General features: G+C 43.9%; 52 protein-coding genes and 1 tRNA gene (2 of these 53 cut by a window edge). 35 read left to right on the top strand and 18 right to left on the bottom strand.

The window, feature by feature from the left end; genetic code table 11:
- The 5 genes from mutY to ABD128_RS08035 form a co-directional block, all read left to right on the top strand.
- Positions 1 to 190: the end of an A/G-specific adenine glycosylase gene (mutY, locus tag ABD128_RS08055; protein ID WP_343988988.1), read on the top strand. Its footprint begins 845 nt before the window's first position; the window shows 190 of its 1035 coding nt (coding positions 846–1035); its start codon lies beyond the left edge, outside the window; its stop codon occupies positions 188 to 190.
- Positions 191 to 232: 42 nt separating this feature from the next.
- Positions 233 to 508 carry an oxidative damage protection protein gene (locus ABD128_RS08050; protein ID WP_343988986.1) on the top strand — a complete coding sequence of 92 codons (276 nt, stop codon included), beginning with the start codon at positions 233 to 235 and terminating at the stop codon, positions 506 to 508.
- A gap of 55 nt (positions 509 to 563) precedes the next feature.
- A tRNA-Phe gene (locus tag ABD128_RS08045) sits at positions 564 to 639 on the top strand.
- A 363-nt stretch (positions 640 to 1002) separates the two neighbouring features.
- On the top strand, positions 1003 to 2406 hold the full coding sequence (locus ABD128_RS08040) for an NfeD family protein (RefSeq protein ID WP_343988984.1): 1404 nt from the start codon (positions 1003 to 1005) through the stop codon (positions 2404 to 2406).
- 26 nt (positions 2407 to 2432) lie between these two features.
- On the top strand, positions 2433 to 3170 hold the full coding sequence (locus ABD128_RS08035) for a slipin family protein (RefSeq protein WP_343988982.1): 738 nt from the start codon (positions 2433 to 2435) through the stop codon (positions 3168 to 3170).
- Positions 3171 to 3480: 310 nt separating this feature from the next.
- Here ABD128_RS08035 and ABD128_RS08030 read toward each other — a convergent pair whose 3' ends face one another.
- The 3 genes from ABD128_RS08030 to ABD128_RS08020 are packed head-to-tail and all read right to left on the bottom strand — an operon-like array spanning position 3481 to position 6187.
- Positions 3481 to 4362, bottom strand: coding sequence for an aspartoacylase (locus ABD128_RS08030; RefSeq protein ID WP_343988980.1), 882 nt, complete (start codon positions 4360 to 4362; stop codon positions 3481 to 3483).
- 21 nt (positions 4363 to 4383) lie between these two features.
- Positions 4384 to 4890, bottom strand: a complete 507-nt coding sequence (locus tag ABD128_RS08025; protein WP_343988978.1) for a thermonuclease family protein — start codon at positions 4888 to 4890, stop codon at positions 4384 to 4386.
- Positions 4871 to 6187 carry a threonine/serine exporter family protein gene (locus tag ABD128_RS08020; RefSeq protein WP_343988976.1) on the bottom strand — a complete coding sequence of 439 codons (1317 nt, stop codon included), beginning with the start codon at positions 6185 to 6187 and terminating at the stop codon, positions 4871 to 4873. Before ABD128_RS08020 ends, ABD128_RS08025 begins: the two co-directional genes overlap by 20 nt.
- Positions 6188 to 6404: 217 nt before the next feature.
- Here ABD128_RS08020 and ABD128_RS08015 point away from each other — a divergent pair, with 217 nt between their 5' ends.
- The 5 genes from ABD128_RS08015 (at position 6405) to ABD128_RS07995 (ending at position 14244) form a co-directional block, all read left to right on the top strand.
- Positions 6405 to 6689 (top strand): hypothetical protein, encoded by a 285-nt coding sequence (locus ABD128_RS08015; protein ID WP_343988974.1) that lies wholly within the window; start codon positions 6405 to 6407, stop codon positions 6687 to 6689.
- Between the two features lie 155 nt (positions 6690 to 6844).
- Positions 6845 to 9202 carry a TonB-dependent receptor gene (locus ABD128_RS08010; RefSeq protein WP_343988972.1) on the top strand — a complete coding sequence of 786 codons (2358 nt, stop codon included), beginning with the start codon at positions 6845 to 6847 and terminating at the stop codon, positions 9200 to 9202.
- Between the two features lie 369 nt (positions 9203 to 9571).
- Positions 9572 to 11596, top strand: a complete 2025-nt coding sequence (locus ABD128_RS08005) for a monovalent cation:proton antiporter family protein (protein ID WP_343988970.1) — start codon at positions 9572 to 9574, stop codon at positions 11594 to 11596.
- 181 nt (positions 11597 to 11777) lie between these two features.
- Complete coding sequence (locus ABD128_RS08000; RefSeq protein ID WP_343988968.1) at positions 11778 to 13580, top strand: NUDIX hydrolase; 1803 nt, start codon at positions 11778 to 11780, stop codon at positions 13578 to 13580.
- Positions 13581 to 13755: 175 nt separating this feature from the next.
- On the top strand, positions 13756 to 14244 hold the full coding sequence (locus tag ABD128_RS07995; protein WP_343988966.1) for a DUF2165 family protein: 489 nt from the start codon (positions 13756 to 13758) through the stop codon (positions 14242 to 14244).
- A 74-nt stretch (positions 14245 to 14318) separates the two neighbouring features.
- On the opposite strand, the gene rarD is transcribed toward ABD128_RS07995, so the two are convergent.
- Positions 14319 to 15263 carry an EamA family transporter RarD gene (rarD, locus tag ABD128_RS07990; RefSeq protein WP_343988964.1) on the bottom strand — a complete coding sequence of 315 codons (945 nt, stop codon included), beginning with the start codon at positions 15261 to 15263 and terminating at the stop codon, positions 14319 to 14321.
- Between the two features lie 38 nt (positions 15264 to 15301).
- Entirely contained in the window at positions 15302 to 15763 is a 462-nt protein-coding gene (locus tag ABD128_RS07985; protein WP_343988962.1) for a thioesterase family protein, read from the bottom strand.
- Between the two features lie 251 nt (positions 15764 to 16014).
- Here ABD128_RS07985 and ABD128_RS07980 point away from each other — a divergent pair, with 251 nt between their 5' ends.
- The 3 genes from ABD128_RS07980 to ABD128_RS07970 are packed head-to-tail and all read left to right on the top strand — an operon-like array spanning position 16015 to position 17307.
- Positions 16015 to 16452, top strand: coding sequence for a c-type cytochrome (locus ABD128_RS07980; protein ID WP_343988960.1), 438 nt, complete (start codon positions 16015 to 16017; stop codon positions 16450 to 16452).
- A 53-nt stretch (positions 16453 to 16505) separates the two neighbouring features.
- On the top strand, positions 16506 to 16994 hold the full coding sequence (locus ABD128_RS07975) for a GNAT family N-acetyltransferase (protein ID WP_343988958.1): 489 nt from the start codon (positions 16506 to 16508) through the stop codon (positions 16992 to 16994).
- On the top strand, positions 16987 to 17307 hold the full coding sequence (locus tag ABD128_RS07970) for a c-type cytochrome (protein WP_343988956.1): 321 nt from the start codon (positions 16987 to 16989) through the stop codon (positions 17305 to 17307). Before ABD128_RS07975 ends, ABD128_RS07970 begins: the two co-directional genes overlap by 8 nt.
- A 1-nt stretch (position 17308) precedes the next feature.
- Here ABD128_RS07970 and ABD128_RS07965 read toward each other — a convergent pair whose 3' ends face one another.
- Entirely contained in the window at positions 17309 to 17866 is a 558-nt protein-coding gene (locus ABD128_RS07965; protein ID WP_343988954.1) for a carboxymuconolactone decarboxylase family protein, read from the bottom strand.
- Between the two features lie 167 nt (positions 17867 to 18033).
- Between ABD128_RS07965 and ABD128_RS07960 the strand changes: the two genes are divergently transcribed.
- Complete coding sequence (locus ABD128_RS07960; protein WP_343988952.1) at positions 18034 to 18717, top strand: DUF899 domain-containing protein; 684 nt, start codon at positions 18034 to 18036, stop codon at positions 18715 to 18717.
- Positions 18718 to 18790: 73 nt separating this feature from the next.
- Here the strand turns inward: ABD128_RS07960 and ABD128_RS07955 are convergent, their stop codons facing one another.
- The 3 genes from ABD128_RS07955 to ABD128_RS07945 form a co-directional block, all read right to left on the bottom strand.
- Positions 18791 to 20980 (bottom strand): PKD domain-containing protein, encoded by a 2190-nt coding sequence (locus ABD128_RS07955; RefSeq protein ID WP_343988950.1) that lies wholly within the window; start codon positions 20978 to 20980, stop codon positions 18791 to 18793.
- Positions 20981 to 21332: 352 nt separating this feature from the next.
- Entirely contained in the window at positions 21333 to 22784 is a 1452-nt protein-coding gene (locus tag ABD128_RS07950) for a DEAD/DEAH box helicase (RefSeq protein WP_343988948.1), read from the bottom strand.
- 77 nt (positions 22785 to 22861) lie between these two features.
- Complete coding sequence (locus tag ABD128_RS07945; RefSeq protein ID WP_343988946.1) at positions 22862 to 23491, bottom strand: hypothetical protein; 630 nt, start codon at positions 23489 to 23491, stop codon at positions 22862 to 22864.
- A 266-nt stretch (positions 23492 to 23757) separates the two neighbouring features.
- Here ABD128_RS07945 and ABD128_RS07940 point away from each other — a divergent pair, with 266 nt between their 5' ends.
- Complete coding sequence (locus ABD128_RS07940; RefSeq protein WP_343988944.1) at positions 23758 to 26952, top strand: amidohydrolase family protein; 3195 nt, start codon at positions 23758 to 23760, stop codon at positions 26950 to 26952.
- Between the two features lie 305 nt (positions 26953 to 27257).
- Entirely contained in the window at positions 27258 to 29048 is a 1791-nt protein-coding gene (locus tag ABD128_RS07935) for a tetratricopeptide repeat-containing diguanylate cyclase (RefSeq protein ID WP_343988942.1), read from the top strand.
- A 4-nt stretch (positions 29049 to 29052) separates the two neighbouring features.
- On the opposite strand, the gene ABD128_RS07930 is transcribed toward ABD128_RS07935, so the two are convergent.
- Positions 29053 to 29529, bottom strand: coding sequence for a Dps family protein (locus tag ABD128_RS07930; RefSeq protein WP_343988940.1), 477 nt, complete (start codon positions 29527 to 29529; stop codon positions 29053 to 29055).
- A gap of 184 nt (positions 29530 to 29713) precedes the next feature.
- Here ABD128_RS07930 and tusA point away from each other — a divergent pair, with 184 nt between their 5' ends.
- From tusA to ABD128_RS07905, 5 genes are all read left to right on the top strand, one after another.
- A complete protein-coding gene (gene tusA, locus ABD128_RS07925) occupies positions 29714 to 29965 on the top strand; it encodes a sulfurtransferase TusA (protein WP_110200414.1) in 252 nt (83 codons plus the stop codon).
- A gap of 39 nt (positions 29966 to 30004) precedes the next feature.
- On the top strand, positions 30005 to 30583 hold the full coding sequence (locus ABD128_RS07920; protein ID WP_343988937.1) for a DUF1285 domain-containing protein: 579 nt from the start codon (positions 30005 to 30007) through the stop codon (positions 30581 to 30583).
- 31 nt (positions 30584 to 30614) lie between these two features.
- Entirely contained in the window at positions 30615 to 30833 is a 219-nt protein-coding gene (locus ABD128_RS07915; protein WP_343988935.1) for a hypothetical protein, read from the top strand.
- An 83-nt stretch (positions 30834 to 30916) separates the two neighbouring features.
- A complete protein-coding gene (locus tag ABD128_RS07910; protein WP_343988933.1) occupies positions 30917 to 31801 on the top strand; it encodes an AraC family transcriptional regulator in 885 nt (294 codons plus the stop codon).
- 65 nt (positions 31802 to 31866) lie between these two features.
- Positions 31867 to 32544, top strand: a complete 678-nt coding sequence (locus ABD128_RS07905) for a type 1 glutamine amidotransferase domain-containing protein (protein ID WP_343988931.1) — start codon at positions 31867 to 31869, stop codon at positions 32542 to 32544.
- Positions 32545 to 32620: 76 nt separating this feature from the next.
- Here ABD128_RS07905 and ABD128_RS07900 read toward each other — a convergent pair whose 3' ends face one another.
- Positions 32621 to 33205: a DNA-3-methyladenine glycosylase I gene (locus ABD128_RS07900; protein ID WP_343988929.1), complete on the bottom strand. Its 585-nt coding sequence runs from the start codon at positions 33203 to 33205 to the stop codon at positions 32621 to 32623.
- 38 nt (positions 33206 to 33243) lie between these two features.
- Positions 33244 to 34047, bottom strand: coding sequence for a hypothetical protein (locus ABD128_RS07895; protein WP_343988927.1), 804 nt, complete (start codon positions 34045 to 34047; stop codon positions 33244 to 33246).
- Positions 34048 to 34157: 110 nt separating this feature from the next.
- On the opposite strand from ABD128_RS07895, the gene glyQ reads away from it, so the two are divergent.
- The 5 genes from glyQ to ABD128_RS07870 all read left to right on the top strand — a co-directional run bounded on the left by glyQ (position 34158) and on the right by ABD128_RS07870 (position 39320).
- Positions 34158 to 35096: a glycine--tRNA ligase subunit alpha gene (gene glyQ / locus ABD128_RS07890; RefSeq protein WP_343988925.1), complete on the top strand. Its 939-nt coding sequence runs from the start codon at positions 34158 to 34160 to the stop codon at positions 35094 to 35096.
- Entirely contained in the window at positions 35096 to 37171 is a 2076-nt protein-coding gene (glyS, locus tag ABD128_RS07885; protein WP_343988923.1) for a glycine--tRNA ligase subunit beta, read from the top strand. The genes glyQ and glyS overlap by 1 nt, the downstream gene beginning before the upstream one ends.
- Before the next feature lie 8 nt (positions 37172 to 37179).
- Positions 37180 to 37722 (top strand): D-glycero-beta-D-manno-heptose 1,7-bisphosphate 7-phosphatase, encoded by a 543-nt coding sequence (gmhB, locus tag ABD128_RS07880; RefSeq protein WP_343988921.1) that lies wholly within the window; start codon positions 37180 to 37182, stop codon positions 37720 to 37722.
- Complete coding sequence (locus ABD128_RS07875; protein ID WP_343988919.1) at positions 37719 to 38486, top strand: sugar nucleotide-binding protein; 768 nt, start codon at positions 37719 to 37721, stop codon at positions 38484 to 38486. The genes gmhB and ABD128_RS07875 overlap by 4 nt, the downstream gene beginning before the upstream one ends.
- A 99-nt stretch (positions 38487 to 38585) precedes the next feature.
- Positions 38586 to 39320 (top strand): DUF481 domain-containing protein, encoded by a 735-nt coding sequence (locus tag ABD128_RS07870; protein ID WP_343988917.1) that lies wholly within the window; start codon positions 38586 to 38588, stop codon positions 39318 to 39320.
- A 72-nt stretch (positions 39321 to 39392) separates the two neighbouring features.
- Here ABD128_RS07870 and ABD128_RS07865 read toward each other — a convergent pair whose 3' ends face one another.
- The gene (locus ABD128_RS07865; protein WP_343988915.1) at positions 39393 to 39923 is read right to left on the bottom strand and encodes a gamma carbonic anhydrase family protein; all 531 of its coding nucleotides are present in this window, start codon (positions 39921 to 39923) and stop codon (positions 39393 to 39395) included.
- A 152-nt stretch (positions 39924 to 40075) separates the two neighbouring features.
- On the opposite strand from ABD128_RS07865, the gene ABD128_RS07860 reads away from it, so the two are divergent.
- From ABD128_RS07860 to ABD128_RS07850, 3 genes are all read left to right on the top strand, one after another.
- The gene (locus ABD128_RS07860) at positions 40076 to 42517 is read left to right on the top strand and encodes a bifunctional diguanylate cyclase/phosphodiesterase (protein WP_343988913.1); all 2442 of its coding nucleotides are present in this window, start codon (positions 40076 to 40078) and stop codon (positions 42515 to 42517) included.
- A gap of 117 nt (positions 42518 to 42634) precedes the next feature.
- On the top strand, positions 42635 to 43525 hold the full coding sequence (locus tag ABD128_RS07855; RefSeq protein WP_343988911.1) for an ATP-grasp domain-containing protein: 891 nt from the start codon (positions 42635 to 42637) through the stop codon (positions 43523 to 43525).
- A gap of 52 nt (positions 43526 to 43577) precedes the next feature.
- The gene (locus tag ABD128_RS07850) at positions 43578 to 44576 is read left to right on the top strand and encodes a TraB/GumN family protein (protein WP_343988909.1); all 999 of its coding nucleotides are present in this window, start codon (positions 43578 to 43580) and stop codon (positions 44574 to 44576) included.
- Between the two features lie 77 nt (positions 44577 to 44653).
- Here ABD128_RS07850 and gorA read toward each other — a convergent pair whose 3' ends face one another.
- Positions 44654 to 46033 carry a glutathione-disulfide reductase gene (gene gorA / locus ABD128_RS07845; protein WP_343988907.1) on the bottom strand — a complete coding sequence of 460 codons (1380 nt, stop codon included), beginning with the start codon at positions 46031 to 46033 and terminating at the stop codon, positions 44654 to 44656.
- Between the two features lie 95 nt (positions 46034 to 46128).
- Here gorA and ABD128_RS07840 point away from each other — a divergent pair, with 95 nt between their 5' ends.
- Genes ABD128_RS07840 through ABD128_RS07820 form a run of 5 tightly spaced genes read left to right on the top strand, consistent with a single transcriptional unit; the run spans position 46129 to position 51981 of the window.
- Positions 46129 to 47199, top strand: coding sequence for a CDP-glycerol glycerophosphotransferase family protein (locus tag ABD128_RS07840; RefSeq protein WP_343988905.1), 1071 nt, complete (start codon positions 46129 to 46131; stop codon positions 47197 to 47199).
- Between the two features lie 3 nt (positions 47200 to 47202).
- A complete protein-coding gene (locus ABD128_RS07835; protein WP_343988903.1) occupies positions 47203 to 47610 on the top strand; it encodes an FAD synthase family protein in 408 nt (135 codons plus the stop codon).
- Positions 47611 to 47625: 15 nt separating this feature from the next.
- Positions 47626 to 48381 (top strand): glycosyltransferase family 2 protein, encoded by a 756-nt coding sequence (locus ABD128_RS07830; protein ID WP_343988901.1) that lies wholly within the window; start codon positions 47626 to 47628, stop codon positions 48379 to 48381.
- 9 nt (positions 48382 to 48390) lie between these two features.
- Positions 48391 to 50436, top strand: coding sequence for an oligopeptidase A (gene prlC / locus ABD128_RS07825; RefSeq protein WP_343988899.1), 2046 nt, complete (start codon positions 48391 to 48393; stop codon positions 50434 to 50436).
- On the top strand, positions 50437 to 51981 hold the full coding sequence (locus ABD128_RS07820; RefSeq protein WP_343988897.1) for an FGGY-family carbohydrate kinase: 1545 nt from the start codon (positions 50437 to 50439) through the stop codon (positions 51979 to 51981).
- A 189-nt stretch (positions 51982 to 52170) separates the two neighbouring features.
- Here the strand turns inward: ABD128_RS07820 and ABD128_RS07815 are convergent, their stop codons facing one another.
- Positions 52171 to 53409: a phospholipase effector Tle1 domain-containing protein gene (locus tag ABD128_RS07815; RefSeq protein WP_425545678.1), complete on the bottom strand. Its 1239-nt coding sequence runs from the start codon at positions 53407 to 53409 to the stop codon at positions 52171 to 52173.
- Positions 53410 to 53682: 273 nt separating this feature from the next.
- Here ABD128_RS07815 and ABD128_RS07810 point away from each other — a divergent pair, with 273 nt between their 5' ends.
- On the top strand, positions 53683 to 54267 hold the full coding sequence (locus ABD128_RS07810) for a hypothetical protein (RefSeq protein WP_343988893.1): 585 nt from the start codon (positions 53683 to 53685) through the stop codon (positions 54265 to 54267).
- 16 nt (positions 54268 to 54283) lie between these two features.
- Here ABD128_RS07810 and ABD128_RS07805 read toward each other — a convergent pair whose 3' ends face one another.
- The 3 genes from ABD128_RS07805 to ABD128_RS07795 all read right to left on the bottom strand — a co-directional run.
- On the bottom strand, positions 54284 to 54940 hold the full coding sequence (locus ABD128_RS07805) for a TetR/AcrR family transcriptional regulator (RefSeq protein WP_343988891.1): 657 nt from the start codon (positions 54938 to 54940) through the stop codon (positions 54284 to 54286).
- On the bottom strand, positions 54940 to 55719 hold the full coding sequence (locus ABD128_RS07800; protein WP_343989388.1) for an outer membrane lipoprotein-sorting protein: 780 nt from the start codon (positions 55717 to 55719) through the stop codon (positions 54940 to 54942). The genes ABD128_RS07805 and ABD128_RS07800 overlap by 1 nt, the downstream gene beginning before the upstream one ends.
- Before the next feature lie 72 nt (positions 55720 to 55791).
- A protein-coding gene (locus tag ABD128_RS07795) for an efflux RND transporter permease subunit (RefSeq protein ID WP_343988889.1) crosses the window boundary here: on the bottom strand, positions 55792 to 57671 show its 3' portion. It continues 658 nt past the right edge of the window; only the last 1880 of its 2538 coding nucleotides appear in the window; its start codon lies off the right edge, out of view — the gene reads right to left on this strand; its stop codon occupies positions 55792 to 55794.

Below are 57671 nucleotides of genomic sequence, written 5' to 3'. Positions count from 1 at the left end.
GCATAAATTCAGTCATTACGACCTAGAAGTACAACCATTACTAGTGAAAAAGCTCAGCAAGACAGGTATCATGGAGCCCAACGAAACAGACCGCTTTGCGCTCAATCTCTTTGATAAGAAGAAGCAAGCTAAAACGACTGCAATAGGATTACCTACGCCTGTTAGCAATTTGCTTGCCTCGCTCTCGTAAACTTACAGAACGCAAAGCCAAAACTTTACAGCGGAGAATTCAATGTCACGTACTGTTTTTTGTAAAAAACTACAAAAAGATGCAGAAGGAATCGGTTTTAAACCCTTCCCAGGCGAATTAGGCGAGCGTATTTACGACAATATTTCGCAAGAAGCTTGGCAAATGTGGCTCGCTCACCAAACCATGCTAATAAATGAAAAACGCCTTAGCTTAGTTGACCAAGATACGCAGAAATATCTCGCTGATCAAATGGAAAAGTTCCTCTTTGGTGGCGACTATGATGAAGCCGAAGGCTACGTCCCACAATCAAAAGAATAAATTTCAATTTTGGGCTTGACTTAAATCCCGAGAATCGGTTTAATACGCGTCCTCAGGCCTGGTAGCTCAGTTGGTAGAGCGGAGGATTGAAAATCCTTGTGTCGGCAGTTCAATTCTGCCCCGGGCCACCATATTAGAAAGCCTAGCTAGCAATAGCTGGGCTTTTTTGTGCCTGTAATATAATCCTTCATCGAATTGAACTACGTTCAATGACAAACTACCTCCTTGTAGTTTGCCTTACGGTATTGCGCAAATCGCAATATTCTAATTTGTTCCCGACACATTAGTCTGCCCGGGCCACCATATTAAGAAGCCTAGCTAGCAATGGCTGGGCTTTTTTTGTCTGTAATAATCAAATTTATCAACTCAAGCTAGGCCCCAGATTTGAACATTTTCCTCTCCCCCTCTTTGTACACTTTGTAATCTTGGCCTTAACGCGCTACATTGAACTATTGGCTGAAGCCAATGGAATTACCGAAATAGAGGGATTTTCTATGAAGCGGTTAGTAGCATTACTTCTTTCTTCGGCGCTTTTATTATTAGCGTGTTCTACTACTTTTGCCTTATTTAGCAACGAACAGACCTCTTCCAAAGCTAAATTACTTATTTTAGATGGCTCTGTTAACCCCGGTACCGCGCATTTTTTGGTCACCAATATCCAGTCTGCTGAAACAGAAGGCTACCACCTCATTATTCTACAGATGAATACTCCAGGCGGTTTGGATTTAGCCATGCGGGATATCATTCGCGAGATCCTTTCTTCAAAAGTCCCTGTAGCAACCTATGTCTATCCGCCAGGATCACGCGCTGCCAGCGCGGGTACTTATATTCTGTATGCTAGCCACATCTCGTCTATGGCACCAGCGACCAATTTAGGGGCCGCGACGCCTGTTTCTATCGGTGGCATGCCTAATCCTTCAGAACCAGACTCTTCGCCGAAGAAAGACGAACAAGAAGAAAAGCCGCAGCAAGAGGAAAAACCAAAGTCACCAAACAGTAATCAAAACGCCATGCATAAAAAGATCATTAATGATGCTGAAGCCTATCTACGTGGGCTAGCTGCTTATCATGGTCGCAACATCGACTGGGTTAAAAACGCAGTGCGCGAGGGTGAAAGCTTAACTTCTAAAGAAGCACTGGATATTGGCGTTATCGATCTCATTGCTGAAAGTCCTGAACAACTTCTGTCTAAAATTCATCAACGCCAAGTCCGCTTACCTACAGGTCTTAAAATATTGAATACCAACGGTATGACCATTGTCCAAGTAGAACCTAGTTGGCACATGGACTTACTGAGTATTATTAGCGATCCAAACATCGCCTATATTCTTCTACTATTTGGTATTTACGGGCTTATTTTCGAGGGCTACAACCCAGGGACTTTTGTGCCAGGCGTTATAGGCGCTATCTGTCTGTTATTAGCCTTTTACGCATTACAGATTCTTCCTATTAATTATGTAGCAGCAGGCTTATTGGTACTTGGCATTGCGCTTTTAGTAGTCGAGGCCTTTGCGCCCAGCTTTGGTATTCTAGGTATCGGTGGCATTATTGCTTTCCTTTTTGGTTCTTTCCTTTTATTCAACGAACCTGAAACCGGTATTGCTATTGCTATGCCGATCCTCCTTTCTGTAACCATTATTAGTGTGATACTTCTCAGCTTCGTTTTGAGTTTGGCGCTTCGCGCTAGACAACGGCCAGTGGTCAGTGGTCGCGAAGAGCTGCTGAACGAGGTTGGTATCGTTCAGTACGATTTTGTAGACGAAGGTTGGGTTCATATCTGTGGAGAACGATGGAAATGTCGTTCTGACGTGCCATTAAAGTCTGGACAAACTGTAAAAGTCATTGCGATAGATGATCTTGAGCTTACCGTTGTTCCCACCAATGAGAACTCAACTTAGTCTTTCTAATTAAAGCAGGAAATATTATGAACATTGTATACCCCATTATTCTCGCCGTAGTGATATTACTTATCGCGAGTATGTTTAAAATTTTACGCGAGTATGAGCGAGGCGTTATTTTTATGTTAGGTCGTTTTTGGCGAGTAAAAGGGCCTGGCCTCATCATCCTTATCCCTTTCGTCCAGCAAATGGTTCGTGTCGATTTAAGGACCGTTGTTATGGACGTGCCCACTCAAGACGTCATATCTCTGGATAACGTTTCGGTTGAAGTAAACGCGGTGGTTTATTTCCGAGTCATCGACCCACAAAAAGCCATTATTAACGTTGAGCACTACTATGATGCCACCAGTCAGCTAGCACAAACTACATTACGCTCGGTTTTAGGTCAGCATGAATTAGACGAGATGTTAGCTTCTCGTGAACAGCTAAACACTGACATACAGTCGATTCTTGATAGCCAAACGGATACTTGGGGCATTAAAGTTTCCAATGTGGAAATTAAACATGTGGACCTTAACGAAAGCATGATCCGTGCAATCGCTCAACAAGCCGAAGCGGAACGTGCGAGACGAGCAAAGGTAATTCATGCTATGGGTGAAATGGAAGCGTCTGAAAAGCTACTGGAGGCGGCCAAAGTTCTTTCCCAGCAAGAAGAAGCTATACAGTTGCGGTACTTACAAACGCTATCCGGATTGGCCGGTGAAAACAGTAATACCATTGTCTTCCCGTTGCCAATAGATATCCTTAAAAACCTCACTAAATAGGCTCTATGTTATTGGCAACGTAATAAATGAGATTGGCATCACTAAATAGTTAATGATAACCATTTGCATTTGGAGCAATTTGTCCGTATGATTCGCTACATGGCTTGAGCAAAACGTAAGATTTAATGTTCAGCCGAAGAGTTTGGTGTTTTGACAGTTACTTGTTTTTATAGCAAGTCGTCACGACACAAACGTTATTCCAATAACAACAATTGCTATCATAGGTCTCTTCACGCTATACCGTCCTTTTGGGCGGTTTTTTTTGCTTTTTTTCAACTTCCCATCACGGGTTCATTGCTTTGAATTATTGCTATCCAATATGAAACACCTTCTTTCTCGACATAGCAAAGGCTTTTTTGTCGTCGTAATAAGCCGCTTCGTTAATAAAACTGATATAACAATCCTCACCGTCATATATCACCTCATCACCATTAAACAAGGTAAAAATAGGCTCACCATTTTTTAATAAAGAGAAGTCTCGATCTTGTATGGCGTGATGTACCATACCAGCGATCTCTCCATTAATATCCGTCGGTAAAAACATAACATCAAAATACTGGTAAACATCTATCGATTCAGATGGTTGTGGCAATTGGTGTTTATTGTAGTGATTCAAAAAATTGAAGATCAATTGAACCGTGTCTTCCGTTTTATCAAAAACATCTTGGCGCAGCTGGCCTTGTGCTGTGGCGCCGATCTCGACTAAAACATGCTGAGGGGCAATGGACATGAGGAAATGGTGATCCGGCATTTTCTCTAGTGTAATCGACACATTATCCATACGTTGTTGTACAAAATCCGCCAGCATTAAGTGGAAGGTGTCTGTTTTGGTTAGAACGAGATTAATCCCCATCGGGGCTGTAGAGGTATGCAGGTCGATAATCATGTCGGTTCGACTATCACCTTTTGGCCCAAGCTTTTGGTTAATGTCTTTAGCAAGCTCGTTTTCATGCCCAAACAATGAATCGTCGCTTAAATCAGCGAGCTTAAAGCTTCTATTGAGATCACGATCTAGGTAGCGTTTATTAGCTTTCATGGCTTCTTTATTGGCCAGAAGTAACTCTATCTCAAAACTATTTTGCCCTAAAAACTTAGGGTACTGGCGATACTTTTGTAGCAGATAGATTCCGGTCAATTCATTACCATGTGTGCCACCAACCAATGCCACCTGATTAATCATTTCGCTCGACATACTCTATCTCCTCACTTATGACTATTTCCTTGGATGTGCTTTTCGCCAATCCGAGGGGTCTTGTCGTTGCTCCTCGGGTAATGCCCACAACCCAAGCTTCCTCTCTTTCGCTTCTTGTTGCAAGGATCTCATACGAGGATTTTTACTGTATTTCCAGACCCAAGCAGCACCTGAAGACACCATTTTCTCGTTAATACTGACACCATCAACTTCGATGACTGCAAGGCGACGACCGTAACGATCATGCTTATCGCCTAGCAGTTTTAACTTTTGTCCATCAAGTAAGTTTTTAAGAAAAGCTTTGGACTGCTTGGCGTATGGCTGATACCTTTCAGGAGCATCAATATCTAATAGCCTTACTGTAAACTTTTTACTCCGCTCACAACACAGCACGACACTATCGCCATCCTGCACATAAACCAACTTATATGTGGCTACTGGATCTGCCTGGCCGCAAGAAAAAACTAAGCACAGTGCAGAGAATAACAGCCAAGGGCGTATCAACGTCTTAATTCTTGTTCTCCTCATCAATCTCAATCGTAGCGGGCTTAATTTTTGGTTTAGGTAGGGTCGCAATCGACGATACCAAAAGCCCTGTAATCAAAGAGATACCTACAATACTCATATTAAAGGCCGTTTCTAACCCACCAATAATGTCATGCTCTAATAATTCGGTGAGACTTTTAAAGCCTACGCTACCAGGAACTAAGATAATGAAGCCTGGCATCATTACCGCAGCTGTCGGGACTTGCTTAATGCGGTAGGCGATATTAGCAATGATACCGATAGTTAAAGCGCCAAAAAATGCGCCGCTGGCAAGTCCTAAATGGCCACCGACCCATCGTGACACAAAGAAAGAGGCACATGCACCCGTTAAGATCCACAAAAAGTGTTTACTTCGGGTCTGAAAAAGCATCATCAACGCCCAAGAACTTGCAGTAATGGCAAGCCAAATAGTCCAAGCAGGCAACTTATGATCAATACTCGTAGTTATATCGGCATCGCCAAACAAGGCAGCCGCAATCTGCGTTCCGATAGATACTCCAAATATCATTTGAATAAATATCACGCCAGAGCCAAGCAACCGAGCCGTCCCTGAGACGAGGTTTTGCGTCGCCAGTTCCGCCATGGCGATGGTCAACATCATACCGGGGATCAACACGATAATACCCGACACTACGGGTATGTAGGTCGAACTCAAACCAAACCAATAATTAAAGCCGAAAGAAATCATGGTTGCTAAAAAGGCCGCCAGCGCAGGCATCAAGTTAGCCACCGTCTCGGTTCGAAACCCTTCAATATTGACAAAAACCCCAACCACTAAGCCGGTCACAGATGCTGTGATGATTTCTTCAACACCACCACCGAAAATACGAGAAATGGCGATCGACACTAGCATAAAACAAAAAATCATCCAGTAGCGGTTATGCAGTGGCTCTGCGTTAGAAATATCGGTCAGTTCTCGTGCGCCCTGCTCAGTGGTCATCTCACCGTTAATCACGGCGTAGGCGACATCGATTGTACGGCTCAGCTTATCAACGTTAACTTCACCAGCATTAGAGCGAATCACGTAAGTTCTTGGCTTATCCTCGTCTTGGATAAAGGTCATAGTGATACTGGTCGGAACAACTGTAGTTTGTAACCCATATTCCAATTGATCTGCTACGTTCGCCATCAACTGTTCCAGCTCGTAACTAGGCACGCCATAGGTGTGCAATGCTTTTACCAAGCGCAACATAAAACCGACCGGCTCGTGGCGGTCAGGATAGTTTGGAACGTTATCCAGTCGACGCTCAGCTATTGAAATCGGCAAATCATCGGCCATAGCAGCTTTTCCTTAAATTTCTCTTTGTAGAGGTAACTTATTAATATTCATAATATTACGTAGCGCCTGAGACACCCTGTTACAAATATTGACAGGGTGATGTTTGCATCTTACGTTCTAATCGAATAGCATTGCAAACCTGAATTGGTCAGCACTTTTGACTTGGCACTATATTTTGTAATAAACGGTATTTTGCAATAAACGGCGTGAATCCACTATGAAAAATTTGTTACGTCATTCTATTATTGTTGCTGCTTTGTTAAGTATGGCGCTGCTCAGCGTAGCCCACGCCAATTCTCCGACGCATCAAGATGCAAAAGAGCTGCAAGAGTGTAGTTACTGTTTGCACCATGCCGGAACATTCCTGCATACCGCGCCTTATACAGTAACAGTTCCACAGCCACTCGAGGGCAGTAGCGAGCGCATCGTCTACAATCAAAGCACTATCTTTGTTCGTGCAATCCGTCCTTTCTTCGTTCGCGGTCCACCTCAGCTCGCATAATTAATTTATAACCCAAAACCGTTATTTATTAACCCTAGCTTTGCCCTAGAGAAATTGTCCTATGTGTGCGCCTATCATTTATACGGTGCTTCCTGCAGGGATTGGCTCTATGGCCCCAGCTTAGGCAACTTATGTGAAATTGAGGAATTTTTACCATGAAACTTAAAGCATTGAGCTTATTAATGGCAGGCATCTTAGCCTCTCCTACTCTTTTAGCCGCTGAAAAAAACCTATCGGGTGTGGTCACCGATAATAATGACAAGCCTTTAGCTGGCGTTGAAGTACACCTCCGCTCGTTAAACCTTTCTACAAAGACTGATGAGCAAGGCCAGTTTGAATTCAATGATCTCGAAGAAGGTCGTTATGTGCTGGATATCAAAGGTGGGAACTTAGGCCATATTAACCATTCAGTTCGTCATGATGGCACCACCCAGCAAATATCATTAACTCCAAATAACGCCGAAGTTTTGGTAATTACTGGCAACCCTCTGGAGCACTCAAGCTTAGAGATGGCTTCGCCAGCCGTTATCATTAGCGGTGAACAGTTAGTTAAAAACCGTGGCGCTAATATTGGTGAAACCCTAGCGCAGACTCCTGGCATCAACCTTTCAAGCTTTGGCTCGGGTGCAGGTCGTCCGGTTATACGTGGTCAGCAAGGCAACCGCGTTACTGTGCTGAGCAATAATAGCTCAACGCAAGATGCCTCAAACTCGAGTCCTGACCATTGGATTGCCGCCGAACCTTTATTAGCAGAGCGCGTTGAAGTCTTGAAAGGCCCAGCCACCCTACTTTATGGCGGTGGCGCTATTGGTGGCGCGGTCAACGTGGTCGATAACCGTATCCCTACACGCCTAACCGATGGTATCGAGGGTGGTTTTGAAGCCAGAGCGGCCGACTCCGCTACGGGCGAGCGTAGTACCGTCGGCACCATCACTACCTCGGCAGGCAACTTTGCTTTTAACCTAGATGCCTACAAGTCGAAAACTGATGACTATCAAATCCCAGCCTATGCTGAGTCATCATTCTTACGCGCACAAGAAGCTGAGCATGCGGGTGAAAGCGCCTCAGAGCATGATGAGCATGCAGGTGAATATGGTGGACGATTGGACAACACTCGCACTGATACTAAAGGTGGTAGTTTCGGCTTGTCGTATGTTGGTGATCGAGGTTTTATTGGCGCTTCTTATACAGAATTTGATCGTGCTTATGGCTTACCAGGCCATTCGCATGAAGGTCATGCACACGAAGAACACTCTGGAGAAGAGCATGGGCACGAAGAACATGCAGAAGAGTCGGTTTTACTCGACCTTAAACAGAAGCGTTACAACCTAAAAGGACAGTTAAGCGATCCTTTTGCTGGGTTCCAAAACCTAAAGTTCAATTACTCTAAAACTGACTATGAACATCAAGAAATTGAGGGTAACGAAATAAGCACACATTTCACCAACGATGCTCAAGAATTACGAGTAGAAGCGGTGCATAAAGCTTGGAATGGATGGCAAGGTGCATTTGGACTACAGCTTAGCGATAGCGACTTTGCCGCACTCGGTAGCGAAACCTTTATCCCAGCCTCAAACACTAAAAACTACGGTGTTTTCTGGCTCGAAGAAATTGATCGTGGCGACTTACACACCGAACTAGGTTTACGTATCGATCAGCAGGATATAAAAGTCGCTAATACTGCCAATTTCGCAGGTACTCAGCGCAGCGACAACGCCTATAGTTTTGCCGCAGGTTCCGTCTGGCACTTCAACGAAAACTGGTCATTACCAGTTAACTTAGCCTACGCGCAGCGCCTACCGTCGGTGGAAGAGCTTTACTCAAACGCCGGTAGAACAGAAGATAATTATGTTCCTCACTTAGCGACTTTAAGCATCGAAGTGGGAAATCCAAACTTGGATAAGGAAACTGCCAAAAACCTTGATATTGGTTTGCGTTACCACACTGATGAGGTTCACGGATCGATATCACTGTTCCACAATAAAGTAGGCGACTATATCTATCTGGCTCACCATGAAGAAGAGCACGCGGGGCACGAGGAGCACAGTGAATTCCCAATTTTCGAATTCACTCAAGACGACGCCACTTTTAGTGGTTTAGAAGCTGAAATCGATTGGACTTTTGGTTATCAGGGTGACAGCTATTGGAAGGCAGGATTGTTTGGTGATTACACGCGTGCAACACTTGATAAAGGTGGTTACTTACCGCGTACCCCTGCGATGCGTCTAGGTAGTAAACTGGGATATGTAAAAGGTGACTTTAACGCTGACTTAAGCGCTATTAAAGTTGATGATCAGAACCAAGTTGCAGATGAGGTATTGCCGACTGAAGGTTATACTTTAATCAACATGAGCCTTGGCTATAACCTATATTTCGATAATTCGGATTTACTCTTGTTCTTAAAAGGTGAGAACTTAACCAACGAAGAAATTCGCGACCATGCGTCATTCCTTAAAGATCAAACCACTCGCGCAAGCAGAACGATATCGGCAGGTTTCCGCCTAACGTTCTAACTTTTAAGGTTTGGCTTAAAGCGCATTTATACTAATTTTTATGTCCCTAAGTTAGCTGAGCACACCCGCTTAGCTAACTTTTCACCTTTATTATCATCCCCTATGTAAACTTGAATAATCTTTATTCACCCCCATCTATTTCTTGCATAAAGCAAATCGATGAACATACTAGTCAAGCAAGGTTAGCGACTTTGCCTTATACAACTCTCTGCTTTACATCACGACAAATCTTTTATAAATATTACGGGCAATTGCTGGTATGTTTACTAGCCATATTCCATAGAGACATTTCGTCCGTTCACATTTATAAGCATATGACAGTGGCATAGGGCCACTATTAACGACTTTGAATAATTAATAGGGGAATATGTGTTAGAACAAATGCTCGTACAGGTACTACTATTACTCGGTGCAACAGTCGGCGTGGTGCTACTGTTCCAGAAACTTCACATCCCACCGAGTTTAGCTTATTTATCTGTAGGGGTATTACTCAGTTCTAACACTGCAGGCCCAGTTGTCTCAGAAGAAATCGTTTCCGTTATTGCCGAATACGGGATCGTTTTCCTGTTATTTACCATTGGGCTTAGCTTTTCCTTACCGCAAATTTATGCCCTGAGGCACACTATCTTAGGGCTCGGTACTGCACAAGTAGCTTTAACAACCCTATTCGTCAGCCTTATAGCTTGGCTACTTGGCTTTTCGCCTGCCACCTCATTTGTTATTGGTGCAGTCTTCGCTCAATCTTCGACCACCATCATTTCCAAGCAGTTACTTGAGCAAAATGAATCCGAGACGCGCCATGGCCGTTTAGGCACCACTTTGTCTGTATTTCAAGACATCACGGCCGTGCCTTTTATCGTAGTCATTCCTGTTCTAGGTGTCGCCGCCGCCCAAGAAGTGGCTGGAGCACTCGGTTTCGCTTTATTAAAAGCAGGGTTAGCCTTTGCTATCGTTTTGATTGCCGGTCATTACTTACTGCGCCCACTGTTCCACATCGTCGCTAAACATCGCTCTGCTGAGCTATTCACCTTAACCGTTTTATTTGTATCATTAATTGCCGCATGGACCACCAAAAACCTTGGGCTTTCGATGGCATTCGGTGCTTTCTTAGCCGGTATGGTGCTCGGCGAAACTCAGTTTAGACACCAGGTTGAATCGACCATCCGTCCCTTTAGGGATGTTTTGCTCGGTCTCTTCTTTGTCAGCGTCGGCATGCTATTCGATCCTGCTTATCTACCTGATATTTGGCACTTGGCTCTCGCAAGCTCTGTCGCCATTTTAATGGTAAAGCTGCTTATCGTGATGGCGATCGTAAAAATCTCTGGCGTCGATATTCAAACCTCATTCCGTACAGGCTTATTAGTTGCCGTTGGCGGTGAGTTTGGATTTGCATTACTCGCAGTCGGCCTAGAAGGAAGCGTTATTGACACGTTAACCTCACAAATTGTACTAACTGCGGTGCTTTTCTCGATGATTATTGGGCCATTCTTAATCCGCTATAACCACTCCATCACTTCGCTTTTATTCCAAACGGGCAAGAAAAAATTAGCGGCTTTAGCCAAGCCAGATGGTGCTGTGGATGAGAAGCCATTAAAAGATCACGTTATCATCTGTGGCTTCGGTCGTACAGGTCAGGTGGTCGCGCGTTTTTTGGAGTCTGAAAATATTCCTTATAAGTCGATTGAGATCGATCCGACGATTGTTAAAGAAGCACAGCTTGCCAAGCAGCCAGTGATTTATGGCGATACTTCGGATGCAGATATTTTATCAGCGGCCAATATCGAAGCTGCGTCTTTGCTACTTATAAGCCACAATGATCATGCGACAAGCTTAAAAACTTTGATCCGCGCCAAGGAAATGAATCCGAATATCGAAACTATCGTTCGCGCTAAAGATGAAACGTCAGCAGAGCCTTTGCGCAAAGCAGGTGCGTCAGAAGTGATCCCTGAAACTTTAGAAACAGGGTTAATGTTGGTATCCCACTCACTGCTTGCACTGCGCGTCCCGCACCAGCGTATCAATGATTATATTACGCAACAAAGGACCAGCCGCTACCCCTTAATTCGTGAGCTGTTTAAAGGTAAATCGGACATTGTGTTGGGGAAATATGAAGATCCTGATACTGAGAAATTACACTCAGTATTGCTTGATGAAGGCTCGCCTTGCTTGGGTAAAAAGATTAATCAGCTAACGCTAGAACAAAAGTACGCGGTCTATATTTCTGTTCTGGTTAGAGGCGATAAGCGCCACGTCTATCCAGATAAAGAAACCGTTTTAGAAACAGGCGATGTTCTGGTCCTTTTCGGACGCCCTGAGCAGCTAAAATCCGCTGAGCGTCAGCTCATTGGTGCAGAACCGAGTGACGACGATTTATCTGAATCTACTGGGTTATAACCATCGGCTTTGTTAGCTAATTATTTCTGTTGCTATAACCGTGCAGTTCTTAGCGTACTTATTCGCGCAGCTCTTCGTGCACACCTTCACAAAGCGGGCAATTCCATAAACTGGACTGATGTGCTTTTTTCAGTAGTTCACCCTATACTGAGCAGCTACAAAACCACTAACGAAACTGTTTATGAAAATGAATTCTAAAATAGCTATCGTCGCAGTGCTTACGGCGGCTCTTTCTCCAAGCCTTTCGCACGCGACTAAAACCACACCCACCAAGGAAACCGCAATCCTGTCTGAGGCACAAGTTGACTCGATTTTAGCTGACAGTATGAAGATTCATTTTGCGCCAGATATTAGTCATCTATCTAAAGCCGAGCGAAAAACTCTCTATTACTTAGTTCAAACTGGTCATATCCTTCACGATCTGTACCTTAATGCGCAGCACAAAGATGCTCTACAACAAAAAACCGTCCTTCAAGAGCTTGCGGCCAAAGGCAATAAGGAAGCTGAAAAACGCTTAACCTTGTATCGTATTTTTAAAGGCCCAATCGCAACCACGCCCGACAACAAGCGCGTGCCTTTCGTCGCCGCCGATAAGCCAGGACCGGGTAAGAATCGTTACGCTTGGGGCTTAACTAAAGAAAAGCTCGATGCTTTTTTAAAAGAATACCCACAGTTAGAAGCGGATATTTTCGACTTACGAAGCCTAGTTCGCGCTAACACCCCTGATAACATCAAAAAAGATCTTTCTGCCTTAAAGAAATACCCTGTCCTTGATACCTTGCACCCTTTGTTAAAAGACAAGCTCGAACAGGCAAAAAATAATCCGCAACAACGATTATATGCAGTTCCCTATTCCGTCGCTTATGCTGACGATATTATGAAGGCCTACGAGCTGTTACAAAAAGCTAGCCGCACAATTGCCTCTACCGATAAAGACTTTGCCGACTATCTGGCCAACCGTTCTCGCGATTTGTTATCGGATGATTACGAAAGTGGCGATGCTTCTTGGGTAACGGGGAGTTTTGGTAATCTTAATGCACAAATCGGCTCTTACGAAACTTACGACGATGCACTGCTTGGCGTTAAGTCCGCTTTTTCCATGAGCATCTTAATAAAAGATCGTGAGCGTAGCGCCAAACTAGCGAACAGCATTTCAGATTTACAAGAAATAGAGAACAGTCTGCCTTACGAGCATCACAAAAAAGTTCGTAGTGATATTCCTATCGGGGTTTATCACGTTTATGCTGACTTTGGCCAAGCTCGCGGTACTAACACCGCATCAATTTTACCTAACGAAAGCCGTTTTGCTCGCAAGTACGGTCGCATCATTTTGATGCGCTATAACGTGCTTACCAATCCAACTATCGTGAATAGCGCCAAAACCATTTGGAAAGCGGTAGTCGCCGAGCCGTTCGCCAACGATCTGACCGGACAAAGTAACTACATCCGCACCATGTGGCACGAAATTGGGCATTACATGGGGCCATCTCTGGATAAACAAGGTCGCACGCTTGATGTCGCGATGCAGGATAACGCTAATCTTTTGGAAGAAATGAAGTCAGACTTAGTTTCGCTCCACTCGGCAGCGTTCTTGCATGACAAAGGGGTTCATGACGATGCGACTTTGCGCTCGGTTTATGCGGGTGGCATCATGCGCACTCTACAACGTGTAAAGCCGCGCCGCAGCCAGCCTTATCAGACGATGCAGTTGATGACCTTTAACTTTTTCCGTGAGCAGGGTGTGATTTCTTTCGATGCTGATAGCGGTTTATCGATCGATTATGAGAAGTATCCACAAGCGGTTACAAAATTGCTCGCTAAACTACTCGATATTCAGTATCAAGGCGACAAGCAGGCAGCCGATGACTTTATCGAGCAATATAGCCATTGGGACGAGTCTGTTCATGGCGCTATCGCCAAGCGCATCAGCGATACCAAGCAACCTCGCTATCGTATCGTAAGTTATGAGGCGCTAGGCGAATAATAAATACCCTTTCAATATTCCTTGTAAAATATAAGTGTCCGCAAGTGTATACACTGCGGACACATAGTTACTTTCCTGAGCTCTGCTACATTCCTGAGCTTGAAAAAATCCACCCTTCTTTGCAAGTTCTGTTATATTGAATTGTCTGTTTTTTATACTGTTATGCGGAGGGAACATGCTAAACCGTTATCTAAAGATCGTTCTTGTGCTTCTGTTATCCCTATTATGTCTCATGTACGCCATTCAAAATCTGGTTAACTTAGATGCTTGCTTTTCTTCTGTGGCCTACGTCTTGGACATGACTGAACATAATTATTATGCCAACTCCTTTTTTCCAGCTGTTACAAATAGTCTATTAGTGTGGATAGCGGTCGGCACTATTATTGGAGCGGAGCTTATAGCAGGAATATTGCTTCTAGTTGGCTGCGGAAAGTTATTTAGCGCTAGAAAAGCCGATTCATCGTACTTCAATAAAGCCAAATCCTTAGCATTGTTTGGTGCAGGCATTGGCATTATCGTTTGGTTTGGAATTTTTGGTGTATTTGGTGGCGCCTGGTTTCAAATGTGGCAAACGCCAACCGGTGGGCAGTCGCTTAATGGAGCTTTTCAGTATTTTTTCAGTTGTGCTTTTATTTGGCTCATCGTTCGCGCTAAAGACCGTTAGTACTATGCTGGATAATAAATCTGCTGGATAATAAATCAGCTGTGTAATAGATAGTAACTCGCTAGTTTGAGTTACTATCCAACCACGACCTTTTTGCGACGGTTATTTTTAATGACGCCGATGGTGTAAACCACAAGCCCCGCCCATATAAGCGCAAAGGTCATAAGAAGATCTATATTAAACGGCTCTTTATAAACGAACACCGCCAGCATAAAAGTTAAACTCGGCGCCAAGTACTGAATAAAGCCGATGGTGTTTAAAGGTAAGATTCGTGCACCTGCAGAGAATAGCGCTAACGGTACTGTAGTAATAATTCCACCAGCAACTAGCAGCCAATCGATTGTTGGTGACAGATAGAGGAAGCTTCCCGTACCGCTGTGCCAAAGGTAATATATATAGCCTAAGGTTAATGGTAACACCATCAGGGTTTCTACTAATAACCCTTGCAGTGGCCCGATGCTTAACTGTTTGCGTAACAGCCCATAAAACCCGAAAGAGAAGGCTAGAAACAATGAGACCCAAGGTAAGCCACCAAGTACAACAACTCGATAAGTCACGCCTGCAATAGCTAAGCCCAACGCCCATTTACTCCACAAGGAGAGCTTTTCTTTTAAAAATAGAATTCCTAGCGCAACGCTGATAAGCGGGTTAATAAAGTAGCCTAAACTAGTTTCAAGCACTCGATCATGCGTCACCGCCCAAGTAAATACCAACCAGTTACCGGAAATTAACAGTGAGGTTACCACCAGCAAGCCTAAGGTTTTTTTGTCTTGAAAAATACCCTTTGGGAATGGACGTTTTAACGCCCACATAATTATCAACAAGACCGGCACCGACCAGGCAACTCGATGCGCCAGGATCTCTAAGGCCGAGACTTCTTGTACCGATTTGAAATAGATCGGTGCCAGCCCCCAAATAACGAAAGCGCCCAAGGCATAAATATAACCGACTTTATTGCTCGGCTCTTGCTCTTGGGGCTCAGAAGCTTGTTGTTGGGAATGAGTTTGTGCAGCTGTCATTAAAAAAGCCTATTAATTTTGAAAAAAGTCTATCCTGGTTAGCCGACCATATAAGTGCCAGTGGCAACGGCGATCAAGGTGTCTTGCTCATTGATTAGCTCGGCTCGAGTTACTGCTACCCGCTTTCCAGCACGCAACAACTCAGCTTTTGCATAAAATGTTTCGCCGCGGCCAGGGCGTAAATAATCGACTCTGAGATCGATAGTGCTTAACTTGGCGATTTTGTTCTTTAATTCATCGACCTGAGTAGCGGGATTCGCGTGTAAAATTCCGACCGCAGCCATGGTGCCTCCGACCATATCCATCGCCGAAGAAATTACTCCACCATGAAGGATACCTTGAATATAGTTTCCTACAAGCTCAGGTTTCATGTCGAAGGTAATGACGCACTCTTGTTCACTAACCTTTTGATATTTAAGGCCAATATGACGATTAAAAGGAATACTGTTAACCAACGCTTCACCAAGCATATGCAATGCTTCCTGCGGAAGAGATCCCATGCGTAACTCCAAACTTAATCATGATCCAGAATTTGGCCATTGTGCCTGATTTGCCCTTGAAAATGTATGCTTTATTATGAATTAGAGGAATAACTACGAGTTATTTCAGCATGACTATTTGATCGAGACCTGATTACGGTTATAATTTGCGCACTGAATTTACGCCTTTTGAGCGTTTTGGCCAGCTTACCGCTATTTGAGACCTCTTGAGTAAGCGTTTTGCCGATGAGCACTATTGATAGAGAGAGACCATGACTAAAGTAAAATCATTGTTCGTATTAGCTGTGAGCCTCACAGCAGCATTATTCGCCGGCGCAGCGGTAGCGACTCACTTAAGCGAATCAAACGTTGAAGAACGTTTAAAGCCGGTACACAAAGTTTACGTTGAAGGTGATGACGTACCTCAGGTATCAAACACGGCGCCTGTCTCAGCAGCACCTTCAGGTCCTCGTGAGCCAGCAGACATTTATAGTGCCAGCTGTACAGCATGTCACGCTTCAGGCGTCGCTGGTGCTCCAGTTGTTGGTGATGCTGCAGCATGGGAGCCACGTCTTGCTCAAGGTCTCGAAACAGTTTATGACCACGCAATCAATGGTTTCAATGCGATGCCACCGAAAGGTACTTGTGCCGACTGTTCAGACGATGAAATAAAGGCTGTTGTTGATTACATGATCGAACAAAGTCAGTAAGCAATATTAAAGGCCGATCACATGATCGGCTTTTTTGTGCCTGAGATTTGCCGATGCAACTTCAACAACCGACTACAGATCAACTTCTTCAAGTCATGGAGTGGGTCAGAAGTCCCAAAATTTTCAACATTTGGGCAGGCCCAGGTTTTCGTTTCCCTTTCACAGAGAACAGTTTTATCGAAGACCTCAAGCTTGACGAGCTACACAGTCGCGTTCTCATAGATCCCCAGTTAGACCTAAATAACCAAGTCCAAGCTTTCGGCCAAATATATGAGCGTCTAAACCGCACACACCTCGGTCGTCTCGTTGTTAATCCGCAAGCTCAAGGTCAAGGTATTGGCACCGAGTTAATTACAGGTCTTATGTCGCTTGGTGATACCCTCTTTGGCTGTGATAGCTACTCTTTGTTTGTTCTCCATAGCAATATTAGAGCGATCAAACTTTACTCAAAACTTGGTTTTAAAGTCACCGAGTATCCTGAGATTATGCCTCTAGCTGACTGCCATTACATGGTTAAAAGTAAAGGTTCGATCAATGAGTAAGCTATTACAAAGATTCCTTCACTGCTCCACTATCTTGGTCCTCACTGCCTGTACCCCCGAGCCACCTAAACGCGATGGTGAAAGTATCTATAATCGTTCATGTTTTAGTTGCCACGAGCGTGGTCACGGCGGCGCTCCATTGCGTGGCAATTTAGAGCAATGGCAGTCACGACTCAATAAGGGTGAAGATGCCTTACTAAAAAGCATGGTGAATGGTTATAAAGGCATGCCACCTAAAGGCGCTTGTTTCGATTGTTCTGCACAAGAACTTCAGATGGCATTAGATTACATGCTAAAACCTAGAGAGTCTTAAGCTAAGAGTCCTTGCTCCAAGCTTCGCCCTCAAATTCTTTATTAGTCTTAGTTCCGGTTATGTGGTTGGTGTAATTACTGATGGTTTTCATGGCAACACCAAGTACAACTTCTAGCACTTGTTGCTTGCTATAGCCTGCGTCAATAAATGTTTCAATTGCTGCTTCATCAACCCAGCCACGATTTCGAACCACAGCTTGAGTAAAACCAATTAATGCATTGATTTTATCGCTATCTGTATCCTCACGATCACGAATTGAGTTCACTATTTCTTCAGCAACACCCACCATATTTTTAGCGATGACTGAATGTGCGGCTACGCAAAATTCGCAACCGTTCTCAACGCTCGCTGTCAGGAATATCACCTGTTGCTCTTCAGCGCTGAAGCTTGTCCCTTCCATCAGATCACTCAGATGCATATAGGCTTTTAAGGTTTGTGGCGCTTCGGCAAAATTTGCGTATAAATTTGGTAAAAAGCCCAGCTGCTTCTCCGCGTTCTGCAAAATCTCTTTAGATCCTTCAGGTGCTGTATCTGCTGTATGACTTGTAAATAAACTCATCAAATACCTCGTAGTTTTTAAGTGACAGTAATAGTTAGAGTCCACTTTACCGAAAACATTACAGGTTTTAACCGTAAAACTGTAAAGAAGTGATATATCACCACTTCTGAGAATTTTTATTCATATAGTGCTAATCTGTACCTAAGAGAATGATCTAGGAGCTCATAATGACTTCGCCTAAAAACGCTCTTCCACCCATTGTTTCTTCCGATGAATGGCAATCAAGGCTTGACGACTTTTTACAGAAAGAAAAAGAACAGACTCGCGCCCAAGATAAGCTCAATGCCCAGCGTCGAAGACTCCCTATCCGAAAAATTGATAAAACTTACGAGCTTCAGTCTCCTCAAGGCAAGGTATCCCTGCTAGATATGTTTGAGAATCGTAAGCAGCTAATTATTTATCACTTTATGTTCGCCCCAGACTGGGAAGCCGGCTGCCCAGGTTGCTCCTGGGTTACTGATGCTATGACTCATCCAGCTCACTTTCATGCTCGAAATACCAGCTTTGCTCTAGTTTCACGAGCCCCACTCGATAAATTACAACAATACCGAGAACGCATGGATTGGAATACAGCCATTCCCTGGTATTCATCGCTAAACAGCGATTTCAATTATGATTTTGGTGCGACTGATGAGGATGGCGAGCAGCACGGGGTCAGTGTATTTATCCGTGATGGCGACAGCATTTACCAAAGCTACCACACGGGAGCGCGCGGTGTTGAGTATCTTGGTAGTCACTGGTCTTATCTTGATCTAACGCCGTATGGGCGCCAAGAAGAGTGGGAGGATTCCCCAGACGGCTGGCCACAAACACCAACCTACCAATGGCAAAAAAGACATGATGAGTATTAAGTTTTTTCGGACATAAAAAAAGCCGAGGCGAACCCCGGCTTTTTGTTTTCATGTTAATCGATGAGTGTATCTATTAATTGCTAGTAAAGGTGTAGTTAGCTTCAAATGTTTGACCAGTTTCAGCAATCTCAAAACTAAATGTTAAGTTAGTTTCAACACCTGCTGTCAGTGGCGACATTAAAGCAAACTCAACAGCTTCACCTTCTAACAGTACATAACCATCCGTTAACACTGTGAAGTAAGGAGCTACAGTTCCAGAGTCATCCGTTACTTGAATGTTAGTCACTGTATAGTTTTGACCTTCAGCCACAATGCGGAATGTGTCTAATGTAAAGTCCGCCGAGCCACTTGCTTCCGCGTCAACAGTTGCTGACGATGAGTATGGCATAACCACTTGGTTAAATGTCGCGCTAGCGTCCACACCAAACTGTTTGCTCAGCGTTACTTGCGGTTGAATCACTTCAACTTGAACAGTGTCTTTCACGCTTGATTCCACACCATCGTTTACCACTAGTGCTATCACATAGCTACCTTCTAAATCAGCCGTAAAGGTTGGCGTTGCTAGCGTTGCATCGACAAATGCTGCAGTACTACCACTTGGCTTTGAAACAAAAGTCCATTCATATGTTAATACATCTAGATCAGCATCCGAGCTTGCTGTGCCGTCTAGCGTTACTGCTGTACCCGCTGCTACGCGTACATCTGCGCCAGCATCAGCGACTGGTTTCGAGTTTGCGCTTGCGGCAATTACCACAACAGTATCGGCGTTACTCTTTACTGAACCGTCATTAACAATTAATTGAATTGTATATGTACCTTCAACATCCGCTGTAAAACTTGGATCTACACTAGTTGTGCTATCTAAGCTTGCGCTACTGGTCGCAGGTGCAGAGATAATTGCCCATTCATAATTGATTGGGTCACCATCCACATCAAGGCTCGCAGAGCCGTCTAAAGTCACGCTCGCGCCTGCTTTAACACTTTGTTCTATACCAGCGTTTGCGATCGGGGCCGTATTCGCTTTAACCGCAACAACTGTAACCGCATCGGCACTACTATTTACCGAACCGTCATCAACGATAAGTTCAGCTTCATAAGTACCTTCAACATCGGCTACAAACGTAGGTGCTGCTAGATTGATGTTATTCAATTCAGCCATACTACCCGCTGGCGTCGAAGTTAATGCCCATTGGTAGTTAATTAAATCACCATCGGCATCTGAGCTAGCTGTACCGTTTAGTGTCACAACAGTATTTGCTTTTACTTTTAGATCATCACCTGCATCTGCTACCGGTTCAGAGTTTGCTGTAGCTGCAACCACTGTTACCGCATCGACATCGCTACTTACTGTGCCATCGTTTACCACGAGTTCAGCAGTGTATTCACCATCTAAATCCGCTTCAAATGTTGGACGTAACGCTGTGCTGTCGCTTAAAACTGCTACGCTGCCTGATGGCTTTGCAGTAAGTGTCCATTGATGGGTCATAGTATCGCCATCAACGTCAGTACTCGCTGAACCATCTAGCATGACTGTAGATGCAGTTTTAACGTTTTGGTCTTTACCCGCATCCGCTACTGGTTTTGAATTAACGGTTGTAGCAATGATAGTTACAGTATCAATTTCACTATCTACCGTACCGTCATTAACGATAAGGTCTATCGTATAAGTACCATCAACATCAGCAATGAATGTTGGGTTTTCTACATCAGAGTCACTTAAAGTCGCTGAGCTTGCTGCTGGTTTCGAAGTGATTTCCCACTGATACGTTAAGGTATCACCATCAGCATCTAAACTGGCTGAGCCATCAAGATTTACAGTTGCACCTGTTTTCACATCTTGATCAGGGCCTGCGTCAGCTTCAGGTTGTTGATTAGCGCTAACCGCAACAACAGTCACACTATCAACATCGCTCGATAGAATACCGTCGCTTACTACAAGCTCTGCCACATAAGAACCTTCCACATCCGCGGTAAAGGTCGGGGATACCGAGGTCGCCGCTGTTAATACAGCTGTACTACCTGCCGGCATGGACGTTAAGGTCCATTGATAAGTTAATGTGTCACCATCAGGATCGGAGCTAGCATTACCGCTTAAGGTGACTTCAGCACCAACATCCACTTCCTGATCATTACCAGCTTCCGCAACTGGTTTTTGATTTTCTGAGCCGGAATTATCGTCGCCATTCGAGTCAGAATCGCTACAAGCTGACATGACGAACACTAAAAAGCTCATCGCTAATAGTCGTTTCATGGTATCAAACATAGTTACTCCTCGTTCTCATTCTAGTTCCTCCAAAAAGCCGAACTGCTTAATGGAGTACAGGGCTCGTAAACGATCTACGATTTTTCTCCTGCACTTGAAAGATTTCGTGGTAACCAAAGCGATTGTCATCCAGACAATAAATACTTTGATAGAAACCTCGTTTCAAAGTTTTAATTGTTTTGTGACTTTTATATTGTACGGATTAGGAAAAGAATGTGTTTAAAAGAGTGTTAAATCAATAAGTTACAAACCACCCCTTCGCCAAAGCTCTTCTCGCACAAGAGCTTCAGCTGGTATGACCAGATAGGGTATTTTGCCTATAGTAAGGTTTTTACATTTGTAAATAAAGGGTCTAACTTTTTTTAGAAGGCCTGTTACTGATATTGCGATTACTGCCTTTACTTTGCGCTTTAGCCTTACTTTTTTTATAAGGATCTTTCTTGCTCGAACTGTCCTTAGACTTCGCTTTGCCCGATGGCTTTTTGTTCTCTGATGCCTTTTTCTTGTTGGCAGCTTTGCCGTTGTAACCATTCTTGCCGCGCTTCGGTGGCTTTGCTGTACCTTCTGTGCTGCCAGACTTATTAGCCCCACCTTTGGCCTTTGCTTTGGCTAACTTTTTCTTATGAGGCTTTTTCTTAGCAACAGCTTTCAGAGGCGTCTCTGGCACAACATGGTGCGGCTCAAAATCATCAATAATTCTACGCTCTAATTGCTTACGAATAAGGTTCTGTATCGCTCGCAGTTCTTCAACTTCGTCAGCACTGACCAAGGAAATCGCTGTGCCCTTCTCGCCCGCACGTCCAGTACGGCCAATACGGTGCACATAGTCTTCCGCCACATTGGGTAAATCAAAATTCACCACCACTGGCATCTGATCGATATCAATGCCTCGTGCCGCGACATCGGTCGCGACCAATGCAGTAACCTCACCCGCCTTAAATTCAGCTAGCGCACGGTTACGTGCCCCTTGGCTTTTGCCACCATGAATCGCGGTTGATTTAATACCTCGTTTTTCCAGCGCAAGGCTTAATCGATTCGCACCACGGCGAGTTCTTACGAATACCAACAACTGGTGCCAACGGTTATCACCGATTAGATAGCTCAATAACGCAGGCTTCTCTTTTTTATCCACCGGATGGATCCATTGCTTCACCGTAGTCGCCGTTGCATTGGTGGTTTCCGTTTCAATCAGCTTAGGATTTTGCATGAACTGCTGACTTAACGCTTTAATCGACTCCGAGAAAGTCGCCGAAAAGAGTAGCGTCTGACGCTTTTTCGGCAGTTTTGCCAATATACGCTTAATACTCGGCAAAAAGCCCATATCAAGCATACGATCCGCTTCATCTAAGACCAGGAATTCTAGTTCTTTAAATCCAACAGCGTTCTTTTCCATCAGATCCAGTAAACGCCCCGGCGTCGCTACTAACACATCGGTGCCACGACTCAGCTTAAGCATTTGTGGGTTAATCTTTACGCCACCATAAACCACTACAGATTTCAGCGATAAATTTGCCGCGTATTTCTGCACGCTTTGATGGACCTGCTCCGCCAGCTCTCGTGTCGGCGTCAAAATCAAACAACGCGCTGAATTGGCTCCAGCTTTTTTGCCCTCGGACAATTTCTGCAAAATTGGCAGCGAAAAACCCGCGGTTTTACCCGTGCCCGTTTGCGCAGCCGCCATCACATCTGAGCCACTTAGGATCAAAGGAATAGCTTTTTGCTGGATTGGGGAAGGCGTTGTATAACCGCTTTTGTTAAGCGAATCGAGAAGAGGTTGTATTAAATTAAGATCGGTAAAGGTCATCTAAAGCTTTATAAGTTCAGTAAGCCCACAGTGTAACGCTTTCGACGCGCCAAGTCCTGCTAAATGACTAACCGACCTTACCTTTTAGAACATTGAGGTACGCTTTGCCTCGGGTAATAACAGTTATTGCCTTTTCTTCTCATTTCAGATTTCCTTCGATAATACTCATCACAATAAATACTCCTATTGGCACCTTTGTGCCGTTGAATGTTCGTATATAGTTCGTAAGTTCTTCCTACAACCCACCGACAGTTGGGGTTAGTATTTTTAGCAATAAGTCGCTGTTTTATATTTGCAGGTGATGATTCAGAGATATTTTGCGACCTTGGCTTCTTTTTCCGTTTAATTGATTTAGCTTTGTCCATCTCAACGACGCTCAAGCCGTTCTTTGGTAAAACCAATCTTTTATAGCTTCCTGAAGCTGGCGGATGCTCTGATATCACCTTGTTTCCACTTCTATCTTTCCACGTATAAAGTACTGGCTTCTGTTTTACAGGTGCGCGTCTTGTTTGAGTTCTAACTTTTGAATTCGTCGAAGGAGAGCGATGATTATTTCTATAAATTGTCTTGGTTTTTTCGGTCAGTTGAGGCTGCTTTGGCTCAACCTTAAGATTATGATTGTTTTCATAATAATCGTAATAAATCATTCCACCAAATACTAATAGCACTAGGCACACTCCAAAAAGCGCACCTATAAAATAACGCATATAACATCCTTATTTCTTTATTTTAATACGCCAAGTCTACCCAATTGGTTCATCTTTTGGAATATCAAACAGTACTGGCTACCTAACAAACAATAAGCCTTATAATTTATTGAAAGCCTTCGTTACGTCGCTCTTTTGACAGTACATTATCAGGCCATTCAAACTTTCTTACAATTTACCTATCACTTCCTTAGGCAACCCTTTGCCCTTTCTATGCTAAGTCTTTATATTGCTAGGTTCGGACCACCTTATAAAAAAATGTAACCATGTATAAATATTCCATGATTAGCGGTCTTTTGGCGGTTTCTTTGGGCTTCGCGGCGCAAGCTGAGGAGAAGAAGGAAGCGGCAAAATGGGACGTTAACAACCCTCCCGGCGAAGCGATTTACGCCGACTTGAACGTTACTGAAGGTACTTGGATGAACCTTGATGTCAGCCCGGACGGCAAAACTATTGCCTTCGATTTGTTGGGCGATATCTATACTATGCCTATTGCTGGCGGTAAGGCGACCAACATTACTAACAGTATGGCATGGGATATGCAGCCGGACTTTTCACCCGATGGCAGCCAAATAGCCTTCACTTCCGATCAAGGCGGTGGCGATAATATCTGGGTTATGGATACGGACGGTAGCGATCAGTACCAAGTCACTAAAGAAAACTTCCGTTTATTGAACAATCCTAAATGGAGCCCTGATGGCGACTATATTGTGGCGCGTAAGCACTTTACGGGTACACGCTCTTTAGGCGCTGGCGAGATTTGGTTGTATCACAAATCTGGCGGTAGTGGCGTTCAGTTAAACAAGCGTCCGAACGAGCAGAAAGACTTGGGCGAACCAGCTTTTACGCCAGATGGCCAATACGTGCTTTATTCGCGCGATTCGACGCCAGGCGGTTATTTCGAGTACAGCAAAGACTCGAACAAGCAAATTTATAAAGTTTACGCCATCGATCGTGACACCGGTAAAACCGAAACTTGGATAGACGGCCCAGGTGGCGCAGTGCGTCCAGAGCCTTCGCCAGACGGTAAATACATTGCTTTCGTGCGTCGTATTAGCGGCAAGTCAGCGTTATTTTTACAAGATCGTAAAACTGGCGCTGAATTCCCGATCTATAAAGACCTAGAGCGTGATATGCAGGAAACCTGGGCTATTCACGGGGTTTACCCGAATTTCTCATGGACACCAGACAGCGAGCAAATCGTTTTCTGGGCGAAAGGTAAACTGCACAAAATCGACGTCAAGTCGAAAGAAGTGGCGGAAATTCCTTTCGAGATTAACGATCGACGTGAAATGCGAGCTGCGGTTAAGCAAACCAATCCAGCATTCGAAGAAAACTTTAATGCCAAGATGTTGCGCTGGTTACAGGTTTCACCGGATGGCGACCAAGCGATTTTCCAAAGCCTTGGTAAAATCTACAAAGTATCGCTACCGAATGGTAAACCTAAGCGTTTAACGCGCCAAAACGATCACTTCGAGCTTTATCCTCGCTATTCTGCCGACGGCAAGCGCATTATCTACACCACTTGGGACGATGAGAAGCTTGGCACGGTACGTGTTGTTTCTTCGCGCGGCGGTAAAGGCAAAGTGATTTCACAACAGCCTGGTCACTACACCAACCCAAGCCTCAGCCCTGACGGTGAGTTTGCCGTTTACCAAGCTGTAAGTGGCGGCTATATAACGAGCCCACTTTACTCAAACGACACGGGTATTTTCAGCGTTAATCTAGATGACGAAACAGTGACTAAAGTTACTGATTCTGGCTCAAGCCCGTTCTTCGCTGGTGACTCCAATCGTGTATACTTCTCGACTTCAAAAAGAAACGGAGAAACCCACACAAGCAAGCTAGTAAGCACTGACTTAAACGGTAACAACCAGCAGGAGCACTATTCAGGCAACTGGATTTCTGATTTTGCAGTGTCGCCTGATCAGAAATGGCTAGCTTTCACTCAGCGTTATCAAGTCTACGTCACGCCTTTTGTCAAAAGCGGCAAAGCGATTACTACTGGACCAGCGGCGCGTAACTTGCCGGTTCAGAAGTTCTCGACGTTCGCTGGATCAAACCTTGCTTGGTCAGACGATAGCTCTGAACTGTCTTGGTCTTTAGGCCCGACGCTATATCAGCAAAAACTTGCCGAGAAATTCGACTTTTTAGCAGAAGACGGAAATGCTAGCGCGGAAGCTGCAAGAGAAACCGTTATCGAAATGCCTGTAAAAGCTGAGGTGCCAAAAGGCGTTACCGCACTGGTCGGTGCTAAGATCCTGACGATGGAAGGCGATCAAGTTATCGAAGACGGCGTTGTGGTGGTTGAAAACAATCGCATTAAAGCCGTTGGCAAGCGTGGCGATGTTTCAATTCCATCGGGCGCTAAGTCGATCGACGTAAGTGGCAAAACCATTATCCCTGGCTTAGTCGATGTTCACTGGCACGGCGCTTACGCAAATGGCCAAATCCAACCAGAAACAAACTGGAGCGCTTTAGCCTCGTTAGCCTTTGGTGTCACCACCACGCATAACCCGTCGGCCGACACTGAAGCGGTATTCTCAGCTAGCGAGATGCAAAAAGCAGGACTAATTACTGCACCACGCATCTTCTCGACGGGTACCATTTTGTATGGTGCGAATCATTACATCACCGCCGAAGTTGACGGTATCGATGATGCCACTGGTCACTTAGAGCGTATGAAAGCTGCCGGTGCATTCTCGGTTAAGAGCTATAACCAGCCACGTCGCGAACAGCGTCAGCAAGTTCTAGAAGCTGCGCGCAAAACCGGTTTATTGGTTGTGCCAGAAGGCGGTTCTTTATTCATGCACAATATGAGCATGATTATCGACGGACACACCACCATCGAACACTCGATTCCTGTAGCCAACGTTTATGACGACGTTAAGCAACTGTGGAGTCAGGCGGACACCGACTATGTGCCGACTCTAGGCGTCGCTTATGGCGGTATCTGGGGCGAACGTTACTGGTACGACAAAACCGACGTTTGGAAGCACCCACTGTTGAGCAAGTTTGTGCCACGCGAAGTGTTAGAGCCAGCGTCACGTCGCCGCTTTACAGCGCCAGATGAGGACTATAATCACGTCAATAACGCCCATGTTGCGAAACAGTTACGCGATCTTGGCGTTAATGTTCTATTAGGCGCACACGGTCAGCGCGAAGGTTTAGCCGCGCACTGGGAGCTGTGGATGTTCGGCCAAGGCGGCATGACACCGCTAGAAGCCTTACAAGCCGGTACTATCGATGGTGCGAAAATGTTGGGCATGGATAGCGAAATCGGTTCGATTAAAGCAGGTAAGTTGGCTGATTTAGTCGTATTAGACGCAGATCCAATGGAAAACCTGCGCAATTCTGACAAGGTTAATATGGTTATGTTAAACGGCAAGTTATACGATGCCGCGACTATGAACCAGATTGCACCGAAAGAAAAACCTCGCAAACCCTTCTTTTTTGAGTAAAATAGCGCCGCTCAGGTTTGTATCAGTAAGTACAAACCTGAGCTTGTTCAAATTTCAATCAGACGATGCATAATTGCATTGTCTGACTGTTCATTTATACTTTCTATTGGTGTACAGTGATTTTATAACTAATAATTTTACAAAGGGAATACGTGCAAAAACTTGGGAAATTCATACTCTTTTTCTTAATTTTCTTTAGTTGTAATGTATTTGCCTTTATTACTCCAGACACACTCTCGCCTGGAGTTTCTAAGCACCTGTCCAAATCAATTAACAACACTGCCCTACAAAGCCAGCTTTACGGGATGTCTAACCTTTCCGTACCAGAGCGGAAACAAGAAGCTTTTTTCATTAAGATTAATAACCTTCTAAACAAAAAAGATCTCGATAATCACTCCCAAGCTTTAGCCAATATTTTAATGGCCAATTACCACGTATTGAATAGCGACACCCTACGGGCTCGTGAATTTATGACGATTGCCCAACCTTTGGTTCAAAGCGTTAATGAGGCCTCTCTTTATAATCAATACGATTACGTCAATGTGTTCGTGCTACGTAGCGAGGGTGATTTAGAGGAAGCTCTTAAAGTTTCCGAAGACTTATACGAGAAGGTTAAAGATAAGTGGGTCCTAAATAAACTGGGCGATCTAGTCTTAGAAAATGCTTATATTAATGCGCTTTTTGCACGCTACAGAGAATCTATCCAGTCTTTAGACATTGCTCTAGACTATTCGTTAGACTCCAACGACCCCTACCTAATCTCCGAGACTTATAATGTTTTTGGCATTCTTTATAGCTTTTTAAATGATCACAAGTCGGCGATTATGTATTTCGAGAAAGCAATCGATGTTATGCAACAACATCCAAACCTTGTTCGAAATATCTACTTTTACGCTAATCTTGCCGATTCCTATCGACAAGACGACCAGTATGAAAAAGCCCTAGAGTTGACCGATAAAACCATGCAACTGGCGATTCGAGAAAACGATATTCCGCTTCAGGCTTTCGCCCATCAAGTTAAGGCTCGTGTATACACTAATCAGGAAAAGTATGAAGAGGCGCTACAACAACTCAAATCCGCCAAAACCCTTCAAGAACAAGTCGGTGAGCAAATGTTCGGCTATGAGCTTTATCTCGACTTCGCATCCGCTTACCTAAAGCTAGGACAGATCGACGAGGCCGAAGAGCACATAGAACTCGCCATAGACAGTGCGAAAGAAGCCGCTAAGCTGGATGATTTCTATCTCAACAAGCTTCGCTCTGATATCGAAGCTAAGCGCGGCAACTTCGAGCAAGCTTATAACCTTCTAAGTAAGTCATCACGCGCCTACCGTCAGTCTTATAACGACAATCTTACTTACGTTTCAAATTTGGCTCGTGAACAACTCGACCAAGAGCGTCTCTCCTTTGAGAACAAGCTTCTCGAGAATGAAGTCGCTCTAAATTCCAAATATGTCGATAAATACAAAAGCTACAGTAATTTCTTGATTGCTTTCGTCATTCTACTTTTCTTGCTGATGTCCATTGGCTTCTGGTTGTTTTTTAAATATCGTCGCTTGGCTAAGACAAATGAACAGCTGGCGCTGACCGACACTTTAACCAAGCTGCCAAATCGCCGGCAGATGTTCAGAAAATTGGATAATGAACACGTTAAAAGCGTACCCGGCCAATCAATCTATAGCCTTATTATTTTCGATATTGATCACTTTAAAACTATCAATGATCGTTTTGGGCATCATATCGGCGATAAGGTTATCAAGCGCATTGCTTCGATTACTCAACACACTTTACGCGAAGAGGACACCATCGGCCGTATCAGTGGAGAAGAATTCTTAATTATCCTTCCAGAAACGGTTTTAAAGGATGCTGAAGTAATTGCTCGACGTTTGAATGAGCGGTTTGCTAACGCTGAATTCAGTGACTTAGCGGAAGGGATTCACCTCACTGCCAGCTTCGGTGTTACCGAATATAGCCAGGAAGACGAGCGCTTGGATATGGTAATTAATCGTGCTGATAGGCTATTGTACAAAGCTAAAAAAGAAGGTCGAAACCGTGTGATTTCGACCTTCAATAACGATGATACAGACTCAAACTAACTGTTTAGTTTTGTAAGTGTGAACGTAGCATCCAAGCTGTTTTTTCATGAACCACTAGACGGTCGCCGACCAAACTAGCTGATGACTCATCTTCTGCTTCTTGCGCTGTTTGTAACACTTTTCTCGCCGTTCTCACTACTGTTTCATGACTATCCACTAAGCGTCCAATCATCTCTTCGGCGCTGATATTTCCTTCCACTTCCTCAATACTGGTTAGCTCTGCAAGTTCTTTGTAAGTGCCTGGTGCTAAGATGCCTAATGCACGAATTCGCTCAGCGATATCATCAACCGCAACCGCTAACTCCGTATAGTGTTCTTCGAACAAAACGTGTAATTGTTGGAAAAACGGGCCCGTGACGTTCCAGTGGAAATTGTGAGTTTGTAGGTACAGGGTGTAGGTATCAGCTAATAGGCGCGAAAGACCCTGACCAATTTCTTCGCGTGACTTTTCGTCGATTCCAATGTTTATCTTATGACTCATTTAATCAATCTCCTTTAGTTAACTATGCATCTATACTAACGAATCTTATTCCATACATAAAATTAATCTTTTAAAACAATGTAATATATTATTGCTATACATTATCAATTTGCTTTAGAAATAAGGCTAAAAAGACTAAAATTCGCACAGATTTTAAATCATATACCTTTTACATTGAGCCATCATGACAGATTTCAACTTCGATAACTTTGATCGTAAACTCGACGCCCTTGGCCTACGTTGTCCCGAGCCCGTGATGATGGTACGGTTAAATGTACGCAAGATGGAGGACGGCGAGACTTTACTAGTGATCGCAGACGATCCTTCAACAACGCGCGATATCCCTAAATTTTGTACCTTTATGGATCACCAGCTACTCGCCAGTAGCACCGATGAGATGCCTTATAAATACTTGATCCGCAAAGGCCTGGCTTAAGCACGATACTTAAGCCATTAATCAAACAGGTTAATTAGCTTGAGTAACGACACTTCCCAGCATTCTGACTTCTCTAGCATCTTGAGTGAGATCAGCAAATCTCAAGGGGCTAATAAACTGCCTCCTGTCGATCAGTGGAACCCTGAATTTTGTGGTGACATGGACATGATCATTAAGCGTGACGGAAGCTGGCATTATCAAAACTCGCCAATTGGCCGCCAAAGGTTGGTTAAGATGTTTTCCACCGTGTTAAAGAAGGAAGGTGATGATTACTTTCTCGTCACACCGGTAGAAAAGCTTGGTATTAGGGTCGAAGATGCACCCTTTTTGGTCACACAAATGACCTTGAAGCAAACCGAAAAAGGTCAGGTTATCGTTTTTACCGACAACTGCGACAACACCATTATTTTAACTCAAGACAATCCGCTGTGGGTTGAACAGGATGAAAAGACTGGTGAGCCTTCGCCTTATGTTATGGTTCGAAAAAACCTTCACGCCTTGATTCATCGCAATGTGTTTTATGAGCTAGTGGAGCTGGCAGAAGAGCGCATCATCGATGATAAAAAACACCTTGGCATAGTCTCCGCCGGCGAATTTTACAGCCTTGGCGCCATATAAACTTATATCTAACCGCAGAAGAACTTCTATCATGCCAAAGTTTCAGACACTCTCAAAATTCACTATCAGCTGCTACCTAATCGCTGTAGCTTTAATTGGCCTTATCTTAGCTAACGATTACTGGAGCTGGCTTGAACTCCCTGCCAAAATTCGCGTTGGGATACTCGTTGCAGCAGTCATCATCGGCGTCTCTGGCTCTTTATACAGCATCCTGAAACAACTCAAAGGCATGCTGAGTAAAAAGTCTTAGACAGCCAAAAGCGCAAGATTAAACAGGAGGTTTAGCGCCATGTTTTGCATACTGTCCCTCAATACTCAATAAGCGTTAAATTTATGAATGCAAAAACCATAAGCCAAAGATTAGAGAGTGCTTGCCGCTATATTGAGGACAATCTTGGTCGCCCTATTAAACTAGAGCAGCTAGCCCGCATAGCCCACAGCTCGCCCTACCATTTCCAGCGTCAATTCAAAGCTCAGTTTGGCTTAACGCCTGCACAATATGCCCATAATAAACGTTTCCGTCGCGCAATGTTACAGTTAGCGAATCGCCCCAAACTCAGTGTAACTGATATTGCCTTCGACGCTGGTTTTGAATTTGCCGAGTCATTCACTCATACCTTTAAAAAACGTTTTGGCATTACACCAACGCAGTTCCGCAATAATCCTGACTGGGAATTATGGAACGACTTTATCCAACAAGGAACGATTAACCCTATGCCACATACAATTCCTTCAAGTTTCAATGTCGAAATCGTAGAGTTCCCAAGAACCCAGGTTGCTGCGATAGAACATTTAGGCTCACCCAATAACATCATGGCAACCGTCGAAAAATTTATCGAATGGCGACGCGCTAACCATCTTCCCCCTTCTAAGAGCGCCACATACAATATTTTTTATAACGACCCACAAGCCACACCAGCCGACGAGTTTCATATGGACATTTGCTGCGCAATGACTCAGCCTATCGCTACTAACCCGCAGAATGTAGCGGCCAAAGTTATAGCTGCGAGCACCTGTGCCAAAGTTCGATTTACAGGATCTGAGCAAGGGCTTGGTCGCGCGTTAGACTACCTCTATGGCGAGTGGCTCAGCCAATCGGGCTATGACTTGGCCGAACAACCGCCGTTTTTTGAGCGCATTAATTTTTTCCCAGATTTACCAGAACATGAAGCTGTTACGGATATTTATTTACCCATCCAACAACCGATCAAGCAATAGACGGTTGAAATACGACACTTAAACGCCATATTTATAATTATCATGCACCAATTATTGGATATATCATGAAAATATTAATGGTTCTCACATCGCACGACCAACTCGGCGACACAGGCAACAAAACAGGTTTTTGGCTAGAAGAATTCAGCTCACCCTACTATGTGTTTAAAGATGCTGGCGCAGATATTACGCTAGCTTCGCCTAAAGGCGGTCAGCCCCCGCTCGACCCAACGAGTGATGCTGAAGACGCACAAACCGAATCTACCGATCGCTTTAAAAACGATAAGGAAGCCCAAGAGCACCTTGCTAACACAGAAGTTCTATCCAAGGTTAATCCTGACGATTACGACGCGGTTTTCTACCCGGGTGGGCATGGTCCTTTGTGGGATTTAGCTGAAGATAGCGACTCGAAGGCGATCATTGAGCACCTTTATAGTGCAAGTAAACCTGTTGGCGCGGTTTGTCATGCCCCAGCAGTGTTTAAGAATACTAAAGCAAAAGATGGCAACTCTTTAGTTTCGGGTAAGAAAGTTACTGGTTTTAGTAATTCCGAAGAAGCTGCTGTAGAACTCACCGAGGTAGTTCCATTCTTGGTTGAAGACATGCTGCAACAAAACGGAGGCCACTATAGCAAAGGCAACGACTGGGAATCGTTTATTCAAATAGACGGCAACCTTATAACCGGTCAAAACCCGGCATCTTCTGCGGATACAGCCAAAGCGATATTAGCGCAGTTAAAATAATTTTAGTCCCCTGCTAACTAAAAAAGCCACTGGGTATCACCTCAGTGGCTTTTTTATATTTCCAACAACCTATCAATTACTGGTTAAGAAAACACTCTTGCACATGGTCATCCACCATCCCAGTAGCCTGCATATAGGCATAACAGATGGTGCTGCCGACAAACTTGAAGCCGTCTTTTTTCAGTTGTTTTGCCATGGCGTCGGATTCTGGTGTGGTTACGGGGACTTCTTTCAGGCTTTTCCAATAATTCATAATCGGTTTACCGCCGACAAACTGCCACACATAATCTTTAAAGCTTTGGGCTTTAGTGATTTCTAAGTAACGCTGTGCGTTGACGATAAAAGCATTCACTTTCAGCTTGTTTCGAATGATTCCAGCGTCGTTTAACAGCTGTTCGCGCTTTTTATCGTCATATTGCGCGATTTTATTCGGTTCAAAGTTATCGAAAACTTGTCGATAATGTTCACGCTTTTTCAGTACGGTGATCCAACTCAAACCCGCCTGCGCCCCTTCAAGGCAGAGCATTTCAAAGAGTTTTTGATCATCATACTGGGGACGCCCCCATTCGGTATCGTGATATTCGATGTATAGTGGGTCATCGCTGACCCAGCCACATCTTTTTTTCGCCAAGTATTGTTTTGCCGAGCTTAGTTTAGGCATTACTATTCCCAATGATTTTTATTGTTGTATTTTATCGATCAATCTTTTGTTTTGGCTGAATAACTACTGTTCCATTTCGTGCCGAAATAGCCAGCAACTAGTAGTAAAATTAGCGCAAAGAAGGCCGAAACATAAACCAAGAGGTTAGGATTTCCTGCGGCGTTTTTGACCATTATTGCGATATAAGCCCAGACTCCAACCATCGGATAGACAAAAACTGCAGGTTCTAAGCCTCTCTTTACTGACTTCAAGCTCAGCACTAACGCAAACAATACCAAGCTCAAAGCAGCTTGCATGACACTGAAGTTTGGATCACTCAGCCAGCCCTCACCTGTTTTAGAGAGCCAACCAAGATGCACTAACCAGGCAGACTCATTGGCGACTAAGGCGACACTGATCCAACCGAAGTATAAGGCTAAAGTTATATTGGCGCTGACCGGTCTTGGGCTTTTGTTTAGCACTGACAGTAACAAACTAATAAAAATGCCCGCCATCACCACTAAAGACCATCCAATCTGTAAATACGACCAAACCACCAACCAAGCAACTGTTAGCACGATAGCGATGGTCAACCAGCAATTCATCGACCAGCCATTTTCCGCTTTTAGTTCTGCATTTTCTGAGAAAGCCAGTCTAATATCTTTTATCGCTATCACCACCAACATGACAAAAATGATGCCCCAAATAGAGAAAGCATAAGGCGCTGGTGTGAAAGCTGTCGATAAGCCCTGGCTGACAGTGGCTTGAGTCTCACCATTAATTCCAACGATACTGCTGTAATAACTAATAAAAATCATTGCTGCGACTAATATTAGGTTAGTTATTGCGCGAATCTTCAACATTTATGCATTCTCCTGAATTTGTTGGCTTTCTAGGTTAGAAAATAACCCAAATTGCCGTATAATCCGACCATTAATTGATATTCTTCATTCACTTTAGCGAAGGCATACCTGTGACTCAAGCTAACGAAAGTACAAAAACATTCCAGGGACTGATTTTAACCCTGCAAAATTATTGGGCCGAACAAGGCTGTGTTATCCAGCAACCGCTTGATCTCGAAGTTGGTGCTGGTACCTTCCACCCTGCGACATTCCTACGCGCGATTGGTCCAGAGCCTTGGAGCGCAGCTTATGTGCAACCTTGTCGCCGCCCGACGGATGGCCGCTATGGTGAAAACCCAAACCGTCTTCAGCACTACTACCAGTATCAGGTCGTGATCAAACCATCACCGCTCGATATTCAAGAAATGTACCTTGGTTCATTAAAGAAAATTGGTATCGATCCGCTAGAACATGATATCCGCTTCGTCGAAGACAACTGGGAATCACCAACGCTTGGCGCATGGGGTCTTGGTTGGGAAGTTTGGCTAAACGGCATGGAAGTGACGCAGTTTACTTACTTCCAACAAGCTGGCGGTATCGAGTGTAAGCCTGTCATGGGTGAGATTACTTATGGTCTAGAGCGTATCGCCATGTACCTACAAGAAGTCGATAGCATTTATGACTTAGTGTGGACTGATGGGCCATTGGGCAAAGTTTATTATCGCGATGTGTTCCACCAAAACGAAGTTGAGCAGTCGAAATACAACTTTGAGCATGCCAACGTCGATAAATTATTCGAGTTGTTTGATTACTACGAGTCGGAATCCAATAACCTAATTAAAAACAATCTGCCGTTGCCAGCCTATGAGATGGTTTTAAAAGCGTCGCATACGTTTAACTTGTTGGATGCACGTGGTGCTATTTCAGTCACCGAGCGCCAGCGCTTCATCCTGCGCGTGCGCACCATCGCCCGAGCTGTCGCAGAAACCTATTATGCCGCACGTGAAGATTTAGGCTTCCCGATGCTAAACAATGATTCAACACACAACGCGTCACAGGAGGAGAAATAATGTCGTCCTCTAACTTACACTTTGCTGATTTATTATTCGAGCTTGGTACCGAAGAGCTTCCTCCTGTCAGCTTAAAAACATTACGTGATGCGCTTAAAAATAACGTTTCCGAAGCCCTTAAAGCACAAGACTTTAGCTTCGAATCGGTGGAAGCATTCGCTACACCTCGCCGTTTAGCATTAATCGTTCGCCACTTGAGCGCTGCCCAGCCAGACAAAAACGTCGAGCGTTTAGGGCCAGCAGTTGCCGCTGCTTTTGACGCTGATGGCAATGCAAAGCCGGCAGCAGTCGGTTTTGCTAAATCCTGCGGAACCGAGGTTGATCAACTGGAAAGAATCCAAACTGACAAAGGTGAGCGCTTAGGTTTTACTGTGTCGCAAAAAGGCCAACCTTTGAGCGAGCTTATCGAGCAAATTTTAAATAGCTCATTGAAAAAGTTGCCAATCCCAAAGCCAATGCGCTGGGGCGATAGCTCGGCACAATTTATTCGTCCGGTTCATTGGGCAGTGTTACTGCATGGCTCGTCTGTCTTAGATGCCACTATCCTAGATACGAAGACTAGTAACATGAGTCGTGGCCACCGCTTTATGGCTGAAGGCGAAGTGTCGTTACATGATGCTGACGACTACGTTAATAAGCTCAAAGCTGAGCATGTGATTGTGAGCTTCGAAGAGCGCCAAGCCATGATCGAGCAACAAGCTAAAGAAGCTGCCGAGAAACTTGGCGGCGTAGCACAGATCGATCAGGACCTTCTTGACGAAGTAACGGGCTTAGTAGAATGGCCAGTGGCATTAACCGGTGAGTTTGATACTGAATTCCTAAAGGTGCCAGCGGAGTGCTTAGTCTCTTCGATGGCTGAGCACCAAAAATATTTCCACGTGCTCGATAAAGAAGGCAACTTAATGCCTAACTTTATCACTATTAGTAATATCGAGAGCTCGAATCCTCGTGTGGTGATTGAGGGTAACGAAAAAGTGATTCGCCCTCGCCTCGCCGACGCCATGTTCTTTTATGACAAAGATCAGCAGACCACGCTAGCGAGCCATCAAGAGCGACTGAAGAAAGTTGTTTTCCAAAACCAATTAGGTTCCGTCCAAGAGAAAGCCGAGCGAGTGGCTGAGCTTGCTAAAAGTATCGCACCAACGATTGGTGCCGATCCTGAATTAGCGCATCGCGCTGGCTTATTGTCGAAATGTGACCTGACCACGCAGATGGTAGGTGAGTTCGATAAACTACAAGGCATCATGGGCACTTATTACGCGCGTCACGATGGCGAAGACGAAAGCGTCGCCATCGCCATGACCGAGCAGTATTTGCCAAAATATTCAGGCGACAGCTTGGCGCAAAACCCAGTAGGACAGGCACTCGCAATCGCCGATCGCGTCGACACGCTTGTTGGTATTTTCGGTATTGGTCAAGCGCCGAAGGGTGCGAAAGATCCTTTTGCGCTACGTCGTGCTTCGATTGGCCTCATTCGCACCATTGTCGAGAATCAACTGAATTTAGATTTAGAGCAGCTAATCGAGCAATCATTAAAGCAGTTCGATGGCAAGCTTACCAACGACTTAGTAGCGGAAGAGTTACTTAACTTTATCTTTGACCGCTTCCGCGCCTGGTATCTCGACCAGAACGTTAGCGCCAATACGGTGAACTCAGTGATGGCAGTTCGTCCGACCAAGCCACTCGATTTTGATCAGCGCATTAAAGCCGTACAGCATTTCCAAACGTTACCTGAGTCGGAAAGCTTGTCGGCCGCTAATAAGCGTGTGAAAAACATTTTGGCTAAAGCCGACGTCGAAGTGCCAGCTCAAGTTAACGATAGTTTGCTGCAAGAAGATGCCGAAAAAGCATTGGCCGAAACTATTGCTACAGTCGAAGCAGAGCTGGCAACCATTGAAAACTATCAAGAGCGCTTAACTCGCTTAGCGGCACTACGCGATGATGTGGATGCGTTCTTCGATAAAGTGATGGTTAACGCTGACGATGTCGCGGTTAAAGCTAATCGTTTAGCTTTATTGAAAAAGCTTGAAACAATGTTCGGCTCTGTTGCCGATATTTCATTACTGCAAAACTAGTTGTGGCAATGATTGATTGGGCTAATAAAAAAGTCATTATCCTGGATCGTGATGGCGTCATTAATCACGATTCAGACGCTTATGTTAAGTCCGCCGATGAATGGCTGCCTATCGCTGGTAGTTTGGCGGCCATTGCTGCGTTAAACTCGCGCTTTAGAGTGGCTATAGCAACCAACCAATCAGGGATTGGACGTGGCTTTTATGACGAAAGCGTGCTCGATGACATGCACCAAAAGATGGCGGCCTTGCTTGATGAGCAAGGTGGACATATCGATCACATTGAGTTTTGCCCGCACCACCCCGACGACGGTTGCGATTGTCGCAAACCTAAGCCAACCATGCTTAAGCGCATCGCAGAAACATTTAGTGCGACTACTGATGAAGTCGTATTTATTGGTGATTCTAAGTCTGATTTTGAGTGTGCAGAGAACTTTGGCTGTGACTTTATTTTAGTATTAACAGGCAAAGGCCTGAAAACTCTAGACAAGTTAGCGGGCAAAGATCTTGTCGTTGCACATAGTATGGCAAAAATTGTTGAGGAAATCGCGTGAACACTTTAATTGTAGGTAGTGGCAAGCTTGGCCGTCGTTTTTACGAATATCTCGTTAGCGAAGGCGAAAAACCTTATACGCTGTCGCGTACAGAAAAGTCGTGGGCCGATAACCATATCGTCTGTGACCTTTTGAAGGTCAGCAACACGCTTCCCGAGCTTCCGAAGCTGGATAATGTCTACATCATGCTAGCGCCCGACGAAAGAACCGAACAGGCTTACCGTCAGACTTATATGCACGCTGTTTCGCGTTTGCTTCAAGAGTTACATAAGCAACACACTGAGTTCCACTGCACCTTTTTATCATCTACCTCGGTTTATGAAGGCAATTTAGAAACGGTCATCGATGAGTCAGTTAAAGCCAAGCCACTTAATTTTAGTGGTAAAACTATGCTTGATGCCGAAAAAAACGTGAAGAATCTTCATGAAAATACCTCAATTGTTCGCGCCTCTGGCCTTTATTCAAAAGATCGCACTAAACTTCTAGAGAGTTTGCTCGATAAAGATAAATACCATGACCCAAAGTGGCTAAACTTAATCCATGAGGATGACTTGTGCTATTGGCTCCACCTTGCCAACCAACGCGAAGTCAGTTTATCGATTGCTTCGGATGGCACCGCCTTTACACGCCAACAACTTCAAGACCATATAGCAGGCAAAGAACCGTCGCAACAAGAACCATTAAAGCAATATCATTCGGTGCTGTTAAAACGCCTGAGTCTTCAATATCCCAGCATCTTCGACTGGTTTGATAAAACCGAATAAATATCCGTTTTTTTTATCTCTAAGGGGTGATCCAAAAACATGTTCTGGTACAATTTATGCCGCTAACTCCCCCATAAAATATAGACTTGCGAGACATTGATGATGACATTAAAAAGAAACTTATTCGCTTTAGGGCTTTTTGCGCTTTCTCCAGCAGCCTTCTCAAGCGGTCTTCTTTCCAGCGCACCAGAGGAAGGCTACGAAGGCAATATTGATTTAGGCTACATCAGCACATCAGGAAACACAGAAACTGAGAGTCTTAACGGCCAGTTCGACTGGGTTGCACGAGCTTCTGAAAACTGGGCGACAGGTATTCAAATTACTGGTGTTACAAATTCAAGCCGTGACCAACGTGATGCTGAGCAATACACTTTCGCTTGGAACAATCGATACGATATTAGCGAAAATAGCTTCTTTTACGGCATTTTAGACTACAGTAACGACTATTTCGGTGCTTATGACTACCAAGCCGGCGCCTACCTTGGTTATGGTCATCAAGTATTCAAAAGCGAAGACGGTCACCTATCTTTAGGTTTCGGTTTTGGTTATCGTATTAATGCAGTATTTATTGGACGAGACGAGAAAGAAAACGTCTTACGTGGTGACTTAGATTTTGCACACCAACTAACGGACACAGCCCGCTTTACTCAAGTTATCAGTGCGGTTTGGGGCCAAGAAGTTAACACTTATGTTTCTAAGTCTGCAATTTCGACTAAAATCTCTGAGAACTTAGCGATGAAGCTTTCATACGTCGTCAACTATAACTCGGTTGTTCCAGCTGGAGCAGTAAAAACTGACCGCACAACAACCGTTGGTATCAGCTATAGCTTCTAAATAGAAGTTCTGCATTAAGACATAAAAAAGCCGGCGAGAGCCGGCTTATTCAATTCTATAAGCTAACTGTGATCATTCTTCCATATGCTCGTTCTTTAAACGCACATAGTTATCAGCTGAATACTTGAAGAACTTAATTTCTTCGTCAGTGAGCTTACGAATCTTGCGCGCCGGTGAGCCTACCCACAAAAAACCACCCGTCAATACTCTGCCCGGAGGCACTACACTGTTGGCTCCAATAATTGCATTTTCACACACGGTTGCTCCGTCCATAACTACCGCGCCCATACCAATAAGACAGTTACTCTCAATAGTGCAGCCATGTAAAATCGCTTTGTGTCCAACAGTGACATTATCACCTAGGATGAGATCATGGCCCTCTGGATCATAAGGCCCTGCATGGGTGACATGACAAACAGTACCATCTTGGATGCTAGTGCGGTTACCTACACGAATCGAATGGACATCACCACGCAATACGGCCATTGGCCAAATAGAGCTGTCTTCGCCAATCTCCACGTCACCGACCACTAAAGCGGTTTCATCAACAAAAGCATTGTCCGCTACCTTCGGTGTTTTTTTCTGAAAAGTTCGTATTGTCATAAGTCACATTGTCTTTAAGCTTGCCCTATTTTAGCGAGAAAGTACGCGATCGCAAAATAAAAGTCCGTCTATATTATTTGACAAAGCCCCACCACTAGTTATTCTATGATATGGCATGCCTAATTTTAAAATAAACTACCGGGGTTGGAACATTGGAGCAAAGGACTAAGTTACTGGATAAGCAACTACTTGAACGCTTATTCTCAAACGATTATGCAGCTCTATTGATCTGCAACAAACGATTCGTAATAAAAACTATATCGCTCGACCCAGCTGTAACTTCCGACTCATTGCTCGGTGAATCATTACAGGATTTACTACCAGAGCCGATCCTCGAGGGCACTGAATCACAAGCCATCACCACATTAACTAAATTGGGTATCGATAAAAGGGTTTTATTATCTTCACACCCAATGGAGAAAGGGAAATCATTCCTAGATAGGATTATCACAATCCAAATACTACCGGAGCTTGACCTGAGCTCCGGCCAAGTCAACGAAATCGTTGACGATTATAAAGATACTGTTATCAAAAATGCCTCTATCTTCCTATATGTTCTTAACTTAAAAACAAAGATATTTTCTGAAGGTCTTCAAAATTACGCACGACTATTGGGTTATACCGTTAGCGAAATTAAATCTATGCCGGATGGGGTTTATAGTTTTATTCACCCAGAAGATATTCCCGTAGTCGAAGAACAAGAGCGAAAACTGCTTGAAAGTGCTGATAGAACAGTTGTTCCTGTTGAATTTAGACTGCAACATAAGAATGGCGACTGGTTTTGGATTCAGGTTCATAGCACTATCTATTCTAGGGATGAAGATGGCGAGCCCCTCATCGAAATTGGCTCTATCCATAAGATGGATAAGGATCGTGAAGCTGAGCAAGCCCTAGAGCAAAAAGACAAGTATTATCGCACCCTAGTAGAAAACAGTTATGATTGCATCCTAATGCACGATAAAGATGGTTTCGTGACTTATATCTCTCCTTCAGTCACTCGAGTTACGGGCTATACCGAAGAGGATTTACTGGGGAAGAGCCTTGAAGGCTTCATCTATGAAGACGACCGTGAAGATGCGAGCTATAATTTGCGCTATGTCGCTGAGAATCCGGGCGCCTCTTCCGTGGTAGAGCGACGAATTCGCCATAAAAATGGTGATATTTTATGGATTGAAAGTCGACTTGCTAATCATTTAGACGATCCAGATATTCAAGGCGTCACCATCAACTTCCACGTCATCACGGGACGCAAGGAAGCAGAAGAAGAAATTCATCGCCTCGCCAATTACGACACACTAACGGGGCTAGCTAACCGTCATTTGCTACAAACGTGTTTGTCTAGAGATATAGAGAGCTGCGCCTCTAAAAACTCTAAACTGGCCTTAATGTACGTCGATCTAGATCGCTTCAAACAAATTAATGACACTTTGGGCCATTCGACCGGTGATCACCTCTTGCAGTCGGTCTCAGCTTTCATGAAAAAATGTTTGCGTACCGGCGACACATTGGCGCGAGTTGGCGGTGATGAATTCGCTATTGTTTTGCCAAATATTGACTCACCACAAGCCCAAGCTATTGCAGAACGCTTGTTACGATACCTAAAAAATCCGATTAAGGCTGGTCCACATAGAGTACAAACGGGTGCTAGCATCGGAATTAGCATGTATCCGGATCACAGCGAAAATGCAGAAGATTTATTCCGCTTCGCTGACATGGCGATGTATTCTGCAAAGTCCGATCGAAATCGATTCCAATTTTTTAGACGAAAATTTAGCCAGCAAGAAACTAAGCGCCGCTTGGTCGAGAAAAAACTTAAAGTTGCGATTGCAGAGCGACACTTACACTTATTTTTCCAGCCTCGAGTCGACATGAATAGTGGGAAAATTCATAGTGTTGAAGCCCTATGTCGTTGGGATGACCCTGAAACGGGCAGTATTCCCCCGAATATATTCATCCCTATTGCCGAGGAAACGGGCCTTATACATGAACTCAGTCAGCTAGTCATGCAGATGGTTTGCCAGCAGCTGGTCGATTGGCACAACACTGGCATTGATGTACCAATTGCATTGAACTTGTCAGTAAAAGACCTGAAATACTTTGATTTAGTGCAAAATCTTGGCGTTATCATCAATCAATACGGCGTTTCTGGCAAAATGCTTGAAATTGAAGTAACCGAAAGTGCTGCCATGACAGATGTTGTTAACTCTGTCAAAGTGCTGAATCAATTACAGGAGTTTGGTATTAAAGTCTCTATCGATGACTTTGGTAAGGGCTATTCATCGTTGGCCTACCTGAGTCAATTACCAGTAGACAACCTCAAGATTGATAAGTATTTCGTGTCACGTCTGAGCCCTAACTTCAAAGACCACATGATCAACCACAATATCATTAAAACCATCGTCTCATTAGCTCAGAGTTTAAACCTTAAAACCGTTGCAGAAGGTATTGAAACGCCTAATCAATACAACATCTTAAAGGCCTTGGGATGTCAGATGGGGCAAGGAATGTTTTTTTATCACCCGATGCCAGCTGATCAATTAGCCAAACTACTACAGCGTGAAGCAAGGTTAGCTAAGAATACCGTAAATCAGTAACGCATGATGATTCACACAAGCAGAAATAGGTTAAAGACAACCGCTTTGACCTATAGTAAGCTAATCCGATTATTTTCAATAAGTCACTAGAACAAAGATAATTACTGAGAATTTTCGATGAATATTGCCATTGCTAGTTGTCAAAACTTACCTGACTGGGAAAAAGACGACATACCATTTTTTCAAGAGCTTGCAGCCCTGAACGTCAATTATGAAGTCCTTCCTTGGGACAGCGACACTGATTGGAGTCGATTCGATGCCTGCCTCTTAAGAACCACTTGGGACTATCAAGAACGCATTGAAGAATTCATGGCTTGGATTAACCAAGTCAGCACTCAGACTATGCTTTTAAACTCTAAGTCCATTGTAGTTTGGAATAGCCACAAGCGGTATCTTCAAGAATTACAAGAGGCTGGGGTGACCATCGCTCCATCCGAGTGGCTGCTTCAAGGCGGCACTTATGATGTTGAACAGTTAATGGAGCAGCATGGCTGGAAACAAGGTTTTATTAAACCCTTAATCGGTGCCAACGCCCGCGAGTGCCTTCCTTTTGATAATGATGAAGAAGGAATACGTAAAGCACAGCAACATATCGATCGCTTAACTCCCAAAGAAGATCTAGTTTTACAACCATACCTCAGCAATGTGGAGTCTTTTGGAGAAACCTCAGGTATATTCTTTGCTGGTCAATACAGCCATGGAACACGTAAAGTTCCTGTTGAAGGTGATTTTAGAGTCCAAGATGACTATGGCGCCAGTGATTTTATCTACCAGTTATCGCAAGATGAGCTAAGACTTGCTAAAGAAGCGATTACTTACGTTGCTGATAAATTCGAGATGCCGTTATACGCCAGGGTCGATTTTTTGCACCATAAATATGGGGCTGTTTTTGTCAACGAACTAGAGCTTATCGAACCCTCGTTATTTTTTAGACATGGTGGCCCTGAAAGTTGTCAGCTTTTTGCGAAGGCTCTCGTTAACCATATAAATACCAATACCCACCCATAAGGTGGGAGTTCACAACTTATAAATAACTTACATTAATACTACGGAGAGAATAATGAACAAATACTTAGGAATATTGTTTGCCACTTTAGTGGGGCTAGCTGGCTGTGGCGAAGAGTCAGCCAAGTCTAAGGCACATGAGCAACCCAAGCAGGCTATCGAACAAATCAAGTCCAGTACTGTAGCTAAATCACAGCCAAAGGAAACTTTAGAAACTTCCAAACAGGCAGGGAAAGATTATACCCCTGCACTCTGGAAGGTTGAACACGGCGACAGTACTTCGTACTTATTTGGATCGATCCATATGGGGGACGCTAGTATGTTCCCGCTTCCTGATGTGGTTAACCAAGCATTTGAATCGACCGATGCACTTGCGGTAGAAATTGATATGGGTAACATCAATCAATTAGAAATGGCACAGACTCTACAACAACTCGCGATTGATCCCAACACGACTCTTGAAAGCATGTTAAAAAAAGATACCTGGGAAAAATACAATGAGTTTTGTGAGGAAACAAAAACCCCTTGCGGCATGTTCAACACCTTTGAGCCTTGGTTAGCGGCGGTATCCCTCGAGTCTCTCAATATGAAAAAGTCGGGATACACTGAAAAATATGGCATTGATATGTACTTCCTTGGCCAAGCACGCGATAAAAAAGAAATAATTGCCCTAGAAACCGTTAACTCACAACTGAGTATGCTCGATAGTATGCCCCTTTATATCCAAGATGCCTTTTTATTATCGATCGTTACCCGAGAAGGGGATGGTATTGAAGAATTGGTACAAGCTTGGAAGACTGGTAACGTTGAAGAGTACATCGAAAACAGTTTTGAGGAAGCAGACACGGTTGGTCTCAGCAGTGAAGAATATGAGCAACTTTTAGATCTATTGCTCTATAAGAGAAATAAAAGCATGGCTGAAGGTCTAGCGAAACAATTCGAGCAAGGTAAGAATGTTTTTGCGGTAGTGGGTGCAGCTCACTATGGTGGCGATAAAAGCATTAATCATTACTTACAAGAGCTCGGCTATAAGGTTGAGCGTGTGACCTATTAAGCCATTTCTAGTGAGTTAATCTAAAAAGCCCAACTATCTTGTGTTGGGCTTTTTTGTTATTCACACCTCTTACAAGTCTAGCGCATGGTTACGAACTCTTCCGCGGATGTAGGATGAATAGCCACCGTATCATCCAGATCTGCCTTCGTAGCGCCCATCTTTAAAGCAACCGCAAAGCCTTGTAGGATCTCGTCCACACCAAAACCAATGCCGTGTATACCAACCACTCGCTCTTCAGGGCCGGCGCAAACTAGCTTCATTTTGGTCGGTTCACGATGCTGTGTTAATGCAGAATACATAGCGGTAAATGTCGAGTTATACACCTTTATGTTTTCCTCGCCATAGGTTTCGCTCGCTTCTGACTCCGTCATGCCCACTGTGCCAATAGGCGGGTGACTGAAGACCACCGTTGGTACATTGGTGTAGTCTAAGAATTCGTTCTCTTTGTTATTGAACAAACGCTCAGCGAGGCGACGACCAGCTTGAATGGCGACTGGCGTTAAGGCTAAGCGCCCAGTGTTATCACCAATCGCATAAATACCTTTGGCAGTCGTATTTTGGTATTTATCCGTTTTAATAAAGCCATCGTCGTTGGTTGTTACATTGGTATGCTCTAGACCAAGCCCTTTAGTGGCTGGCGCACGTCCAATGGCCCAAACAATGGTATCAACAGGCCCTATCGTTTCACCATTTTCCAAGTGCAACAACAATTCCCCTGAGTCCAATTTTTCCACCGACTTAGGCACACTGTGCGTATGTAGCTGAGGCCCTGAATCGCGCATAATATCAACCAAGGTATCACTTAAAATGTCATCAAAGTCTCTTAAAGGCTTATGCTTTCGAACGACCAAATCAGTTTTAGTGCCTAATGCCTGAAAGACGCCCGCAATTTCCACTGCAATATATCCGCCACCAACCACAGCGGCTCTTTTCGGTTGCTCCTGTAACTCAAAGAAGCCATCGGAATCAATACCATACTCCGCGCCTGGGATTTCTGGAATTATGGGGTAGCCACCTGTGGCAATCACAATATGATCAGCGGTATAGCGCTCACCATTGACCTCAACCGTATTCTTATCGACAAATTTTGCATAACCTTCAATGACATCCACCTTATTATTACCCAAGTTGCGCTCATAACTTTGGTGAATTCGAGAAATGTAAGCTTCTCGGCTTTCGACTAATTTACTCCATTTAAAGTCAACTTCAGTTGCGTTAAAGCCATAATCTGGTGCATATTTGAAAGCTTCAGCAATTTGCGCGCCATACCACATGGCCTTCTTAGGTACACATCCGACATTGACACAGGTTCCGCCCAAGGCTTTGCTTTCAATAATGGCACTTTTCGCGCCATGCATAGAAGCGCGGTTAGCTGAGGCAATACCGCCACTTCCTCCACCAATCGCAAGAAAGTTGTAATGATTGTCTGCGCGCTTATCTGTCTGTCTATCAGTCATAGTCTTTTCATCTAATTTCTGGTTATAATGATTCGATTATAAACATATCGATCACTTATTTATAATCCACTCATCGAGAATTTGAAGTATTACTTGTGAAAATATTTTTCGACGTTGCATACCTGTATTATCTCCCCCACTTCGAGCCCGTCATTAAAGCGCTATTAGATAACGCTGGAGAGGAGAAAATTGAATTAAAAGTTATTTTCACGATAACACCACCGCAATCTATCTTAGAGTCTCTTCACCGTATCAATGTTACAACTGAGATTATTGACTCAGAACAAAGGCTATCCTTTTATCAGCAACAAAAACCTGACTGGGTGATTTTTGGCCACGCTGCCGAAATTGCAGAGCAACTCAACGGCTTTACGAAAACAGCTCTAATTTTGCATGGGCTCGGACCAAAGTCTACCTACTATAATGCTTCCAGTGCCCCCATCCAGTATCGCTTTGTTGAGTCTGAAGCGCGACAAACAACGTTGCAAGAACTCTACCCTGATAAGACTTTTATTACCACGGGTTACACCAAGCTGGATCCGGCAGTGAATGATGATTCTATTAAAATAGACTTGTCTGAATTAGGGCTTGACCCAAATAAGCCAACTCTGCTGTATTCGCCGACGTTCTACCCCAGCACAATAGAAAATTTCCCAAAAGATTGGCCACACGATTTCAAGCACTACAATATATTGTTAAAGCCCCACTATTTATCGCTAATTAAGTCCGCTTATAAAAAGCAAAGAGCGTTGCTACAACATTGGGCAACATTTCCAAATGTCTATTTGGCAAAAGAAAGTGAGCAAAACCTTGTACCATTTATGGCTACAGCTGATTTGATGATCAGCGAAACCTCGTCTGCGCTATTTGAGTTTATAGCCTTAGATAAGCCTGTTATTATTTGTCACTTCCTAAAATTACGCTGGGGATATCGTGGCCTACTCAAATTTAGGCTCAACAAGCGACTATCCGACGACTACCAACTATTTCAATCAATGGGCACTAATATAGACCATTATCGCGAGTTGCAGGATGCGGTAGAATCTAATATTAACGACCGATCGCTTCACCAAGTTGCTCGCAAACGAATCACCGAAGAAGTCGTCGGCACTATCGACGGTAAAAGTTCGCAGCGGGTAGCACAGTTTTTATTAAGCTCAGGATAAATTATGCGCGTCATCACTTTTGGTACATTCGATGTTTTTCATGTAGGTCATGTCAACATCCTTGAGCGTGCTCGCTCTTTTGGCACAGAGCTTTATGTTGGCGTTTCTTCAGATCAGCTTAATTACTCCAAGAAAAATCGCTACCCTATTTATTCCGAAGAAGACCGCAGACACATTATCAGTGCTTTAGCTTGTGTGGATTATGTTTTTTCCGAAGAGTCATTAGAGCTTAAAGCCGAATACATCAAAAAGTATAAGGCCGATATTTTAGTGATGGGGGACGACTGGCAGGGTAAGTTTGATGATTTATCCAATTTGTGCCAAGTTAAATACTTACCTCGGACACCGTCCGTTTCTACCACTGAAATTATCGAAGTGGTTAGACATTCACATCCCAAGCAACCTACTTAACGTCTAAGAAGTATTATGAGCAAAATTCCGGTTAGTGTATTTATTGTCGCGCAAGATGAAGAGCATCATATCGGTCGTGTGCTAGATAGCTGCCAAGAGTTTGACGAAATCATCGTGGTGGATAGTGGTAGCACCGATCAAACCAAGTCCATCGCCCAATCAAAAGGCGCTAAGGTTATTCATCATGACTGGCCTGGTTACGCCAAGCAAAAGCAGTATGCGAAAGATCTATGCCGGCACGAGTGGGTGCTTAACTTAGACGCTGATGAAGAGTTAACGCCTAATTTCATTGATGAAGTTAAACAGTTTATTAACAGTGAGCATGATTATGTTGCGTTGAAATGTCGTCGCAACGACTTGTTTATTGGTAAATTCTTCTCGAAATTGACTCGTCTACCGACTAATACGCGCTTATTTAAAAAGTCTTGTGTGAAATACCTTATTCATAATTTAGTCCACGAAGGTCCCGATATTCTCGGAAAAATTAAGCACACCTCTGCGGCTTTTAACCACTATGGTTACGCAGATATTGCACAACTTACTGATAAATATAATAAATACTCTTCGTTAAAGGCAAAAGAAAAGTTCCTTAAAGGGCGTAAGGCTTCTGCTTTAAAGCTAATACTGATTTACCCACTAGAGTTTATTCGCAACTACCTCGTCTATCGCTATTGCTTCTCAGGACTGCGGGGCTTTATTTTTTCACATCTAGCCGCATATTATGCTTTATCAAAAGAAGCAAAATTGTACGAACTCAATAAATCGTCTTAGCAGGTAATTATGACTAATCCTTTATTCAATGTAACAGGCCTACCTCCATTTAAGAAAATTCAACCATCACAAATGGTTGAAGCCATCGAAACCATAATCAACGATAGTCGCCAAGCGATTAACGAGCTAACAGAAAGCGTAACAGAAGAAGCCATTACTTGGGATAACTTCGTCAAGCCTTTAGAAGATATCAATGATCGGCTCGATCGCGCCTGGTCACCCATCAGCCACATCAATTCTGTCGCAAACTCGGACGAAGTGCGTGATGCTTATAATGCCTGTTTACCACTTCTATCTGATTACGGTACTGAAATGGGGCAACACAAGGGCCTTTATAATGCGGTTAAGGCTCTCGATGCAAAAGCTGAGACGCTTGGCCTTGATAAAGTCCAACGCAAGATTCTTAAAGATGACTTGCGCGACTTTAAATTGTCTGGTGTCGCACTAAGCCCAGAAAAGCAAAAGCGCTATGGTGAGATTCAAAAGCGCTTATCGGAACTCACCTCCAAATTCGAACAAAACCTGCTCGATGCCACTATGGCATGGCACAAAGATTTTGAGTCAGCAGAGGCTCTCGACGGCTTACCAGAGTCGGCTATCGCTGCCGCTAGGCAAGCAGCAGAAGCCAGTGATATAGAAGGTTATCGAATTTCTTTAGACTTTCCGTCTTACTTGCCAGTAATGATGCACGCCAACGATCGCGAACTTCGCAAAGAAGTCTATACCGCCTTTTCGACCCGCGCTTCCGATAAAGGCCCAAATGCGGGCGAATTCGACAACAGCGCCATTATGCCAGAGATACTGGCGCTCCGTCACGAGCTAGCCCAGTTGCTCGACTTTGAACATTATGGCGAACTATCGCTTGCCACTAAAATGGCAAAGTCCACTTCTGAAGTTATGGCTTTCCTTAGCGAACTTGCGGCTAAATCGAAACCACAGGCTGAAAAGGATTTGCAAGAACTCACCGACTACGCCAAAGAAAAGCATGGTGTAGACAAACTCGAAGCATGGGATTTGGCTTACTACAGTGAAAAGCTGAAAAGTGAGCGTTACAGCATTTCTCAAGAAGAATTACGCCCTTGGTTCCCAGAAGACCAAGTGATCAAAGGCATGTTCGAAATTACAGGCACATTATTTAACATCAAATTCCAAGAGCGTGACGACGTCGAAACCTGGCATGAGGACGTACGCTTTTATGATATCTATGATCTTGCAGACAACTATATCGCAAGTTTCTACCTTGATTTATACGCTCGTCGTAATAAACGTGGCGGCGCTTGGATGGCCGACTGCATTGGCCGTCGCGAAACCAAACAGGGTATTCAAAAGCCTGTTGCATTTCTAACCTGCAACTTTAATGGCCCTGTGGGCGATACGCCGGCATTATTTACTCATGACGAAGTAACAACCTTGTTCCATGAGTTTGGTCATGGGTTGCACCACATGCTGACTCAAATTAATCATGCGTCGGTTGCTGGAATTTCTGGAGTCCCTTGGGATGCTGTTGAATTGCCAAGTCAGTTCTTGGAAAACTTTTGCTGGGAAGAAGAAGGTTTAGCAAAAATCGCTAAACACTACGAAAGTGGCGAGCCGTTGCCAAAAGAAAAGTTAGAGCGCTTACTTGCGGCTAAAAACTTCCAGTCAGCGATGCAAATGGTGCGGCAACTTGAGTTCTCAATGTTCGACTTCAAGATTCACAGTGAATTTGATCCAAATAACCCCGATCAGATCCAACAACAACTAGACCAAGTTCGAGCAGAAGTCTCCGTTATTACACCGCCCGAGTTTAATCGCTTCCAACACAGTTTTGGACATATTTTTGCGGGTGGCTATGCTGCAGGGTATTACAGTTATAAATGGGCCGAAGTGTTATCAGCCGATGCTTTCTCACGCTTTGAAGAAGAAGGGATTTTTAACCCCAAAACGGGGCAAGACTTTTTAGAGCACATCCTACAAAAAGGTGGTTCAGCAGAACCCGATGAATTATTCAAAGCATTCCGTGGTCGCGAACCTTCTCCAGATGCACTATTGCGCCATTCTGGTATAGGACAGTAATTGAACGAGCCGACGATATTAACCATCGATAATGGTACGCAGAGCTTGCGTGCCATTATTTTTGACCTACGCGGAAATATCCTTAGCAAATGCCAAATCCCCATCACCGATTACATTTCACAGCATCCGGGCTGGTATGAGCAACACCCCCAGTATTTTTGGGATATCTTATGCATGGCTTGTCAAAAATTAAAAGCTGACAGCCCAGAGTCTTTTCAACGAATAAAAGCTATGTCACTGACCACACTTAGAAACACTGTGGTTAATTTAGATGAGCATGGAGAGCCTTTAAGACCTGCCATAATTTGGAGTGACCAACGAGAACTCGAGCAGACTAAACCACTTAAAGGCTATTGGAACTATCTCTTTAAGATTTCAGGTTTAACACCCACTTTAAAAAACTTTCAGTCTAGTTGCCAAGCAGCTTGGATAGCTCATCATCAGCCTGATATTTGGGAAAAAACCTCTAAATATTTATTACTCTCTGGCTATCTAAATTATCGACTTACTGGTACTTATAAGGACTCAACAGCGTCTCAAGTAAGCTATATCCCATTTGATTATAAACGCCATCAGTGGGCAAAACCTTCTGACTGGAAGTGGCAAGTCGCTCCACTAGAGCCTCACCAACTGCCTGATCTTGTTAAACCAGGAGAGTTGGTCGGTAAACTCAACCCAGAGGCTTCCACGCAAACCGGACTTCCAGAAGGGCTTCCAGTTATCGCCGCTGGCGCCGATAAAGCCTCAGAAGTACTAGGCTCAGGTTGCCTTCATCAACACCAAGCTTGCTTAAGTTACGGCACAACAGCAACGGTCAACGTCACCAGTGAAAAATACCTAGAGCCTATTCGCTTTATACCGCCCTATCCATCCTCTGTTTCAGGGAGTTATACACTCGAATTTCAAGTTCATCGCGGCTATTGGATGGTTAACTGGTTCAAACAAGAGTTTGCGCACGCTGAACAACAGCTTTCTAAAGAGCTTGGTGTTTCTGCAGAGCAACTATTGGAAGAAAGCATAAAAGATATACCCCCTGGCTCTGATGGTTTAATACTACAACCCTACTGGTCTCCCGGCGTAAAAACCCCAGGTCCAGAAGCTCGTGGTGCTATTATTGGTTTTAAAGATACTCACACCAAAGCTCATGTCTACCGCGCTATTTTAGAAGGAATTGCTTATAGTCTACGCGAAGGTATGGAGGCGATTCAGAAGAAAACCAAGCAGCCGATTACCGAACTTCTAGTATCAGGCGGCGGCTCACAAAGCGACACCAGCATGCAGCTAACTGCTGATATCTTTAACTTGCCAGCAACACGTCCACACACCTATGAAACCTCAGCCCTAGGTGCCGCCATAAACGCTGCAGTGGGTATTGGTATTTATACAAGTTATCATGAAGCAATTAAATCTATGTGCCGTCATGGAAAGGTATTCCTACCGAACCCTGAAAACTCAGAAATTTATCAAAATCTTCAGCAGGATGTTTACAAGAAAGTCTATAACCGATTGAAACCGCTTTATAAGAGTTTGCATTCTTTTAATTAACAACTACTTAAATCTCTAATCGTTCATAAAGTACCCAATATTTAAATAACCCCTTAGTCCATAGGATTAGTTTTCTATTCGAATATTTCTATTACAATTAGTTAACTCCATTTATTTCATCACGTGTTTTTCCCTTTTCTGCGACTAGCTAAGTTTTCTGTATTAATTTCAGCACCATTTGCATACATATTATGCATTTTCGTCAGGCTGCACTGCAAACGTAGAGTCATTCGGGAAAATAGTTCTAATTTCTCCGACATCAGGCTCATTAGCTAAATCAGAAAAGTATTTCGTAGGTTTATATATAGGCGCTCTATCTTCTGCGTCAACATCAGATTGATGTACAACTTTTGCATAGATATCACGTTCTTTTGAAGCGGGATAAATATTACCGTTTAATACTGATTCCCAGTAATCTTGGAGCTCTGAAGGGATATCGTATTCTTTTCCACCTGGTAGGTCATCAAATGGTACGCTAGATGAGATCGCTTTCTTATGCATTAATCTTAAGTATACGTTAGACAGAGTATTAGTAACCTTTTTCTTTCCAACTAACCAAATTTTTCTGCCGAACCTTTCTTCGCTAATGTTATAACCGAGCTTCCAGTATGCTTGCCTTATTTTCTCAATTTCAACCTCTGTATATCGTTCAACTTTTCGATATTGATTACTTAAGTGTGGATAGGCTCTGTCATAACCACCAATTCTCGCACCCGGAACCTCTTTATACTCTGAAATCCAGTCTAATTTATTCTCTATTTCACCCTCATCTTCAGCATATCCCCCACCAATATCAGAGTGAACACCTATATAGGTTTTTTGATTTAAGAAACCACCATCGTTAGGCTCTAAACTACTTAATGGAAAATTTTTCCGAACTTCATCTCTTGCCACAAAATGTTCTATGTAATCAGCAGAAGCAGAACTTAAATGGAAGTTAAAGTCTTTGATAATGTCTTTGTAGTATGGCGCCTCTACAATTCGTCGACCTCTTCTGACTCTCCTTTGTCCTTGATATTCCGAGACTTTATATCGATTAATATTATCGCCAGCCTCATCGTCCGATATTAAGTCGGTAGGATCCAGCGCTCCTATCCAACTTCCAGCAAAAGATGCCACTGTGTCATAAATTCCTACGAAGCCAACCTTAACATTCGGTCCAGCAGCACGATCATGTAGCTCATTTATAAAATGTCTCGCTTGCGCAGCACCACGACTGAAACCAAAAACATCAACAATAAATTCTCTCGAACAAGGTTTTTTATCAAAGAACTTAGCCACGTCTTTTATAGCTTCATGCACTCTTTCAATACCACCTTCACCCAGCGCTAAACCACTAAGAACATCATCCTTTTCATTAATTGTACCGACGCCATTTTTGTATATCCTGTTATATTTAGCTAATTTTTGGTTATCATCTTTTTCCATATAAGAATCGTAAAGCTTTGCAATATTCGACATCTTATTAGCCACTGCCAGTAGATGTACTACTCTAGAAGAACCGACTTACACTTGTGATATAGCACACATGACCTCTGGGCTTTTTGTTTTGAACTATAAAGAGAAGGTCTTAATCGACAACGATTTCATGCTGATGGTTATCAAAAACTAATGGACAAGTTATATCAACTTAATGAGAATCGATTAATCAGCACACCCAGATTCTCGACACATTATTTAATATGTTATGGAGTCTAAACCTTGAGCAAGGAAGCGCAATTTGGTGAGCCTTTGACTCCCAAAATGAAAGTCTTATCACTTTTTATCATACCTGTTTATATCGCAATGATCGTTTTTTCAATTAGTAAAGTGAACTTCTTTACTTTCGAAATGTTTCAACGCATAAGCTCAGGTAGTTTCTATGTCGAAGCATCGAGCATGGGTCCTTTCCTGATACTTTCAGTGCCATGTCTTGCTTGCCTTATCTTGATAACCATATTTAACTTTAGAGAAAACGTCTCTCAAAAATTAAAGACTCGGTTAGGAATTACTTTTGCTATCTCTGGCATACTCGCAGTTGCTAGTAAGCTAGTGATGTGGCCAATAGTCATGTACCAAATCAATAAATATGACTATAGTTACTGCTTCTTCTATTCGCAAAGCAATATCCATAGTCCTTCTGTATATGTAAAGCATCCTAAATATTGCCTTAAAAGTTCACGTAGCGTTAGAGAGGAGCTTTTTGCTTGGTTTGATCAGCAGGAAGAGGCTGGAGTTGAGGTGCAACCCATTGAGGTGCTGAAGAAAATCCAAGAGCTTAAGCAAGAAAAAGGAACTGACTGGTAGCTCTACTCGTGTTTGCTTAGGCTCTAAGGCTTTCTAAATAGTCTTGCAGGCATTCGCCAGCATCATAGAAGGCGGCATCACTCATATAACATTTGCATTGCCCAATAATGCCTTCCATGGTTGCGATTAGGAATCGCGCTACATTTTTTGGCTTTAATGAAGTCTTAACCTGTTGAAGTCGTTGGCCTCGCTCTAAAAGCTCGGCTAGCGCTTGGTGCCATTCATCCCAGATTGCAACAATTCGCGTTCTGAAGGATTCATCAAGCGGTGACATTTCTTGGGTTAGGTTGTTCAGCGGACACCCTGTATGCAGTTCACACGCCGTCATTTCGTCGCGAGCTTCTTTTAACAGTTCTATTAAACCATCAATGGAGTGCTCGATATTTTGTAATGGCGTTATCCAGCGCTCATAAATCCAAGGCCTCAAAACTTCGTCAATAACCGCGTGGCCAAGCTCTTTTTTGCTCACAAAGTGATGATAGAAAGCGCCCTTTGTCAATCCGGTTTTCTTCAAAACCCCGTCTACACGGAGACCCTGATAACCCTTAAGAAGAATCTCCTCAAAGGCTGTATCAAGTATTTTCTGGCGTGTGACGTCGGCATTCCTAGTGCTGAGCTTGTCAGCACTTTTGTCCACAGTGTCACACGCCATCTTCTTTACATCCACAGTCATTATCGCGCTCTTTTTAAACTGCTTTTGTTAAAATCTTTTTCATCGAGTCCAGTGTTAAACTGATAGTCCGACCAAGTCACGACGGTGCTTTTGCCCGTTTGGTGATTTGTCATCACTTGTTTGTGACCACGCCAGAACTTGTCTAGATAAAGCTTATAATCAGACACATTCATAGTTTTAAGTGCGTCGCCCTTCTTGTCGAAAAACTCGATGCGATGAACTCTGAAATGCTCTTGATCGACCCAGGTGATAGTCTTGCTATAACCCGAGTTATCATATTTTGGGTAAGACTCAACAACATACACTTTCTCTCCATTGAGCTCGTCTTCGCGTACAAATTTATAGTCATACTTTTCTACTTCGAACGATGACAGGTCTTCATAGGCAAACTCACTGCCCATCCAAGGACCTGATTTGTTTGACGAAGAAATACGCTTCACACGCTTGAGCGCTGGCAAGTATAGCCACTGGTCATCATTACCTTCGATGTGCGAATAGGTTAAAAATGCAGTTCCTTCGACATCTCTTGGTTCATCAAAAATACTCAGCCCTTTATCACCATCGCCGTCGACTTCTAAACTTTTCACGCGTACTTTGCGATCTGTTTCACTACCGCCCTTGTCGCGCAACGTCATGACCATCTTTGCTTCGCTATCGTCCCAGCCTGTATTATGAGCTTTCATTTCTTGTGCGATGGCTAGGCCTTTTTGTTGTGGATCGCTAATTGCTGCGATGCGCTTATTCGCCTCGCCTGCCTGCAGGTTGCTACTGGCTAGCATAACGGTAGCCGTGATTAATAAACTTTGTAATACTTTACTTTTCACCAATAACTCCTTATTGATTGTTTCAATTTAAACTTTTTTGCTTCGGTTCTTTCTGTCGACCAGCATCAAAAGCGGTGGTAACAGTAAGAAATCTATTATTAATGCTGCCGCCAAGGTTATGGCAGTCAAAATACCCATGTGGCTGTTCATCACATAATGTGACATGCCCAAGACTAGAAAGCCTAACACTAAGACAATAGTGGTTACGGTCAGTGCCATACCCACTGTTTGGAAGGCATATTTTACGGCTTGATGCGAATCCAGCCCTTTTTCTCGTCGCGCACGTAGGTATTTACTCAAAAAATGCACCGTATCATCGACCACAATTCCCAGGGTCATCCCAGTTACAACCGACAAGCCCATACCAACTTGGCCTTGGAAGATGCCCCAAATCCCGAAAGCCACCGCCATTGGTATAATATTTGGAATAAGGCTCAAAAGGCCTAATTTAAAGGACTTTAATGCAACCATAAGTAATAACGAAATTAAGACTAACGCCCAAGCGGTTCCTTTTAGCATGGAATAAATATTGTTTTGCCCAACGTGGGCGAACATGACGCCAGGGCTTGAGCCTAGCACTTCGTATTCAGGGGCATTCTGCTCAAACCAAGTAGCGAATCGCTCTTCTAGTGCCAACACTTCTAGGCTCGATAAGTTGTGCAGTGCGATTTGTACGCGCGTTCCTGCTTTATCACTGCTCACCTGATTGGTAAGGTCCATTCCTTTTGGTAACGACATTTCGTACATTAGCGTAAACTGTGCGGTCAGCTCACGGATCCGCTTATTGAGATCGACGCCCTCTTCCGGTTCTTTGAGCACCTCGTTACAATTTTCGCTCAAGCTTTTTTCCGGCAAGGCATAACATTTATCACGATCGGCATTCATGCTTTTGTTCAGACGCTTCATGACGTCGGTGTAACTTTGCACATGAATCACTTCCGGCTGCGCCTCGGCATACTCCACAAAGTCCTGTAGTGTGGCCATAAATGTGGGTTCATGGATGCCATTCTCAGAGCCACTTTGCACGCTGTAGTACATGGTATACAGACCAGTTAAGTGCTCAGTGGTGTAATCAGAATCCACACGGAAATCTATAGTTTCATCGAAGTATTTTACGAACTCATCGTTCAGCTCATTCTTTGGTAAGAAGGCAATAAGTCCAATACAAACGACCGTCATTAACGGCAATAGCAGCTTACGCTTAGCCACCACAAAGTCCGCAAACTGATCCATTTTTTCATGTTTGGTTGAACGGCCAGGAGCGACCTTCGTTGGCATTAACATGGTAAATGCTGGCAAGAACGTAATGGAGAAGATAAACGCAAATATCACCCCAACCGCAACCACGTTACCGAGATCTTGTAGCGGTGGCACATCACTAAAATTCATGGTCAAGAAACCAATCACCGTGGTAATACTGGTTAAGAAAATCGGCATCATATTGATGCGAATACTCTCGACCATAGCGTCCTGCTTGGCCATGCCATTACGCAGGTTTTGCATATAGGTCACAAGCAAGTGCACTGAGTCTGCGACCGCCATGGTCGCCACCACCGTCGGTACGGAGAACACCGGAGCTGTGAGGAAAATCCCTAACCAGCCTTCCACGCCCATGGCGCCTGCAATTGAAAAAATGATAACCAAGACACTGCCAATGGTGCCGCTGACACTGCGCACCATAAAAAATAGCGCGAGTGGAATAACTAGAAGCAACATGATCGGTGTCAATGTCATCATGTCGCCAAGTCCAGTCTCGGCAAATGCGGTGTTCATCATCACCACGCCGGTTAAGCGAACCTCTAAGTTGGGGTTACGCTCTTCTACCTGCTTTTGTAACTGGCGCACATAATCTGCAACTTTTTTGGTTGCGGTTAGGATTTCAGTCTTCTTGGTATCTCGCTCTTCTC

This window comes from Kangiella japonica, assembly GCF_039523535.1.
GTDB lineage: Bacteria > Pseudomonadota > Gammaproteobacteria > Enterobacterales > Kangiellaceae > Kangiella > Kangiella japonica.
The sequence above is the reverse complement of the archived record's forward strand: the minus strand, read 5'-3'. Positions and strand labels throughout refer to the sequence as shown.

What these genes read in the sequence shown, in the direction of transcription:
- ABD128_RS08050 (WP_343988986.1), top strand. Translation starts at nt 233, where the DNA reads ATGTCACGTACTGTTTTTTGTAAAAAACTACAAAAAGATGCAGAAGGA.
- ABD128_RS08040 (WP_343988984.1), top strand. Translation starts at nt 1,003, where the DNA reads ATGAAGCGGTTAGTAGCATTACTTCTTTCTTCGGCGCTTTTATTATTA.
- ABD128_RS08035 (WP_343988982.1), top strand. Translation starts at nt 2,433, where the DNA reads ATGAACATTGTATACCCCATTATTCTCGCCGTAGTGATATTACTTATC.
- ABD128_RS08030 (WP_343988980.1), bottom strand. Translation starts at nt 4,362, where the DNA reads ATGTCGAGCGAAATGATTAATCAGGTGGCATTGGTTGGTGGCACACAT.
- ABD128_RS08025 (WP_343988978.1), bottom strand. Translation starts at nt 4,890, where the DNA reads ATGAGGAGAACAAGAATTAAGACGTTGATACGCCCTTGGCTGTTATTC.
- ABD128_RS08020 (WP_343988976.1), bottom strand. Translation starts at nt 6,187, where the DNA reads ATGGCCGATGATTTGCCGATTTCAATAGCTGAGCGTCGACTGGATAAC.
- ABD128_RS08015 (WP_343988974.1), top strand. Translation starts at nt 6,405, where the DNA reads ATGAAAAATTTGTTACGTCATTCTATTATTGTTGCTGCTTTGTTAAGT.
- ABD128_RS08010 (WP_343988972.1), top strand. Translation starts at nt 6,845, where the DNA reads ATGAAACTTAAAGCATTGAGCTTATTAATGGCAGGCATCTTAGCCTCT.
- ABD128_RS08000 (WP_343988968.1), top strand. Translation starts at nt 11,778, where the DNA reads ATGAAAATGAATTCTAAAATAGCTATCGTCGCAGTGCTTACGGCGGCT.
- ABD128_RS07995 (WP_343988966.1), top strand. Translation starts at nt 13,756, where the DNA reads ATGCTAAACCGTTATCTAAAGATCGTTCTTGTGCTTCTGTTATCCCTA.
- rarD (WP_343988964.1), bottom strand. Translation starts at nt 15,263, where the DNA reads ATGACAGCTGCACAAACTCATTCCCAACAACAAGCTTCTGAGCCCCAA.
- ABD128_RS07985 (WP_343988962.1), bottom strand. Translation starts at nt 15,763, where the DNA reads ATGGGATCTCTTCCGCAGGAAGCATTGCATATGCTTGGTGAAGCGTTG.
- ABD128_RS07980 (WP_343988960.1), top strand. Translation starts at nt 16,015, where the DNA reads ATGACTAAAGTAAAATCATTGTTCGTATTAGCTGTGAGCCTCACAGCA.
- ABD128_RS07975 (WP_343988958.1), top strand. Translation starts at nt 16,506, where the DNA reads ATGCAACTTCAACAACCGACTACAGATCAACTTCTTCAAGTCATGGAG.
- ABD128_RS07970 (WP_343988956.1), top strand. Translation starts at nt 16,987, where the DNA reads ATGAGTAAGCTATTACAAAGATTCCTTCACTGCTCCACTATCTTGGTC.
- ABD128_RS07965 (WP_343988954.1), bottom strand. Translation starts at nt 17,866, where the DNA reads ATGAGTTTATTTACAAGTCATACAGCAGATACAGCACCTGAAGGATCT.
- ABD128_RS07960 (WP_343988952.1), top strand. Translation starts at nt 18,034, where the DNA reads ATGACTTCGCCTAAAAACGCTCTTCCACCCATTGTTTCTTCCGATGAA.
- ABD128_RS07955 (WP_343988950.1), bottom strand. Translation starts at nt 20,980, where the DNA reads ATGTTTGATACCATGAAACGACTATTAGCGATGAGCTTTTTAGTGTTC.
- ABD128_RS07950 (WP_343988948.1), bottom strand. Translation starts at nt 22,784, where the DNA reads ATGACCTTTACCGATCTTAATTTAATACAACCTCTTCTCGATTCGCTT.
- ABD128_RS07945 (WP_343988946.1), bottom strand. Translation starts at nt 23,491, where the DNA reads ATGCGTTATTTTATAGGTGCGCTTTTTGGAGTGTGCCTAGTGCTATTA.
- ABD128_RS07940 (WP_343988944.1), top strand. Translation starts at nt 23,758, where the DNA reads ATGTATAAATATTCCATGATTAGCGGTCTTTTGGCGGTTTCTTTGGGC.
- ABD128_RS07935 (WP_343988942.1), top strand. Translation starts at nt 27,258, where the DNA reads ATGTCTAACCTTTCCGTACCAGAGCGGAAACAAGAAGCTTTTTTCATT.
- ABD128_RS07930 (WP_343988940.1), bottom strand. Translation starts at nt 29,529, where the DNA reads ATGAGTCATAAGATAAACATTGGAATCGACGAAAAGTCACGCGAAGAA.
- tusA (WP_110200414.1), top strand. Translation starts at nt 29,714, where the DNA reads ATGACAGATTTCAACTTCGATAACTTTGATCGTAAACTCGACGCCCTT.
- ABD128_RS07915 (WP_343988935.1), top strand. Translation starts at nt 30,615, where the DNA reads ATGCCAAAGTTTCAGACACTCTCAAAATTCACTATCAGCTGCTACCTA.
- ABD128_RS07910 (WP_343988933.1), top strand. Translation starts at nt 30,917, where the DNA reads ATGAATGCAAAAACCATAAGCCAAAGATTAGAGAGTGCTTGCCGCTAT.
- ABD128_RS07905 (WP_343988931.1), top strand. Translation starts at nt 31,867, where the DNA reads ATGAAAATATTAATGGTTCTCACATCGCACGACCAACTCGGCGACACA.
- ABD128_RS07900 (WP_343988929.1), bottom strand. Translation starts at nt 33,205, where the DNA reads ATGCCTAAACTAAGCTCGGCAAAACAATACTTGGCGAAAAAAAGATGT.
- ABD128_RS07895 (WP_343988927.1), bottom strand. Translation starts at nt 34,047, where the DNA reads ATGTTGAAGATTCGCGCAATAACTAACCTAATATTAGTCGCAGCAATG.
- glyS (WP_343988923.1), top strand. Translation starts at nt 35,096, where the DNA reads ATGTCGTCCTCTAACTTACACTTTGCTGATTTATTATTCGAGCTTGGT.
- gmhB (WP_343988921.1), top strand. Translation starts at nt 37,180, where the DNA reads ATGATTGATTGGGCTAATAAAAAAGTCATTATCCTGGATCGTGATGGC.
- ABD128_RS07870 (WP_343988917.1), top strand. Translation starts at nt 38,586, where the DNA reads ATGATGACATTAAAAAGAAACTTATTCGCTTTAGGGCTTTTTGCGCTT.
- ABD128_RS07865 (WP_343988915.1), bottom strand. Translation starts at nt 39,923, where the DNA reads ATGACAATACGAACTTTTCAGAAAAAAACACCGAAGGTAGCGGACAAT.
- ABD128_RS07855 (WP_343988911.1), top strand. Translation starts at nt 42,635, where the DNA reads ATGAATATTGCCATTGCTAGTTGTCAAAACTTACCTGACTGGGAAAAA.
- ABD128_RS07850 (WP_343988909.1), top strand. Translation starts at nt 43,578, where the DNA reads ATGAACAAATACTTAGGAATATTGTTTGCCACTTTAGTGGGGCTAGCT.
- gorA (WP_343988907.1), bottom strand. Translation starts at nt 46,033, where the DNA reads ATGACTGATAGACAGACAGATAAGCGCGCAGACAATCATTACAACTTT.
- ABD128_RS07835 (WP_343988903.1), top strand. Translation starts at nt 47,203, where the DNA reads ATGCGCGTCATCACTTTTGGTACATTCGATGTTTTTCATGTAGGTCAT.
- ABD128_RS07830 (WP_343988901.1), top strand. Translation starts at nt 47,626, where the DNA reads ATGAGCAAAATTCCGGTTAGTGTATTTATTGTCGCGCAAGATGAAGAG.
- prlC (WP_343988899.1), top strand. Translation starts at nt 48,391, where the DNA reads ATGACTAATCCTTTATTCAATGTAACAGGCCTACCTCCATTTAAGAAA.
- ABD128_RS07815 (WP_425545678.1), bottom strand. Translation starts at nt 53,409, where the DNA reads ATGGAAAAAGATGATAACCAAAAATTAGCTAAATATAACAGGATATAC.
- ABD128_RS07805 (WP_343988891.1), bottom strand. Translation starts at nt 54,940, where the DNA reads ATGACTGTGGATGTAAAGAAGATGGCGTGTGACACTGTGGACAAAAGT.
- ABD128_RS07800 (WP_343989388.1), bottom strand. Translation starts at nt 55,719, where the DNA reads ATGCTAGCCAGTAGCAACCTGCAGGCAGGCGAGGCGAATAAGCGCATC.